This window comes from Gemmatimonadota bacterium (assembly GCA_016719105.1).
In the GTDB taxonomy this organism is placed as follows: domain Bacteria; phylum Gemmatimonadota; class Gemmatimonadetes; order Gemmatimonadales; family Gemmatimonadaceae; genus SCN-70-22.
The window spans coordinates 1-57,671 of record JADKAQ010000004.1 but is presented as its reverse complement, the minus strand read 5'-3'; the positions used below and the strand labels follow the sequence as shown (position 1 = coordinate 57,671).

Genomic DNA, 57,671 nt, shown 5'->3' with positions numbered 1-57,671 from the left:
GGTGGCGCTGGCGATCGACCGAGGAAACGGCGGGCAGCCGCAGCGGCGGGGTACGCTCACCATCAACGTCGCGACAGGCACGGAGGAGTCGTGGGCGCCGTTCGCGTCGCTCTCGGCGGGGAGACGCGCACGGTCGTTCCTGCGCTTCGCACACACCGGCGAGTACTTCGGCGTGCTGGGACAGACGATCGCCGGCCTCGCGACCCTGGCGACCGTCATCCTCGTCTGGACGGGAGTGGCGCTGGCGTGGCGCCGCATGCTCGGCGCACTGCGACGCCAGCGCCCACTCCCTGCGTCGAATCGCTAGGGCCCCGGCGAGCCCCCCGCTACGGGACCACCGAGGGCTTGGGCTCCAAACGCACGATCCAGAGCCCGCTGTTCATGTCGTTGATGAAGGCGAGGTTGTTCTTCACGACCACCCCCCACGTCATCGTGGCGTTGGGGATCTTGCCGCCAGGCGATTGCGGCTGGAAGTGCGTGATCTCGCGCCCCTGGTCCTGCAGGTTGCCGCGCAGTTCGCCCGAGACGTCGAAGGCGTGGAAGCCCGAGTTGTAGGCGCCCATGTACAGCGTGTCGCCGGCGACCCAGACGTTGTGCACCCCGCCGAACTCCGGTTCGTAGGAGGCGACGCTCTTCGGCTTGCTGATATCGGTGACGTCGATGACTTGCAACCGCCCGTACGCCCGCCCCACTCGGCCGCCTAACGCGGCCTGCACTTCCACCGGATCGAAGACCTCGTCGGCGATGAAGACGTAGTTCTTGTGGCGCCAGGCGGTGTGCGTCCCGCGGATGTAGCCCGCCCCCGCCTCGGTCTCCACGCGCGAGCGATAGATCGCGTCGAGGTCGTACTTGTACTGCGACACGAGCACGGGGTTCGATGGCGTGCCGCCGCGCATCCCGTTGCCGACGTCGAGGATGATGAGGCCGTCGTTCCACCAGCTCCCGTACAGCAAGCCGTCCTGCACATCGACGTCGTGCAGCGAACGCCCGGCGTCGGAGTTGCCGGGGCGCGGCGTCTTCCAGCTCGACACCTGACGCGGCTTGGTGGGGTCGTCGATGTTGATGACGTGTACGGCGCCGGTCGCATCGTTGGTGATGTAGGCGTGCCGCCCGTGCTTCGGATCGGTGTAGATGAAGGCCGAGTGTACGCCGGAGGTCACGCCGTCGGTGAAGTCGGCGACCTTCTTGGGGTGCAGCGGGTCCTCGAGCGTGGCCACGACGATCCCGTTCTTGCGGTTGTCGGCCCCCTCGCGAGTGAAGACCATGACCTCGCCCTTCTCGTCGGTCATGATGTCGTTGACGACGCGGAAGTTCTCCATCACCGAGTCGGCGATGACCGGCTTTGCCGGGTTGGAGATGTCGATCACGTAGAAGCGGTCGCCCCCGGCGTGCGTCCCCAGGTAGGCGACCTTTCCGTTAGGGTGTACCCACACCTCGGAGGTGACGAAGGCGGTGCGCAGCACCGACCCGACGACGGTGGCCTTGCGGCGCACGTTGCGTTCGGTGAGCGAGACCGAGGCGTCGCCCGAGACGCGCCCGAAGTTGGCGGAGACGAGGTACGTGCCAGGCTCGGAGCCGACGAAGGCGCCATCGGCCCCGATCTCGCCGCGCCCCGGCGCGAAGGTCCAGTTAGGAGTGAGCCCTTCGATGGTCTTGCCCGCGGCATCCTTCACCTGCACGGCGAAGCGCAGGACGTCGCCCTGGCGCGCGCTGGTCGACGACGGCGTGACGGTGACGCTGGCCCCCGCGCCGCTGATCACGGCGAGCTCCATCGCCCGCTCGGCGCTCCCCGCCGCGGCGGTCACGCGAGCCCGGCCGGCCGCGACGGCGGTGAGCAGCCCGCTCTCGCTCACGCGCACGACGCCCGGGGCCGACGACTTCCACGTCACGCGATCGGTCGCCGAGTCGCCGTCGGCCGACCGGGCGATCGCCGACAGCTGCAATCGCTGCCCGGCGAGCAGGCGCGTGGGCTGCGGCGTGACCACCACGCTGGCGGCCGGACCCGGGACCATCACGACGTCGACGCGCTTGGTGAGCGGCCGCGCTCCCGGCACGATGGCTGAGACGGTTACGGGGAAGGTCCCCACCGCGCCGGAGGTGACGAGCCCGGTGCTGTCGACGCGGGCCTCGAAGCTCCCGCCGGCGAAGAAGCGCACGCGGATGCCGGGGATCGGCTTGCCGTTTTCGTCCACCACGGACGCCGCCAGCCGCAACGTATCCTTGGCGACCATGCGAGGCGTGGCCGGTGTCACGACGAGCCTGGGGGCGCTCCCCTGGGCCGTGGCGGTTGCCGAGCTGGCGAGCGACGCGGCGAGCACACTGGCGAAGGCGGACGCAAGGAGGGAAGGGCGCATGCGAGCGGGACTTGTGGGAGGAGGGTGCGGCGTGGCGCCGGAGAAGATGGAGGGCGGGCCCGAACTTCGGCCACGGTTTGCGGAGCCCCGACCGCTCCGGTCTGGCGCACGCGCCTACAACGCCCCCCGCCGCTTGAGCAGGTTGTACTGCGCCACCACCGCCTCGGCGGCCCCCGCCGGGGGGACGTCGAGCACGAGCACCCCCCGCGAGCGCATGTCGGCCAGCGCGGCCTCACGCGACTGCAGCAGCTCCTCGGCTGCTGCCCGCTCGTAGGCGCCCTGCACCGTACCCGGGCGCGCCGTGGCCAGGGCGTCGAGCGCGGGGTCGCGCAGCGCCACGGCCAGCGGGACGTGCCGCGGCCTGAGCGACCCGACCTGCGCCACCAGTGCCTCGCTCGCGGTGCGGTCGATGACGTCGGTGAAGACGACGGTCAGCGCCCGCTTGCGGTTGCGCTGGGCCAGGAAGGCGAAGGCGGCCGGATAGTCCGGCTCGACCAGCGTCCCGCGCACCGTCGCCAGCGCGTCGAGGATCGCGCGCAGTGCCCGACGCCCGCGCGCCGGGGCGATGTACTGCTGCACGGTATCGGCAAAGACGAGCAGCCCCACGTTGTCGTCGTGGTCGACGGCGGCATGCGCCAGCTGCAACGCGGCTTCGATCACCGACTCGAGCCGAGCGCGCCCCTCGCTCTCGGCGGTCAGCATGCGCCCCGCGTCGATCGCGATGAGGACCTGCTGGCGGCGCTCGTCCTCGAACTGCCGCGCCATCGGCTTGCCGCGTCGCGCGGTCGCCTTCCAGTCGATGGTGCGGGTATCGTCGCCCGGGACCCACTCGCGCAACGACTCGAAGACGCGTCCCTCACCCAGTCGACGCACGTTGCGCAGCCCCGCCTCACGCCGGCGTTGCGACTGGGTCGGCAGCGCCCGCAGCGACGCACCGACCAACGTGGGAAAGACGGTGACCTGCCACGGGAGTGGCACGGTGAGCGCGCGCCAGGCCAGCCCCCACGGCGACAGCACGCGCAGGTGCAGCGTCCCGTCTCCCCCCTTGCCGCGCGCCAGCGGGCGCACGTCGTGGCGTTCGTACAGCGGCGCGTCAGGCGACAGCCGCAGCGCGCGCCGCCCACCTCCCGCGAACGAGAGGATCGGCGGGAGCTCCTCGACCACGAGCAGCTGCATCGGACGCGAGCGCCGGGATTGCCAGCGATACGACACGGGGAGCGAACGCCCCATCGAGAAGGCGGGCGGTGCGTCGCGCTGCACGGAGAAGTCGTCGGCGGTGACGCTCCAGGCGCGCCACGCATCGATGGCCAGCAACACGACCCAGGCGACGTCGAGGACGATGAGCAACGTCGCCGCACCGCTCCACAGCAGGGCGAGCGGGGCGACGAGCGCCAGGAGTGCGGCGCCGACGAACCAGCGGCGCGACGGGATGATCATGCCCGCGGCGCTTCGACCCGTTCGAAGAGCGACTCCACCGCGGCGTCGGGGGTGACCCCCTCCAGTTCGAGTTCGGGCGCCACCTGCACGCGGTGGCGCAGCACCGGCGGCGCGAGCGACTTCACGTCGTCGGGGACCACGTAGTCGCGCCCGTCCATGAGCGCCGAGGCCTGCGCCAGGAGGAGCAGCGCCACCGAGGCGCGCGGCGACGCGCCTAACGTCAGCGTCGGCGTCTCGCGCGTGGTGCGGACGAGGGCCGTGATGTAGGCGACGATCGACGGCTCCACCCGCACCTGCCGCACCGCCGCACGCAGCGCCTCGAGTCCGGCCGCATCCATCACTGGCTCGATCCCGAACGACGCGGGGGACGCCGCATCGAATCCGCCGAGCACGCGCCCAAGCATCCCCTGCTCCGCTTCGGACGACGGGTAGCGCAGCAGCACCTTCACGAGGAAGCGATCCAGCTCCGCCTCCGGGAGCGGATACGTCCCCTCGAACTCGATGGGGTTCTGCGTCGCGAAGACGGTGAAGCCGCTCGAAAGCAGTCGCGTGTCGCCATCCACCGTCACGGCGCGCTCCTGCATCGCCTCCAGCATGGCGGCCTGAGTCTTGGCCGGGGCGCGGTTGATCTCGTCGCCGAGAACCAGGTCGGCGAACAGCGGCCCGGGGCGGAACGCAAACTCCCCCTGTGCGCCGAGGAAGTTGACGCCGGTGATGTCCGACGGCATCAGGTCGGGGGTGAACTGGATGCGGCGGAACGACAGCCCTAACGATCGCGCCAGCGCGCGCACCAGGAGCGTCTTCGCCGTCCCCGGCGGCCCTTCGAGCAGGACGTGCCCGCGCGCCATCAGCGCCAGCATCGACTCGCGAATCGCATCGTGCTGCCCCAGCACGACGCGCTCGAGCTGCGCCAGGAGGCGTTGCGCCTCCTCGGCGTGGCGCTGCACTTCGGATGGCGTCAGGGGCGAAGGGATAGCCACAGGTCCTCCACGGCATTGGCGGCGTCGAGCACCGCAGTGTCTGGTTGCGAATCGTTGGCCAGCGCCACGAGACGCTCGGCGTTGGCACGTACCTTGGCGTTCGGTGCACGGGCGACGAGGGCGGTGAGCCACGCCCGCCAGTCGTCGCGCGCCGTGGCCCCTCCCGAGTGTGCAGCGAGACGGCGGTGCAGCCCACGCACCATCGCCCCCACCGCCTCCCGGTGCCCGCGCGCGGCACTCAGCGCGGTGGCGAGCGCCCGCACGTGCTCGAGCGGCGACCGTCGCTGGCGCACGATCGCGGCGCGGATGGGCCCGAATCGAATCCCACCCACCAGCAGCGCCAGGAGCCCCACGACGATCAGCTGCCAGGTCATCCACCCCAGCGGATGCCGCGCACTCCAATCGAGCGTCACGCGCATCATCGAACCGCCCGGGCCGAAGCCGTGGTGGTACTCGTCGAAGACCAGTCGGCCTCCGGCCCGCGGCAGCACCGCATCCAGCAGCAGCGGTGCAGTCGACGCCGAGCGGAGGGTGCGGTTGCGCAGGAGGGCGACGTCGGCGACGAGGGTGACCAGGTGGCGATGCGGGGCGACCGTCAGCTGCACAATCACGGGCGCCCCCCGGCGCGTGACGAGAAGCGTGTCGCTGGCGAGGATGGTAACGGCCGGGCACGGCTCACCATCGATCTCGTCCTCATCCTTCCCGGCGCTGTCTGGACGTGCAGAGAGCGAGGCATGGGTCCACGCCGCGCCGCTGTCGACGACCGCCCCAGGCGGCGCCACGCGCGACGAATCGAAGACGCTCGCCGTGATACCGACGCCGAAGCACTGCATCACGGACTCTGCCCCCTCGCCCGCGAGGATGAGGTCGGCCCCCGGGCGCTGCAGCGCCAAACGCACGACCTCCCCCCGTTCGGCGGCCGTGACGTCCTGCCCCGGGGACAACACCGCGAAGCGCAGCGGCCGCGCCGGTCGCGCCTTGCTGGTCCGCTCGGCGAAGCGCTGGGGACGTTCCCGCCAGCGTTCCACCGTCACCCCCAAACGTTCGGCAGCATCCGCGAGCGCGCGAACGCCCTGGCGTCCGGCCCCGAACGACGACGGCCGCATATCCGGATCGTCTCCCCCGCGCAGGCGGCTCCCGGTGGCGAAGGCGAGGACGATGAGGGCGGCCGCCGCGCCGAGCGCGATGACGACCTCAGTGCGCGCGCGCATATCGCTCGGCCACGGCGTCGGCGCGCCACCGGTCGTACGCGGCGCGGTCCAGCGGGACGCGGGCGAAGGCATGCGCGTACATCGCGCCCACCAGCGCTCGCAGCGCGAGCCGCCCCTCCTCGCTCAGCGTCGCGTCGCGCACATACTCGCTCGGCGTCCTGCTGGGGTGGAAACGCATCACCTGACGCGCATCCAGCTCGAGAACGAGGCGCAGGAAGTCCGCCTGCATGGCGGCCACGAAGTCGCCCGCCGCCGCCAGGCGCGCCGATTCCTGCGCGTACCAGGCGGCGTCGCGCGGGGCGCTCTGCGGACCCAGCACGTCGCGTTGCGCCCGACGGCTCCCCCCGCGCACCGTGCGCACCGCCACCCAGGCCGCGTGCGCGAGGATCACGACCAGCACCGCGACCAGCGCCCAGGTGAGCGCACGATACGCCTGCGGGTTGTCGCGTTGCAGCTGAGAGAGCCATTCGCCCACCGCCATCCAGAGGCGGCGCAGCGGGCCGAATGGATCCTCGCGCGTCTCCCATCGATACGCCGGAGCCGCGAAGACCGAATCGAGCGTGGCGCGCAGCGAGTCGGCGCGCGCGAGCGGTACTCCCTGGGCGAGCATCACCCCGGCGACTGCAGCGACGTCGCCAGCATCTCCAGGTCGAACCCTTCCTTCCGCACACGCAGGTCGTAGTACAGCACCGTCGTGAGGACGTAGAAGAACGGATACGCGAGGATCTGCAGCACCGACTGGATGATCATCGCGATCACCGACACCATGGTCGCGGTCATGTTCGCGTCGCTCGTCCCCACGGCGAGGGCGCCGAGGGCGATTCCCGGGATGATGATGAGCGTCACCGCGACCACCAGCGCCCCAAAGATCTTGAGCCGGAAGCCGCGGGTGAGCTCCCAGCTCCGCCCCATCGCCGCCGTCCCGCCGGGGATGTCCTCCAGCACCAACGCGGCGGGGGTGAGCAACAGGCCGCATGCGGCGATGATTCCGGGAATGATGAGGAAGACCATCCCGATCCCCATCAGCAGCGAGACGAGCAGCGACGTCCCGATCAAGCGCCCCATGTACGGCGTCGAGCGCAGGAACCCTTCGCTGGGTGAGAGCGTGCTCCCGAGGTAGGTCTCGGCCACCACGAAGGTCGACGCCGCGGTTCCCACCGCCCCGAGCACGAGGGCAAGGCCGAGCGAGAGCATCCAGAGCGACGGCTGCTGCACGAGCCCGCCAGCCGACTCCACGAAGACGCCGAGCGCGAGCGGGAGGGTCTGCGTGATGACGGAGATGAGGAGGAGCGGGGCGAACAGCTGTCGATAGATCCCGAACGAGGTATCGAGCACCTCGCCGAGCGACAGCGGACGCAGCACGGGGACTCGCACGACACTCCTCCTCTCAGCCACCTGGGTCAGCCCACACACCACGACATCCCGTCCTGCACAATTCTCACGTGCGCGCGCCGTCTTTGGAAGCGGCCCCCCTCGCCATAAGTTGCAGTCGACGATCCTGAGGGCGCCGTGGCGCCCGGCGACTCCCTTTCTCGCGCGCGAGCTGCTGACATGGCTGCCACCGCCGACTTTCGACAGCACCTCGAAGTCGAGACGCCGGAACACGTCGTCATCGACTACGAGATCGCGGGGCTGGGCAGCCGCGGGTTGGCGGCGATCATCGACACGCTGATCGTCTTCGCCCTCATGACGGCCAATCTCCTCGTCGCCATGAAGCTGTACTCGACCTTCAAGGTGGTCGTCGGAGCGTGGATCCCGCTGGCGCAGTTCGTCGTGGTCTGGGGCTACTTCACCCTGTTCGAGGGCTTTCGCGACGGGCAGACCCCGGGGAAGAAGTGGATGGGGCTCCGCGTCATTCGCGACACGGGTCACCCGATCACCGTGCGCGAAGCAGGGGCGCGCAACCTGCTCCGCATCGTCGACCTCCTCCCGCCGCCGTACCTGCTGGGGATTCTCTTCATCGCCTTCCATCCCAAGGGGAAGCGCATCGGGGACTTGGTCGCGGGGACGGTGGTGGTGCGCGACCGCCCCGCCGACGCGCCGGTGGCGCTGATCGAGGGCGAAGGTGACGCCGTCGCGACGGGGGCTCCGCAGCTCTCCGACGAGGACTTCCGCATCCTTCGCGAGTTTGTCGGACGCGCGCCGCAGCTCCCACCTGTCGTGCGCACCCGCCTGGCCACGCAGCTGGCGGCGCGTATCGCCGACCGGTACCCGACCCGCGACCCCGACCACGTGGCCTTCGTCACCGCCGCATGGCGCGACGAATCGGCTCGACGGCGCGGGCGCTTTGCCGCGCGTATTCCCCAACGTGCCACAGCAGGTGGCGAGGCGCCGCGCGGCGCTTCGGCGGTGATGGAGCGTGTGGTCGCCCGCAAGGGGGCCCGCTGGGATGCGTTCGGCGCGATGGCCAGCCGCGCGACGTCACAAGGCCTCGACACGCTGAGCGCCGACGAACTCCCCGATTTCGCCGCCCGCTATCGCGAAGTGGCGGCCGATCTGGCGCGTGCCCGCACGTACGGCGCCGACGCCCGCGTGCGCCTGCGCCTGGAGCGACTCGTGGCCGCCGGCCACAACCTGCTCTATCGCGATGACCGCAAGACATGGCATCGCATGTGGCGCTTCGTCGCCGTCGAGTGCCCGGCCGCGGTGGTCTCGGCGTGGCGCATCGTGCTCATCGCCTTCCTCGCCTTCACCCTCCCCGCCCTCGGCGGCTATGCGGCGCTGCGCGAACGCCCCGCACTGGCCGAGGAGGTCCTTCCCGCGGTGATGCTCGAGCGCGCCGAGGAGGGGAAGCGCGAGGTGGCGGCCGGTCGCGGCTACGCACAGGCACAGGCCGAGTCGCGCGCCGGGATCGCGTCGTACATCATGACCAACAACATGCGCGTTGCCTTTGCCTGCTTCGCCGGCGGCGTCGTGCTTGGCGTCGGCTCGCTGGTCTCGCTGGCCTTCAACGGGTTGCTGCTCGGCGCCATCTCGGCGCACTTCCAGAACGTGGGACTGCTCGCCTACCTGTGGACCTTCGTCGCCGGGCACGGTGTGCTGGAGCTGTTCGCCATCTGGTGCGCCGGTGCTGCGGGCTTTCTGCTGGGACTGGCGATCGTGCGGCCGGGCCCGTACTCGCGTCGCGATGCGCTGGTGCTCAACGCGCGCATCGCCATGCGCCTGGTGGGGACGTCGATCGTCCTCCTGCTCGTGGCGGGGACGATCGAGGGGTTTCTCTCCACGAGCGGGGCGGCGACGTGGATCAAGGTCACGGTCAGCGTGGCGAGCGCCGTACTCCTGACGCTCTACCTGGCCAACGGCGCGCGCTTTCGCGACGAAGTCGCGGCCATCGCGTAGCGCTGGCGCTATCCCCACCCTCCCGAGCCGTCGGGCTCGAGCACGCGCGTGGTGCCGATGGCGGCGATGAAGTCGTCGTCGTGCGAGATGACGACCAGCGCACCGTCGTAGGCGCGGAGCGCACGCTCCACCGCCTCCATTGAATCGAGGTCGAGGTGGTTGGTGGGCTCGTCGAGGAGCAGGAGCTGCGGCGCGTGTTCGGAGGAGAGCGCGCAGGCCAGGGCGGCGCGGATCGCCTCGCCCCCGCTCAAGACCGCCGCCGGGCGCAACGCCGCGTCGCCGCGAAACAGGAACGAGGCCAGGAGCTGCCGCGCCTGCGCCGGGTCGAGCGTCGCATTGGCCAGCAGAACGTTGTCGAGCAGCGAGCGATCCGGGGCGGGCCAGCGCACGTGCTGATCGAGTGTGGCCACCGCCCCCGCGTCGACGCCGAGTCGTCGTTCCCCGAGTTGCGGCGCCAGCGTCCCCGCCAGGAGGGCAAGCAGCGTCGTCTTGCCGCACCCGTTGGGGCCGCGAATGGCGATGCGCTCCGGCCCAACGATGGACAGCGAGAGCGCGCGGATGATGGGTGACGGTGTCCCGGCGTAGCCGTAGGAGACGTCATCGAGGTCGAGGACGCGGCGACGGGCGTGCAATCCCGACGGCGGGAGGGCGAAGGTGAGCATGGCGCGTTCTTCCACCCGTTCGCGGGCCGCGGCCAGGCGGGCGCGCCCTTCCTCGCGCACACGATCCTGCTGCGCCCCCACCCGCCCCGACGTGGCCTGGCTCGTCTCGCGCATGAGGTTGAGGAGCAGCTTGGACTGGTTGGCCGTCTCGCGATCGCGCTTTCCACGCGCCTCACGCCTGGCCTGACGCTCGCGCACCTCGCGCTCGTGCCGCTCCACCCGCTTGAGCTCGGCGCGCGCCGAGTCCAGCTCGCGCATCGCCGCCTCCTCCTCGGCGGCGCGCGCCTGTCGGTAGAAATCGTAGTTGCCACCGTAGTTCAGGGCACCACGAGGCGACAGTTCGACGATGCGATCGACGCGACGCAGGAGGGCCCGATCGTGCGACACCACCAGCACTCCACGTTCCCACGCGGCGATCACGTCGAGCAGTGCGTTGCGGCTGGCGACGTCGAGGTGGTTGGTGGGCTCGTCGAGGATGAGGTAGTCGGGGTCGCGCAGGAGGAGCCCGGCGAGCGCGAGGCGCGTGAACTCGCCGCCGCTCAACCCGGTGGTCCCTCGGTCGAGCGAGAGGTAGTCAAGCCCGACGCGCCCTAACGCGAGGGCGGCGCGTTCGCGCAGGTCCCAGCGGTCCGCCACGAGCTCGACGTCGTGCGGTGTCCCCGTCCCCGCCAGGAGCCGGTCGAGCGCGGCCAGCGGCTCGTCGATACCGAGCAGCGTCGCGACGCGCCCCTCGTCGTGCCGCGCGGCGGCCTGTGCGAGGTAGGCGACGCGTCCCTGCCTGACGATCGCACCGCTGGTGGGCTCCAACTCGCCCGCCAGAACGCGCGCGAGCGTGCTCTTCCCCGTCCCGTTGCGCCCGACGAGCGCGACGCGTTCCTCGCCGAATCCCAGCGTGAGGTCGGAGAACAACTCGCGCCCGGTCGGGAGCGTGTAGGTGAGCGCGTCGGTGGCGATGCGGAGCTGTGGCACGCGTTGAATATGCGGGCTTCTGTGTGCTGGTGCAGGAAGGTCAAAAGCATGACACGGGGGTTCACGGGGGGTTCACGGAGGGCACGGGGGAGTTCCCTCAAACGCAGTTACCTCCGTGTCCCCCGTGTAGCCTCCGTGAACCTCCGTGTCGAGCTTTTGTTGTTTTCGGTCGCCGTTGCTGCGATCAAGCCCAGGAATGACAAGCGGCGCCTCTCGGCGCCGCTTGCACTCCCTGCAACGTGTAACAGCTACGGCATGATCCCCGCCGCCGCCTTGGGCGTTGCGTACGCCCAGGGCTGCGCCGGCAGCTTGCGCTGACGCGGATAGACTTCATCCAGGTTGTTCGCGTCGTAGAGACGTCCGTTCATCATCACCATGCTGATGGTGTTGGAGTTCCGGATGTTCTGCAGCGGATCCTTGTCGAGCACGAGGAAGTCGGCCAGCTTGCCGGCTTCGAGCGAGCCGATGTCGTCGGCCAGGCCGATCGCCTCGGCACCGACGATCGTCGCCGAGCGCAGCGCGTCGTGCGTCGGCAGCCCGCCGCTCTGCAGGAGCCAGAGCTCCCAGTGCATCCCCAGCCCTTGCAGCTGGCCGTGCGACCCGACGCCGATGCGACCACCCGCCGCGACCGTCTTGGCGACGTCCTCGGCGTGCTGCCACATCGCGTACTCTTCCTTCACCGCGAAGCCGGCAGGGCCAGGGGCATTGCCCGCGCCACGACGGCGGATCTTGGTGTCGACGTCGACCGGATGCGTGAAGTAGCGGAGCTTCTTGTCGCCGAGCAGGTCCTCGCTCTGGTAGAACCACCCTTCGCCGAACGGACCGCCGTACTCCACGATCAGCGTCGGCGAGTTGGTCACCTGCGTCGCCTTGTACCACTCGAACACGTCGTTGTACTTCGGCGTGATCGGCAGCGTGTGCTCGATGCCGGGGTAGCCGTCGATCGCGTGCGTCATGTTCAGCTTCTGGTCCAACCCGCCCTCGGTCGTCGGCATGATGCCGAGTTCCTTCGCGGCCATGATGAGCCACTGCCGCTGCTGGCGGTTGCCGCTCATGTACATCTTGAGCGTCTTGGTGTCGTAGTACTTGGCGTAGCGCGACATGATCTGCTTGGCATGCTCGTAGTCGCGCACCGGCTCGCCGGCAAACACGCCAGGGCCGGTGGTGTAGATGCGGGGGCCGATCATCTCGCCCGTCGACACACGGTCTCCGTACGACATGAAGTCGGTCGTCGCCGTCTGCGGGTCGCGCGTCGTCGTCGTCCCGTAGGCCAGCGTCGCCAGGTACTGCCAGGTCTGCGTGTTGTGCACCTGCGGGGTGAGCCACTGCGGGTGATAGTGGGTGTCCACCATCCCCGGCATGATCACCTTCCCCGCTACATCGATCTCCTTCGTCCCGGCGGGGATCTGCACGCTGCCACGCGCGCCGATCGCCACGATGCGGTTGTCGCGCACGAGGATGTCGGCGTTCTCGATGATCTCCTTCCCCTTCATCGTGATCGCCTTGGCCCCGCGGAGGACGACGACGCCGCGCGGCGTGTCGCGCGTGGCACCGACCGCGATGCGGATCTCGTCAGGCTTGTAGCCCGGCTTGGGAGCGTTCTTCTTGGACGTATCGGCCTTGGCGATCGAATCGGCCCGGGCGATCGAGTCCTTCTTGGTGGTGTCGGCGCGCAGGCGCGCCTTGATCCGCGCATCGGCCTTGAGCGAATCCTCGACGACCTTGGCGCGGTCGAGGTCGTACGTCCACAGCGCGTTGCCTAACGCCCACATCACCTTGCGGCCGTCGGCGCTCCACGCCGGGAACTCACCACCGATCTCGTTGAGCTTCCTGACCGGAACCGACGCCATGGCCGGGGCCGCAACCGACACCGACGGCGCCGCGCTCCCGATCGTCGGGATCGTGACGACGTAGAAATCCATCCCCACCATCGCCAGCGCCTGGTCGCCCTTGGGGGCCATGATCACCAACCCGGCCGGGGGCGGGCCCGGAGGGGCCGGTTCGAGGTCGTGATCGTCGCCCCACACCGAGGCGCGAATCCCCGTCGTCGGGCGCGAGGCCCGGCCGCCGATCCACTGGCGCGACTCCTTCGCCTCCAGCCCCGCGTCGAGCGTTGCCGGAATCCCCATCGCCGGCGGCATCGGGCCGGTGACCTTGAGGTGCGACTTCATGTCAGTCCCGTCCCAGCGGAACGACACGAGTCCGTCACGTCCGCTGTAGGCAAAGATGCGGTCGGGGTTGCTCGTGAAGTGCGCGTTCCCCATCCCACCCGTCGGCATGATCGCCGTCGCGGCACCACCGGTGGACGGCACCCAGACGAACTCCGCCGCCGCCGGGCCAAAGAAGGCCGCACCGGCTTCCTGCATCTCGCGCTGCGCCGCACGCGTGGCGACGATGCGATCACCGTTAGGCGACCAGGACAGGTCGGCGTACAACGCGCCGTTCACCAGCGTCGTCGTCGTCCACCCCTTCTTGGGATCGTTGGTCGCGCGCACGATCGAGCCGCCCTGCGCGTCGTGCCAGGTGGCCCACGCCAGCGACTTGCCGTCGGGCGACCAGACCGGGCCGTACTCGCCCAGCTCCGACTTGCTCACGCGCTGCGGCGTTCCACTCGGCAGGTCGACCACGTAGACCTTGGCGAGTGCCGAGAAGGCGAGCTTCTTCCCGTCGGGCGAGGGGGAGATGTCGCGAATCTGCTTGGCCGTCATCGCCGCGGCAGTGTCGACGCGCCACTTGAAGGCGACTTCGGGGCCCATCTCGAGCTTGACCTCGGCCTCGAACGGGATCTTGGTCGGCGCCGTCTTGTCGACCGGGACGCGCCAGATCTCGCCGCCGTACGACACGACGATCGCCTTGGAGTCCGGGGTGAACGAGTAGCCCGGGTACGCATCCATCGGAGCACGCGACTCGGTCTCGTCGCGCTGCACCGGGAAGGCGAGCCAGTCTTCCTGCTGCGTCTCCAGGTTGCGGATGCGCAGCCCCGTCTTGGTCTCGAAGCGCGTGGCGTAGACCAGGTACTTCCCGTCGGGCGACAGCGCCGGCCGGAAGGCCGAGCCGAAACGCGTCGACATCTGCGAGGTGCGCCCGGTCTCCTTGTCCCAGGTGTACAGCTGGTACTGGGGGCCTAACGCGTTGTACTGCCAGTCGCCGGCGCGGACCGCGAACCACATGTAGCGCGGATCCTTGCCGAAGGCGGCGCCGAGCATCTTGAGCTGCGGCGGCGCGGCCGGCGTGGTGGTGAGCGCGAGCCCGCTCCCGCCGTCGACGTTGAACGTCCACAGCTTGGCCGTCCCGAAGAGCGACCCCGACTTGGACGCCACGATGTACTTGCCATCGGGGGCCCACTCAGGGGAGACGTACTGGGAGTTGTTCCCCTGCGTGAGCTGCGTCGTGTCCTTCCCGTCGAGCGAGACGATCCAGAGGTTCTCGCCACCGCTCTTGTCGGAGACGAAGACCACCTTCTTGCCGTCGGGGGAGTAACGCGGCTGCGCGTCGTAGGCCATCCCGCTCGTCAGGCGCGTGGCCTTGCCGCCGGCGATGGGGAGGGTGTACAGGTCGCCTAACAGGTCGAAGACGATCTGCTGCCCATCGGGGGAGACGTCGAGGGAGAGCCAGGTCCCCTTCGTCGTGGTGAAGGTGTGCGTGCGCGCCGTCTTGAGCGGCAGCGTCACCGCCGCCGCACCACCTGGTGCGCCACCGGGGGGACCACCCTGCGCGAGCAGGGCGGCGGAAGGAGCCGCCGCGGCGAGCGCGGCGAGGGACAGGACCATGCGTGGGTTCATCGAGCTCTCGCGGGTGGGCGTCGCGCCGGTCGCCGGGCTGAGCCAGGCGTGCAGAACACACAAGCATACGGGCCCGGAGGCCGATTGTGCCAGCGACCGCCGTCTCGTCGTCCGCCCCAGCCCCCTGCCGGTCCGGTATGGACTCCCCGTGGCGCCTCGCGCGAGACCGGGGCCTCCCCTCCCCCTCCCCCGCTCCCCGTTATCCCCGGGTCGGTGCCGGTAGACTCCCCGGCGCTTATTCCATAGAATGAGCCCCGACCCGTTCCCCCAAGGCGCGTTCGATGGCTCCAGGCAGAAATCGGCTCGTCCGCATCGTCGTCGTCCTCGTGGTGGTCGCCGTCCTGGCGCGCCGCAACCGGGGGAGCCGAGAGGCCGAGCGTGTGGATTCGGCGCTCCCGACCGACACCGCGCGCTATGCCGCGCAGGTCCAGGAGGGGCTCGGCGCCTCGGTCGCGATCCTGCTCGACCAGTCGGGCTCGATGGAGGACCCACCGGCCAGCGGGGGAAAGCGTCCGAAGTACCTGCTGGCGCGCGAGGCGCTGACCAAGGTGCTGGCGCAGACCGACTCGTTCGTGGCGCGGCAGCCGGGCTTCACGGTCAACGTGGGACTCTACACCTTTGATAGCGATGTGCTGACGGTCCTGCCCATCGCCCCGTACGATCGCGCGGGGCTCGAGCGCGCGCTGGCGCAGCTGCCGGTTCCCGATGGCAACACCGCGATCGGCCGGGCGATGGAGCGTGCGACGGCGGACCTGTACCGCGCTGGAACCATTCGGAAGTATCTCCTCGTAGTAACCGACGGCGAGAACACCGCGGGCCGCGACCCGGGCGAGGTGGCGCGCGAGATCGCGCGACGCAGCGAGGGCGCCGTTCGTCTCTTCCTGGTGGCCTTTGACGTGGATGCCGAGAAGTTCGCTTTCGTCCCGGCGGTGCGCGGGACGGTGATCGAGGCGCGCGACGCGGTAGCGTTGCGCGCCGGACTCGACACGCTCTACCGCGGCCGCATCCTCGCCGAGGCGGTCGACGCCGGCGAGACGCTCCCCGCGAGCAGCGCCGACAGCAGCACTCGCCCGGGGGCCGCCCCGACGACTTCCCCCAAACGGTAACGCCCCATGATCATCGGCAAGTTCTTCACCGCCATCGGTGCCTTCTTCAACAAGATCGCCAACGCCCTGTGGGAGGCGGATCCACACGCCATCTTGCAGCTGGAGGTGGACCGGGCGACGGAGCAGATCCAGGTGGCGCGGCAGGGGCTCGAGCGCTACCGCGGGCTGGTGGAGCGCGTGAGCATGCAGGTGGCCGCCGAGAAGCAGAACGTGCAGCGGCTCGAGGGGCAGATCCGCGCCCACCTGCAGGCGGGCAACCGCGAAATGGCCGGGCAGCTGGCGGTGCAGCTGCAGCAGGTCAAGAACGACTTGGCCAACAACGAGCAGCAGCTCGTGTTGCACACGGAGGCCTACAACAACAACCTCCTCAAGCTGCAGCAGGGGCAGAAGGACATCGTCGCGCTGCGCCAGAAGGCGCAGAAGCTCAAGGCCGAGCTGGAGATGGCCAAGGCCGAGGCGGAGATTGCCCGCGTCGCCGAGGCGGTGTCGGAGTCGGCGCTCCCCAACTTCAGCACCAAGGTGGGGCAGGCGACCGAGTTGATGCAGGAGCAGATCGCCAAGCACCGCGGCGAGGCGCGCGTGGCGGCCGACATGTCGTCGCGCGGCGTGGAGGAGATCAAGGCACAGCAGGCGGCCGAGGCGGCGATGGGCGAGAACCTGCTGCGGCAGTTCGAAGTGGAGATGGGGTTGGTGAACGCCGAGTCGGCGCCGCAAGCCGCGCCGCAGAAGACGCTGGGCCCCTCGCAGACACAGTAGATTGCAGCTGCCGCGTCGCGCCCCGGCCGTGGGATCGCCGGTGGCGCGCGCGAGTGGCGCACCGCATCCCCTCGATAGCACTCCGTCCGTTCAGAGGATTTCTCGATGACCAACAACAGTGGCGGCCCGAAGCCGGCGTTTTACCTCGTCATGTTCGCCCTCATCGCCGGCCTGATCGGCTATGGGGTGATGCGCTTCAAGGACAAGGCGGGACTCGGCGACCAGGTCACGATCAACCCGGGCGACCTGGGCAAGGGGGTCGAGGCGCCTGACGACGCGTCGCTCACGACGTACAAGGAATACGACAAGCTCAAGTTCCAGGAAGCCGGCCGGATGCCCGAGGTGAAGGGCGTCTCCAACTACGAGCCGCTGGTCGACAACACGATCGTCTTCTCGCTCAACGTGTGGGCCGGGTGGGCGCCGATCATCCTCGCCAACAACGGCTTCGAGCCGGGGAAGGTGTGGACGGGGCCGAACGGGAAGACGTTCAAGGTCAAGCTCACGCTCATCGACGACCCCGTCGCCATGCGTGACGCCTACGCCGCCGGCAAGGTGCACGTCGGCTGGGCCACGGTCGACATGCTCCCGCTCTTCCTCGAGCAGCTCAAGCGCGATTCGCGCACGATGCCGCGCGTGTACCAGCAGATCGACTACTCGTTCGGCGGTGACGGCATCGTCTGCCGCGAGGCGATCAAGACGGTGCGCGACATCAAGGGAAAGACGATCGTGCTCGCGCAGAACTCGCCGTCGCACTACTTCGCCCTCAACACGATCATCTCCGGCGGGCTGCAGCCGGGTGACGTGGAGTGGAAGTTCACCGCCGACGCCTTCCAGGCGGCCGCGGCCTTCAATGCCGACAAGCGCATCGCCTGCGCCGTGTCGTGGTCGCCCGACATCTACAACCTGGCCAAGGCGGCCGGCAACAAGATGCTGGTCAACACGCAGACGGCCAACAAGCTGATTGCCGACACCTGGTTCCTGCGCGCCGACGTCGCCAAGGATCACCCGTACGTGGCCGAAGGGCTGATGCGCGGGATCTTCGACGCGATGATCCAGCTGGGGACCGAGAGCGGGAAGGCCGAGGCGGCCAAGCTCATGGCCAAGGGCTACTCGCTCCCCGAGGCCGACGCGCTGGCGATGCTGGCCGACGCGCACAACACGAATGTTGCCGAAAACCGCGACTTCTTCCTCAACGCCAACAACCCGGCCAACTTCCAGCGCACCTTCGAGACGGCGTACTTCCTCTATCGCAAGGTAGGGGCGCTGTCGGGCGACGCGGTGGCGTGGGACGACCTCTTCGACGGCACCCCGCTGCTCAAGCTGGCGAAGGACCCCAAGTACGCCGGACAGAAGAACGAGTACGCCATCCAGTTTGTCCCGACGACGGCGATGTCGGTGCAGGCCGAGAGCGACGAGATCCTCACCAAGGCGGTGGTGATCCAGTTCTTCCCCAACTCCGACTCGCTGTTCAAGAAGGTGTCGAAGAGCGTGAACGGGAAGACGGCGGATGAGTTGTACGATCCCAACGTGAACAACGTCGTCGAGGAAGTGGGGCGCCTGGCCGGGCAGTATGGCGCGGCCCGCATCGTCATCGAGGGGCACACCGACGGCTCCATGCGTAGCTCGGGGGTGGTGACGGCCGCCGATGTGCAGGAGCTGTCGCTGCGCCGTGCCAACGCGGTGAAGGAGGCGATCGTGCGCAAGTTCAGCACGCTCGACCCCAACCAGTTTGCCACCGCCGGGATCGGGTGGGATCGACCCGCCGATGCCGCCGACCCCAACAACCACGCCCGCAACCGGCGCGTGGAGGTCAAGGTGTACCCGCTGGAGCAGAAGTAGGCGATGGGGCCTTCCCCGCTCTTCGCCCTTCGCGCGGTCCCCTCGCTGCCGGTACGTCAGGCGGCGGGGGGATTCGCGATCCTGATCGTCTTCTTCATCTGGTTCGTCCTCACCAGCGGCGCCACCCCCGAGGCGCGCGTCATCTCGCCCTCGGTCTTCCCCAGCCCGGGTGAGGTGCTGCGCGGCTTTCCCTCGTTGGTGAGCGAGCGCAACCTCATCGGCGGCATCGCCGCCTCGCTCAACCGCGTCTTCCTCGGCTTCGGCCTCGCCCTCCTGGTGGCCATCCCGCTGGGGATCCTGGCCGGCTCGTTCCGCATCTTCGGCGCCGCCGCGCAGCCCATCTCGCTCTTCGGGCGCACGATCCCGGTCGCCGCACTCCTCCCGCTGTCGCTCCAGATGTTCGGCATCGGCGAGCTGCAGAAGATCATGTTCATCTTCCTCGCCACGGCGCCGTTCGTCTTCCATGACACGGCGCGCGCCATCGCCAGCGTCGAGGACCGCTACGTCGACACCGCCCGCACGTTAGGCGCCACGTCGTCGCACGTGATGACCAAGGTGCTCATCGCCCTCGCCCTCCCCGACATCTATTCGATCATCCGGACGATGTTCGGCATCGCCTTCGGCTACATCATGCTGGCCGAGGTGGTCGACGCGCGGGCCGGGCTCGGCTACATCATGCTGCAGAGCCAGCGACGCGGGATGCCCGAGCACCTCGTGGGGACGCTCTTCGTGATCTCGGCGCTGGCCTTCGGCATCGACGCGCTCTTCAAGTTCTTCCAGCGCGGCTTCTTCCCGTACCGCCAGGGCCATGACTAGCAGCCCCGCGACGCCGCCAGCTGCACCCACGCCGACCGCGACCCCGCCGGTGGTCGAGTTCAAGCAGGTCACCAAGACCTACGACACCGGCCACACCGCCATCAAGGACGTCACCTTCCGCGTCGACGACGTCCCGGGGCACATGGAGATCGTCGGGATCCTCGGCCCCTCGGGGTGCGGCAAGTCGACCGTGCTGCGCCTCATCGCCGGACTTTCCCCCCAGCACCCCGCCACCAGCGGCACGGTGGAGGTCATGGGACGCGCCGTCTCCGAGCCGGGGGCCGACCGCGGCTTCGTCTTCCAGGACTACACGTCGTTCGACAACCGCACGGTCGAGGAGAACATCGCCTTCGGCCTCGAGTGCCGCGGCATGGGGAGCGCCGAGCGGCTCGACATGGCCCGCGGCTGGATCGAGAAGGTCGGGCTCGACGTCAAGCGCGACGCCACCAAGTATCCGCACGAACTCTCCGGCGGGATGCGGCAGCGCGTGGCCCTCGCGCGCACCCTCATCCTCAAGCCGCGCGTCATCCTGATGGACGAGCCGTTCGGCGCGCTCGACCCCAAGACGCGCTACGCCATGCAGGACCAGCTCGTCGCCCTCTCCCGCGAGGTGCAAGCGACGGTCTTCCTCGTGACGCACTCCATCGAGGAGGCCGTCTACGTCGGCGACCGGATCTTCATCTTCTCCAACGCCCCCGGCACGATCCTCAAGGAAATGCACGTTCCCGCCCCGGTGCGCCCCGCGCGCGTGATGCAGCGGGAGCCGGAGTTCCTCGACATCGTCTTCGAGGTGCGCGACATCGTCGAAGGACTCGAGATGTCCAATCGCGCCGGTACGTGACCACTCTCTCCCACCATGGCTGAACCCACGCGCGGCGGATTCCTCAAGTACGTGGCCCGCGCCTTCGGGCAGCGCTGGAACATCGGGCTGCTCGGCATCGCCGCGGCCTTCGCCGCGCTGTCGCCGTTCCCCGACGCGCTCCTCCCCATCGTCGTCGGGCTGGAAGGGGCGTACCTGCTCGGCATGGTGAGCCGCCCGCGCTTCCGCGACTACGTGGACGCGCAGGACGCCGCCGTCGCACGCGAGGCCAACGCCGAGACGGCGGTGGACCTCTTCACGCAGCTGCGCAATCGCCTGAGCCTCGGCGACCGGCAACGCTTCGAGAAGGTCGTCACCCGCTGCGAGGACATGCGCCGGCTCGCGCGCACGGTGCGCGCCGGGCGTCCGGCCGACGATAGCGCGCGCGAGGCGGCGCTCAACAAGCTCCTCTTCTTCTACCTGCGCCTGCTCGTCGCCCGCCGCTCGCTGGAGCAGTTCCTCTCGCACAGCAACAAGTACGAGCTGCAGCAGCAACGCGACGAGCTGGGGGCGCGCCTCGCCGAGGCCGAGAAGGCGGCGACGCAGCCCGGAGGCGACGCGCGCGTCGTCTCGTCGCTCCGCGACACCGTCCGCGACCTCGACACGCGCATCACGAACCTGGACAAGGGCGAGAAGGACGCCGAGTTCGTGGAGCTCGAGCTCACGCGCATCGAGGGCAAGGTGCACGCCCTGGCCGAGAGCGCGATCACCAGCCAGGACCCCGGCGACCTGAGCGCGCAAGTCACCGCCTTCACCGAGACGTTGCAGCTGTCGCAGGACGTGGCCTCGCAGATGATCTCCCTCGAGGACCTCGAACTCGCCTCCGCCGAGGCGCCCCCCATCCTGGGGAGCGCGCGCGTCGCCACCGAGCGCCAGCGCTGACCACGCGATGACCCAACCAGCCGATACGACCGCCAGCACCAGCGGCGCCACCCCGGGCGACGCGAGCCGCACCGCCGCCGTCACCCCTGCCATCCCCGAGTGGTACCCGGGCTGGGCCAGGCAGCTGGCGGGGGCCTACTTCGCCGGGAGCGCCTCGGTCTTCGTGCTGCACGGCAACACGTTCGACGACGTGCGGCTCGACGGCGGCGACGCTCCCGCCTACGGCCCCGCGGCGACCTTCCTCGCCGAGCAGCTGTTCGGGAGCTGGGACATCGTCCTGCACTACGACGTCGGTCGCGGCATTCGCCCGTTTGCCGGTCGCGACCCGCAGCGGCTGCGCGAGATGTCGCCGCGCACCGCCGAAATCTTCGGGACCAACCTCGACAAGTCGCGCGTGGTGGAGCCGCAGGCCGTCTTTGCGGCGCTCGATCGTTTCCTCATCCAGCAGCTGCACTCCCCAGCCGACGCTCGGCGCAAGGTCGCCCTCGTCATCGACCACGCCTCGTTTGCCTTCCCCTCGGCCGAACCCGGCTCGCTCTCGCTCAGCGCCTCGTCGGCGGCGGTGACAGCGCTCAACTGGGCGGCGGCGGCCAGCGTGCGGCGCATCGACTTCGCCTGCGTCCTCATCGAGGAGCGGCGCGCCAACCTGCAGGGGCGCATCTCGCAGAACCCGCACGTCGTCACCCTCGACGTCCCGCTCCCCTCGCTCGACGATCGCACGCGCTACATCTCGGCGCTCGTCGGCGATCGCACCCGGGTCTTCGAGGATGGACTGAGCGCCGCTGACTACGCACGGGAAACCGCGGGGCTCGCGCTCAACGACCTGGCGCCGCCGCTGCGTGCCGCGCTCGATGGCCAGGCGCGGCTCGACCAGGCCGCCTTCAAGAAGCTCAAGAAGACGCTGATCGAACGGCAGTGCCACGGGTTGCTGGAGTTCGTGGAGCCCAAGTTCACCCTGGATGACGTGGTGGGGCTCGACGCCGCCAAGCGCACGCTGCGCGAGGACGCCAAGCTGCTGCGTGCTGGTCGCCGCGCACTCGCCCCGATGGGCTACCTCATCTGCGGACCGGTGGGAACGGGGAAGACCTTCCTCGTGATGGCCGCCGCCGGCGAGATGGGGATGCCGTGCGTGACGCTCAAGAACTTCCGCTCCAAGTACGTGGGCGAGACCGAGGCCAACCTCGAGCACGTGTTGTCGGTGCTGCGCGCCATGGGGCCGGTGATGGTCATCATCGACGAGGCCGACGCGATGCTCGGCGATCGCGAGTCGGAGGGGGACGGCGGCGTCTCGAGCCGCGTCTTCGGGATGATCGCGCACCAGATGGGGAACACCGCCTATCGCGGGCAGATCGTCTGGGTCCTCATGACCGCGCGCCCCGACCTGCTCCCGATCGACCTCAAGCGCCAGGGGCGCGCCGAGGTGCACATCCCGCTCTTCTATCCCGACAGCGCCGACGAGTTGCGGCTGATGCTCAAGGTGATGGCGAAGAAGATCGGCGTGCCGCTGGAGGACGATGCGACGTCGGCGGAGCTGGCGATTCCGCATGTTGGGCAGCTCTCGGGTGCCGACATCGAGGGGGTCATCACGCGCGCCGCTCGTCAGGCGGGGATCGCTGGCGACACGGCGATCTCGCGGCAGCGGCTGGAGGCGGCGCTCGCCGACTTCATCCCGTCGGCGCAGTCGCTGGAGAAGCGGTTGCAGGTGGCGGCGGCGATTTTGGAGTGCACCGACACCGCCTTCCTCCCCGCGGCGTTGCGCGGCGCCGACCGGGCCGCGCTGCAGTCGGAGATGGCGAGCATCAAGGCGAGCCTGCGCTTCTCGTAGCCGGGGCGCGCGGCGCACACGCGCGAGGATCCGCGCGCCACGGGAGTGGCGCGTGCCGGGCCCGGACTAGAACCGGTAGGTCAGCGCTAACATCGTCTGCATGTTGCGCTGGAAGCCGCCGGTCTCGCGGTAGGTCGACGCCATGAGGTAGAGGGAGCGTCCGATGCCGACGTCGGCGTCGGCCCCCCACCAGGTCGTGCTGCTGTTGGAGAGTTCGGTGTTGGCGCGCGTGTCGGTGCGCCGCCCGCCGTTCACCTCGACGCGCAGCGATCCGATGGGGCGCATCTCGATCGACGCCGCGCTCAGGTCGCCCGAGGAGAAGACGCCGGTGTAGCGCGTGGTGCGGAGCTGCGCCCCCAGCTGCAACGGCGAGATGCGCGTGACGTGCACCGATCCCGTGTACGAGTCGGCGGTCCCCGCCGTCCCCCCGCGGCTCGTGCGCATGTCGGCATTGAGGCGCAGGTGGCCCAGCACGTAGAGCGAGGCGCCTCCCCACGTCCCCTGCCGGAACGTATCGTCGAAGGCGATCTCGGGGTTCAGGAAGTCGCGATACAGGCGCACCGAGCGCCGGTTGTCGTAGCCACCGAACAGCGTGAAGGCGTCGTTGGGGGAGATGCGCACCATGGCGAAGGTCGACGTCGGCGTTGCCCCTGCCGACTCGACGTCCGACTTCCACCCGCGGTTGACGTCGATCTCCTGCGCGGTGTACAGCGAGAAGTAGCGGTTGTTGAACGTCCCCTGCAGGTAGCCGAACTCGCGGTCGATCTTCCCGCCGGAGTACGAGCCGATCCCGCCTGCGGTCATCGCCCACGTCCCGGTCGCTGCCGTCGCGTTGGAGACGTTGGGGGCGTTGTGCCATTGCACGTAGGCCCCGTGCTCGCGCACGTCGCCGGAATAGCCGAACGAGCGCGGGTCGGGCTGGCTCCCCGAGAATCCCCCAACGCTGAAATGCCGGCGATCGTGGTCGATCGAGAGGCCATCGAAGAGCCCGACCGGCGAGAGGGCGCCCGAGAACTGCCGCCCGAGCGCCATGCGCGTCCCGGAATTCACCGGGTTCCACAGGAGCGCCGTCTGGTAGGCGCGCGTGGAGTTGCTCAGCGACGTCCCTGAGGTACGGGAGTAGTTCTGCCGATACGCGCGCACGTCGACCATGAGGCCGAAGGGCGTGCCGTTGATGTGATGGCCGTCCAGCCGGATGTCGAACGCCGGCTGCGTGAGCGTGGAAGAGACCCCGCCTCCATCCTGCTGCATCACGAGGTAGCGCACGCCGAAGCGACCACGGATGGGGCGTGAGGCGGGGCGTGACGCCGTGCGGGCGCGGGCGCTGTCGGTCGTGGGCATCGCCCGCTCGACCTGGGCCATCACGGCGCGCACGGGGGTGAAGCGCGCCGAGTCGCCCACCTCGATCGGGAGCGTCGACGTCGTCACCGAACACGACGACCGCGTCGACGACACGTAGGCCACCAGCAGTTCGGCGATGACCCGGTTGCCGCGGAAGACCTCGAGGCGGCTCCCTTCCTTGAGCCCGGCGCGCGTGCCGGCGTCGAGGTAGACCGAGGGGCCGCTGATGTATGTGACGTTGGCCCACCCGGCGCGCTCCTGCGCGGCGGAGGGATTCGGCGTGCTCGCGGCGACGGTGCGCGGCGGAGCGCTGGCGGTGGCGCGCGGCACTGCGCTGGCGGCGGGGCGCGCGGGCGCACTCGTGTTCGTGCTGCTGGCGGTCGCGGGCGCGGCGCGTGGCGGCGTCACTGCAGCCGTCGAAGCCTTCGGCGCCGCGGTCGGCGGCGTAGTCGGCGCAGCGTTAGGCGCCGCGGCCGGCGGCGTTGTCGGCGCCGCGACCGGTGCCGCGGCCAGCGCAGCGTTAGGCGTCGACGATGCCGAGCGAGCCGGCACGGCCACGGGGGCCGCACCCTGGTCGACCTTGGCGGCCGTGACAGGCGCTGCCGCCAATGCCGGCGGCGATGTCGGCCTGGCCGGGCGCGCCGATCCCTTGAGGTTCACCGCGGCCAGGCGCCGAGCGGGCGCCACCGAGCGCGCCATGGGTCGCACCGCGAGCCTTCGCACCACCGGCGCGATCCACTCGGCGCGCGACGACAGCGCCAGCGCGCGCCGCGGCTCCGGCTTGCGCGCGAACACCGTGGGTGCGGGAGGGGGCGGTGGCGCCTTGCTCCCCGCCTGCGCGAGGGCAGGCACCGGCGCGAGCGCGACGCCGAGCGCCAGCACCCCGCCGCGCCATCCACGTCCGCAGGCGCGCCAGCGCTCAAGCATCAATTCCCCCGCGGGTGGCAGGAGTAGCACTTCGCACTGTTGTACTGGTAGCCGTTCTCGCCCCTGTGGTCGGCGTCGACCTTGGTCTTGTTGCTGTGTTCGTGGCACAGGATGCACTCGAACTGCTTGTAGTTCGACGGCTGCTGGTGGCAATCAGCGCAGGTGTTCCATTCACCGCGGTGATTCCCGCTGTAGATCGGGAAGTACGGCCCGTCGTGGTTGAACGTCGCCCCCAGCCACGTGTTGTAGCCGGTGTGGCACGTCTGGCAGGTGGTGGGGAAGCCCGCGGTGGAGTGCTTGGGGTTGGTGGTGTTGTTGTAGTCAGTCTGGTGACACGACACGCAGGTCGTGGGCTTGTTGTTGTAGACCCGGTCCGCGTGGCAGTCGATGCAGCGCGCCGTGAGGTGCTTGCCGCTCAGCGGGAACGACGTCTGCGTGGTGTGATTGTACGGCGCGCCAGGCCACTGCGTGGTGGTGTGGCAGGTGGCGCACAGGGTGGTGAAGCCCGCCGCCGCGTGATGCGGGTTCGTGCTGTTGTTGTACACCGCCTGGTGGCACGACGCACACGCCGTCGGCTTCCCCTTGTACACGCCGTCGGAGTGGCAGTCGAGGCAGGTCGCCGTCAGGTGCGCGCCGGTGAGCGGGAAGAGCGTGTTGTTATGGTTGAAGACCGCGCCCAGCCAGCTGTTGGCGTTGGTGTGACACGTCTGACAGGTCGTCCCGAACCCTGAGGTCGAGTGCTTCGGGTTGGTCGTGTTGTTGTAGTCGGTCTGGTGACACGACACGCACGTCGTCGGCTTGTTGTTGTAGACCTTGTCGCTGTGGCAGTCGATGCACTTGGCCGCCAGGTGCTTGCCGGCCAGCGGGAACGACGTCGCGCTGTGGTTGTACGGCGCGCCAGGCCACTGCGTGGTGGTGTGGCACGACGCGCACAGCGTGTTGAAGCCGGCGGCCGCGTGGTGCGGGTTGGTCGCGGTGTTGTACTCCGACTGGTGACACGAGGCGCACGCCGTCGGCTTCCCCTTGTACACGCCGTCGGAGTGGCAATCGAGACAGGTGGCCGTCAGGTGCGACCCGGTGAGCGGGAAGAGCGTGTTGTTGTGGTTGAAGACGGCGCCCAGCCAGCTGTTGGCGTTGGTGTGGCACGTCTGACACGTCGTCCCGAACCCTGAGGTCGAGTGCTTCGGGTTGGTCGTGTTGTTGTAGTCCGTCTGGTGGCACGACACGCACGTCGTTGGCTTGTTGTTGTAGACCTTGTCCGCGTGGCAGTCGATGCACTTGGCCGCCAGGTGCTTGCCCGCCAGCGGGAACGACGTCGCGCTGTGATTGTACGGCGCCCCGGGCCACTGCGTCGTGGTATGGCACGAGGCGCACAGCGTGTTGAAGCCGGCGGCCGCGTGGTGCGGGTTGGTCGCGGTGTTGTACTCCGACTGGTGACACGAGGCGCACGCCGTCGGCTTCCCCTTGTACACGCCATCGGAGTGGCAGTCGAGACAGGTGGCCGTCAGGTGCGACCCGGTGAGCGGGAAGAGGGTGTTGTTATGGTTGAAGACCGCGCCCAGCCAGGTGTTGGCGTTGGTGTGACACGTCTGGCACGTCGTCCCGAACCCTGAGGTCGAGTGCTTCGGGTTGGTCGTGTTGTTGTAGTCGGTCTGGTGGCACGAGACGCAGGTCGTGGGCTTGTTGTTGTAGACCTTGTCCGCGTGGCAGTCGATGCACTTGGCCGCCAGGTGCTTGCCGGCCAGCGGGAACGACGTCTGCGTGTTGTGATTGTACGGCGCGCCGGGCCACTGCACCGTGGTATGGCACGACGCGCACAGCGTGGTGAAGCCGGCGGCGGCGTGGTGCGGGTTGGTCGCCGCGTTGAAGTCCGTCTGGTGACACGACGCGCACGCGGTCGGCTTCCCCTTGAAGACGTTGTCGGCGTGACAGCCTGCGCACGTGGTGGCCAGGTGCGCCCCCGTGAGCGGGAAGAGCGTCTTGCTGTGATCGAAGGCGCCCCCCTTCCACGACACGTTGTTGTGACACGTCTGGCACGTCGTCGGGAGCCCCGCGCTCTTGTGCGGCGGGGTCAGGGCGCCGTTGTAGTCGGCCAGGTGGCACGAGACGCACGTGGTCGGCTTCCCGTTGTAGACCCCGTCGGCGTGGCAATCATTGCAGCTGGCCGTCAGGTGGCCGCCGTTGATCGGGAAGCTGGTGGTGTTGTGGTCGAACTTGCCGCCGGTCCAGGTGGCCGTTGTGTGACAGCTCGCGCAGACGGTGGTGAAACCGGACGCCGCATGCGGCGGGTTCTTCGAGCCGCCGTAGTCGGGCTGGTGGCACCCGACGCAGGTGGTCGGCGTCCCCTTGAAGACGCCATTGCGATGGCAATCGGCGCAGATCGCGGTCTTGTGCGCCCCGGTCAGGGCAAACGCGGTCGCATTGTGGTCGAACGCCGCACCGAGCCACGTCGACGTCGTGTGGCACGTCTCGCACGTTCCGGGAAAGCCCGACGACGCGTGCGGCGGATTCTTCGACTGCGTGAAGTCCGACTGGTGGCACGACAGGCACGTCGTCGGCTTCCCCTTGTACACGCCGTCCGAGTGGCAGTTGTTGCAGGTGGCGACGATATGCTTGCCCGTGAGCGGGAAGCGCGTGGTGCTGTGGTTGAACACGCCGCCGGTCCACTTGATGGTCGAGTGGCACGTCTCGCAGGTGCTCGGGAAGCCCGAGGCGGCATGCGGCGGCGTCGTCGTTGCGCTGAAGTCGGTCTGGTGGCACGACACGCACTGCTTCGAGCGACCCTTGAAAACGCCATCCGAGTGGCAATCACTGCACACGCGGTTGGAATGCCCGTTGGTCAGCTGGAAGCCGGTCGTCGTGTGGTCGAAGGCCGCCCCCGCCCACTGCTGCGTCCCGTGGCAGTTGGAGCACGTCTTCGAGAAGCCGGTCTTGAGGTGCGGCGGGTTGGTCGTCGCGTCGTACTTCGCCTGGTGACACGAAGCGCAGGCCATCGACTTGCCGACGTAGACCTTGTCGTTGTGGCAATCGAGGCAGGTGGCCGCCTTGTGTCCCCCGGTGAGGGCGAAGCGCGTCTTGTTGTGGTCGAACGGCGCCCCCAGCCACGCCACCGCGTTCTTGTGGCACGACTCGCAGAGCGTGGTGAAGCCGGCCGCCGCGTGCGGCGGGGCACTCGTGGCGTCGTAGGCCGGACGATGGCACGACACGCACGCCTGCGACTTCCCCTTGTAGACAAAGTCGGCGTGGCACGACTGGCACACGGCCGTCGCGTGCTTCCCCGCCAGCGCGAAGCGCGTGGTGTTGTGGTCGAACTTCGCCCCCTTCCAGCCCGCCATCGTATGGCACGTCAGGCAGGACTCACTGAAGCCTGCGGCCGGATGCTTGGGGGTCGTCGTCTCCTGGAAGTCGGACTGGTGGCAGCTGATGCAGCTGGTCGGCTTCCCCTTGAACACCTTGTCGGCGTGGCACTCGGCGCACGTGGTCGCCTTGTGCGCCCCCAGCAGCGGGAACTGTGTCAGGTCGTGATCGAACTTGGCCCCCTTCCACTCGGCCGTCGTGTGGCAGTCGGCGCAGAGCGTGGGGAAGCCACTGGAGTGCGGCGGGTTGAGCGCGCGCTGATAGTCCTTCGTGTGGCACGACACGCACGCCATCGGCTTGTCGTGGTACACCTTGTCGGCGTGACACGAGGCGCAAGTGCGCCCCGCATGCCCGAGCGTCAGCGGGAAGCGCGTCTTGGAGTGGTCGAAGGTCGCGTTGTCCCACGAGATGAGCGTGTGGCAGGACGAGCAGTTCTGGGAGAACGCCGCCGCCTGGTGGTCGGGCGACTTGACGGCCCGCATCGTGGCGGCATGGCATCCGATGCACGTCGCCGGACGATTGACGAATTGCAGCTGCCCGTTCCGGGCCGGCGTGTGGCAGGACTCGCACGACACGGTCGCGTGCCCCCCGCGCAGCGGGAAGCGCCCCGTCTGGTGCACCTGCGCCATCTGCGCGCGGTCGTTGAACGTCCGCGCGGTGTGGCACCGCGCGCATTGTGTCCCGAACTCGCCCTTGTGCACGTCCTGGTGGCACGAGGCGCACGTGGCCGGGGCCTCCGAGAAGTCGAGCGACACGTGGCACGACTTGCAGGTCGCCTTGGTGTGTGCCCCTTCGAGCGGGAACGTCTTGGGCGCGTGTTCGAAGCCCGGCGCGATCACCGCGGGCTTCCACCCCTCGGCCTTGTGGCAGGCACTGCACGTCCCCTGCACCGAGAGTCCATGCGGGTTGTCCGTGCGCTGTGCGTGCAGCGCCACCGGCAAGAGCCCCAGGACCAGGCCGAGGAGGAAGGTCAGTCGGCGCATCAGCGGTTCCGTGCCTGTCGTTCACGTGGACGCGTGGTGTGACAGCTCTCGCACGCCGATGACAGCGGGCGATAGGTCACGCGCGTTGTTCCTGCCGGGGCGCCGACGACCGGCTCCCGCTTGTGGCACCCTTCGCACGCCACCGTCGCGTGCGCCCCCTTGAGCGAGAACGCCGACTTCTCGTGGTCGAACCGCGGGGCCGGGACGAATCCCTCCACGCCGTGGCACGAGGCACAGTCGTCGCCCCCCTTGCGGCTGGCGAACTGCGTCCCGTGCGGTGTCTCGTGACAGGTGGCGCAGACGCGGTTCGTCGTGGTGAACGGGAGCGACGCCCCGGCGGCGCGCATCGCCGCAGAGTTGGCCGCGGCGACCAGCGTCGACGTCGCCCCCTTGCCCGGCTTCGGCGTCATCTCGGCGTGGCAGGCCAGGCAGGGGACGGCGCGGTGCGCCCCCTCGAGCGCGAGCGCGTACGTCGCATGCGTCGACACGTCCACGCGCGACGGCCGGAAGCTGTCGGCGCCATGGCAGCTGCGGCACGTGCCGTCGCCGGCGGCGCCCCCCGCCTTGCTGTATCGCCCGCCGTGCGGATCCACGTGGCACGAGACGCACGACGGATCGACACCGGCCAGCTTGACCTTCCCCTTCCCTAACGAGGCCAGCGTCGCCGCGGGCCATGCCGGGAGCCCCGGGCGCGTCGCCCCATGGCACGCCGCACAGGTGATGGTGGCGTGCTTTCCCTCCAGCGCCAGGCGCAGCGTGGCGTGCGCCTCGCGGCTGTAGGTACTCGGCGCAAAGCCGGCCACCGCGTGGCACGTCTCGCAGGTGGAGGACGGGACACTCGCGACGTTGGCCACGCCGTGCACGTCCTCGTGACAGTCCGCGCACTTGGCCGACGCCATGCGCAGGCGCACGACCTTGGGGCTGCGCGCCAGCGAGGTGGTCGCCGCGGCGGGGGCCGAAGCCGTTGTCGGTGACACCGTGCGCGCCGTGTGGCAGGCGGCGCACTTCACGACTTGGTGCTTCCCCTCGAGCGCGTACGACGTCTGGCGATGCTGCGCCACCGTGTAGGTCGCCGGTGCAAAGCCCTCGACCTTGTGGCAGGAGGCGCAGTCCGTCGCCTTGCCGCCTAACGTCCCCTCGCCGTTGTGCGAGTCGGCGTGACAGGAGGCGCAGGTGGCGTAGGGGACGTTCTTCCGCGACATGTCCTTGCCGTGGCAATCGGCGCACGGGACGGCCGCGTGGTCGCCCTTGAGCGGGTAGCGCGTGAGCGCGTGGTTGAACTCGCGCTTGTCGATGACGTCGAACCCCTTGGTGGAGTGACACTCGCTGCACTTGGTCGAGAGGCGCCCCTTGTGCGGGTCCTCATGGCAGCTCGAGCACTCCTTGTACGGCACCGGCTTGAAGAGCGGGATGCGCTCCCCCTTCTCGTTCGCCTTCGTCTTGAGGCGCGGCGTCAGGTGGCACTTGTTGCACGCCACGTCGACGTGCTCACCGTCGAGCTGGTAGTCGGCCTTGTCGTGGTCGAACTTGGGCGCCTTGTCCCACGCCTTGGTGTCGTGGCACGACTCGCATGTGGCAGCCAGTTCACCGTCGTGCACGTCGTCGGTCTTATGGCAGGAGATGCAGTTCTGCTCCAGCCCCACCCACCCCGCGTTCGACTTGCGCGTCGAGAGCGTCGCCGCCTGCCCCACGCGGTACTTGGTGGCGTGGCACGTCTCGCACTTGGTCTCCAGGTGCGCGCCATCGAGCGCCCACCCCGCCTTGCGGTGGTCGAACTTGTTCGGCGCCCCTTCGACCCACTCCACCATCTTGAAGTCGGCGCCCGCGTGGTCGGGGTGGCACGACGCGCATTCCTTCTTCCCCACGCGCGCCTCGCGCGCGTGAAGCCCGCGCTTCTGCTGCACGAGCCACCCGATCTCCTTGTGGCACTGCAGGCAGAGCTGCGTCATCGGCGAGTTGGAGCCCTTGAGCCCATGGCACTTGGCGCAGTTGGCTGCCCCCTCGAGCGTGGCGTGCGGCTTGGCCAGCGCCCCCGGGGAGATCTGCGCCGCCAGCCTCGACGGGAACACGGCAAGAATGCTCACGGTCATTGTGCAGACCGTGAGCAGTGCGCCGTACCGAAGGCGTCGTGCGAGGGGCGAGCCATCCGGCATCCGCTCGGGCTCAGTAGAACCAGGTCGCGCCGACCGCCACGACGACCACGACGTGAACGACCACCGCCACCAGCGCCGTGAGCGCAAACGGCTTGTGCGCGATGTGCCAGTACCGGAAGACGCGATGCGTGGCGTCCAGCATGCGCAGCTGCTGGGAGAGCGCGATCTCGCGATCGGCCAGCGTGAGCGATCGCTTCAGCGCCGCCGCCGGGATGAAGCGCCCGCCGTCCAGCTGCTGGAAGCGGCGCTTCAGCTCGCGCATGCGGCGCCAGCGATTCAGGTCGTTCGTCATCAGGTCGCGCAGCACCTGCCACACGCCGGCCTTCTCGTTGGTGGGCGACGACACGTCCAGCGTCTCCTCCACCTTGCGGGGGTCGATCCCCGTCATGTCGGCGATCTCGTCGACCAGGCGATTGCGCTCGGCCACCGCGTCGTCGCGCGAGAGTTCGGCCCCCGACCTGGCGCGCGGGATCCGGGTGTAGAGGTAGCGTCCCACCACCCCGGAAGCGCAGACGATCAGCATCGCGCCGAAGCCGATCCCGATCACCCCGTCCGAGCGCCAGGCGGCATGAATCGTCAGCAGCAACGGCAACCCCAGCGCCGTGGTGACGTGCACGTCGAGCCACTTGCCGATCGTCCCCGTGAACGCGAGCGACCGGTACTTCTTGCGAAACGGATACAGCCAGAGAAAGGCGAAGATCAGGAACGCGACGATCCCCGCCGTCTGCCCCACCGTCCCCGACGGGCGCAGGAGCTTGTGCAGCGGGTCACGAACGCGCGCGGCCTGTGAACTGAAGTAGTAGGGAGCACCGACCAGGTTGATCGCCAGCAATGTGACGACGATCACCATCGTGGCGATGTTCGACCCCGCCTTGGTCTTGGTGGCCGGTGCGGCCGGCGCGGGGGGCGCCTTTCGCGGCCCCGCAGGGAGCTCGCGGAGCGGGTGCGGTGTCGGGTGACTCGGCGCGGGGAGGGGAACAACGCGCGCCAGGTTGTCCTGGTTCATTCGCAAACGGGCGGAGGGCACGGACTCCAGATGACGGTCGGCGTTCGATGGGTGACCGATCCACGGAGGGCCAATCGATCAATCACAGGCTACGGGCCAGTGTCGCCAGAATCGGCAGCTTTCTCTGTGCGCTGCGTCGCAAAACGTGTTGCATCTGGCGGTTTGTGAATGGGTTACGCAGGAGAATGACGGACATGCCTGACGAGTCGTCACGCCCTTTCATCTGGGGTTCACGCGAGGTTCATGAACGACGCCAAAGTGCGACGCACCACACAAACAAAGCGCGCCGCCCATCGCGTGGCGGCGCGCCTCTTCGTCTGCTCGTCCCCAGTGCTCGTCCCCCTCGCTCGAGAGGGTCGGCTTCCCCTCCTCCGCCCTATGGCACCACCGCCGGCCTCGGCTCGATGCGCACCACCCAGAGCCCGTTGAAGAAGTCGTTCACGTAGGCCAGCCCGTCCTTCGGGTTCACGACCACTCCCCACGTCTGCGCCTTGTTCTTCGTGTTCCCCTGCATGTCCCCCGTGTACAGGCTCGTGATCTCGCGCCCCTGCGCGCGCAGGTCGCCGCGCAGTTCGCCCGAGATGTCGAAGGCGCGGAAGCCGGCGTCGTACGCCCCCATGTACAGCGTGTCGCCGGCCACCCAGACGTTGTGCACGCCGCCGTACTCCGGCGTGTAGTAGGCCACCGACTTCGGGTGCTCGATGTCGCTCACGTCGATCACCTGCATCGTCCCGTACATGCGGTCGGCCGACGCGTCCTTGGCCCCCTTCACCGGGTTGGCGCGATAGACCTCGTCGGCGATGAAGACGTAGTTCTTGTGACGCCACGCGGTGTGCGTCCCGCGCCCGTGCCCTGCCCCGCTCTCGATCTCCACATCCTTGTACAGCGCGTTGAGGTCGTACTTGTAGTGCGAGACAAACTGCGGACTGCTCGGGCTCCCCCCCTTGATCCCGTTGCCGACGTCGAGGATCACCAGCCCGTCGTTCCACCAGCTGCCGTACAACAACCCGTCGCGCACCTCGAGGTCGTGGATGTAGCGCCCGTTGTCGGCGCGCGGCGTCTTCCACTGGGCCACTTCCTTCGGCTTGGCCGGATCGTTGATGTCGATCACGTGCATCGCCCCGGTCCCGTCGTTCGTGAGGTACACGAAGGTCCCGTACTTCGGCTGCGTGTTCACGTAGGCCGAGTGCACCCCCGCCGTGACCCCCTGCGTGAATTCGCCGACGACCTTGGGATGCAGCGGATCGTCCAGCGTGCAGATGACGATCCCGTTCTTGCGATCCGCCGCCCCTTCGCGCGTGGCCACGAGGACCTTCCCGTCCTCGCTCGTCATGATGTCGTTGACCAGGCGCGTGTTCATCACCACCGAGTCGACGATCGTCGGCTTTGCCGGGTTGGAGATGTCGATGGTCCAGAAGCGGTCGCCGCCGCCGTGCGCCCCGAGGTACGCGACCTTGCCGTTCGGGTGCAGCCAGACCTCGGCCGTCGAGAACTCGGTGCGCGGCAGTCGCCCCACCACGCTCACCGGACGTCGCACGTTGCGGTCCTCGACCGTGATCACCGATTCCGCCGTGCGCCCGGCGACGTTCGCCATCACCACGAATCGCCCCGGCTTGTAGGCCACGAAGCCGCCGTCCTGCTCGACCACCCCCTCGCCGCCGGCCACGCTCCACACCGGCGACAGCCCGGCGATCGCCCGACCGCTCGCCGTCCGGGCCGTCGCCGAGAGGCGCACCACGTCGCCCGTGCGCACCTGTGTCCGCGCCGGCGACACGTCGAGCGTCGCGATCGTATTCGGGACCACGGTGACCGCCTGGGTACTCGTCGCCCCCCCCGCCGTCACGGTGATCGTCGCCCGCCCAGCCGCCACGGCGCTGAGCACCCCGTCGGCGCTCACCCGCGCGACGGCGGGGGTGGAGCTCTTCCAGGTGAAGTTGTCGCGCTTGGTCCGTTCGTCGCCCGCCCTCGAGTACGACTGCGCGCTGAGCAGGACCCGCTGCCCCACCACCAGCGTCGCGACAGCCGGGGCCGTGGTCACCTTCGCCGCCGGCCCGGGGACAAGACGCACCTCGAAGCGCTCGATGAACGGGCGGTCGCCGGCCACGAGCGCGACCACGCTCACCGGCTGCACCCCCGTCGTGGCGGCGATCAGGACCCCCGCCGAGTCGATCTCCCCCCCTTCGCCCCCGACGCCGTTGAAGCGGATGCGCACCCCCGCCACCGGATTCCCGCTCGCATCCACCGCCTGCGCCGAGAAGCGCACGGTATCGCCGGCGGCGACTTCGCGGATATTGGGGGTGATCAACAGTCTGGCCACCTTTCCCTGCCCCTCGGCGCGTGCCGGGAGGAGGAGCGCGGCGAGCCCCGCGATCGCGAGCGTCACCGCGCGCAGCGTCTGCTTCATGAGGATCCTGGTTGGGGAGAAGGCGATGTCGCCCCCAACTTCACCTGCGATGGATGCAGGGGTCAATCGTCACCCTGTATTCGCCCGAACACCGCGCCCACGCGACCATGTCCCTCCCCCTCATTCGCTCGCTCTTCGCGCACATGGCCTGGGCCGACGCCCAGCTCCTCCAGGCGCTGCGCGCCGCGCCGGGCGACGACCCGCTGTCGATCGAACGCTACGCCCACGTGCTGGCGGCCGAGCACATCTGGATCACGCGAATCGAGGGGCGCGACCCCCGCGTCGGCGTGTGGCCCGAGCTCTCGCTGGAGGAGTGCGCCGTCCTCTCGGACGAAAACGCGCGCGACTACCAGCGCTTCATCGACCTTGAGACCGACGCGACGCTGCAGCGCGCCGTGACCTACACCAACAGCTCCGGGGCGACCTTCACCGGGCGCGTGCTCGACATCCTCCTGCACGTGGCCATGCATGGCGCCTATCATCGCGGCCAGGTGGCGTTGACCATGCGTCGCAGCGGCGGAGCCCCCGTCAGCACCGACTACATCCTCTGGTCCCGAGGGCGCCCGGCCTGACCTTTCGCCCTCCCTCACGAGCGATTCATCTTTGCCGCGCTAGCTTGGTAGAGAACTCGTGACCGGAGTGTTGCTTGGCGAGTACCGTATCACCTGCCCTCCCCTTTGCCGATGCGACGGCGGGCCTTCGCACGCGCCTGGGGCGCTTCGCCCTCGCCGCGATGCTCGTCGTCGTGCTGATGGTCGTGGCAGTCGTCACGCGCCTGGCGCTGCTGGCGTATGCGTGGCGCGAGCTTGACGCCTCGCTGTACGAGGTGCTCAAGGCGCTGCTCGTGGGTGAGGTCTTCGACGTGCTCGCCTCGCTCTGGGTCGTCGCCCCGCTCGTGGTGGTCCTCGCGCTCCTCCCCGACCGCTGGTTCTCCTCGCGCGTCGTGCGCGGGTGGATGCGAGGGTGGCTCTTCTTTCTCTTCGCGCTCTCGGCCTTCGTGATCGCCGCCGAGGTGATCTTCTTCGACGAGTTCAACGGCCGCTTCAACTTCGTCGCCGTCGACTACCTGATCTTTCCCACGGAGGTCGTCACCAACCTGTGGGAGAGCTATCCGCTCCCCGCCATCCTGCTCGGCGTCGCCGCGGTGGGGGCGCTGGGGGTCTGGCTCACGCGCCGTCGCATCGCCCGCGCGCTCGAGGCGGCGACCCCGGCCCGCTCGCGCCTCGCCGTGGTCGGCGCCCACGCCGCCACGTTAGGCGCCCTGACCTTCGGTGTCGCGCCGGAGATGGGGAAGGTCAGCGACGATCGTGCGCTCAACGAGATCGCCCTGAACGGCTACTACACGTTCTGGATGGCCTTCATGGGGCAGGACGCGCCGTACGAGGGGTTGTATGCCACGCGCCCGGTGGCCGAGGAATCGGCCCGCATCCGGTCGTTGGTGGTGGGCGACTCGGTGGCGCTGGGGGGCGCCGCGTGGAGCCCCGATCGCCCGACCGAGCGTCGCGTCGTCTCGGCGGTCCCCGAGTCGCGCCGCAACGTCGTCGTCGTCCTCGAGGAGAGCCTGGGGTCGATCTTCCTGGCGTCGTTGCACCCGCGCGGCGACACCGTGCTCACCCCGCGCTTCGACTCGCTGATCGCCGAAGGCACCGTGCTGGCCAACGCGTATTCCACCGGCAACCGCACCATCCGCGCGCTCGAGGCGACCACATCGTCGCTCCCGCCCCTCCCCGGCATCTCCATCGTCAGGCGCCCGGCGTCGCAGGGGCTGTTCACGCTGCCGTCGGTGCTCAAGGAGCGGGGCTACAACACGTCCTTCATCTATGGCGGGCGGGCGATGTTCGACGGCATGGGCTCGTACATGCGGAACAACGGCATGGAGCTCATCGTGGAGCAGAAGGACTATCCCAAGGATGCGTTCACGAATGCGTGGGGGGCCGCCGACGAGTACATCTTCGACAAGGCCCTGGCCGTGTACGACTCGCTCCACGCCGCCCAGCGACCCTTCTACTCGTTGGTGCTGTCGGTCTCCAACCACAAGCCGTACTCGTTTCCCGCTGGGCGCATCGCCGCCGACCCCAACGCTCGCAAGCGCACCAACGCCGTCATGTACGCCGACTGGGCGCTCGGGCGCTTCATGCGCATGGCCGCGACGCACCCGTGGTTCGACAGCACCCTTTTCGTGCTGATGGGCGACCACGGCGCGCGCGTGTACGGCGCCTCGGAGATCCCGCTCCCCAGCTACGAGGTCCCCATCCTGTTCTACGCGCCGCGCTTCATCCCCGCCGGACAGCGCATCAATACGTTGGCCTCGACCATGGACCTCCCGGCGACCATCATGGCGCGCCTGGGGATGACGTACGAGAGCAAGTGGTTCGGCCAGGACGTGTTCAGTGTGCCGCCGGAGCGCGGGCGTGCGCTCATGACGCACAACTCCAACATCGCCCTCATGCAGGGAGACCGCATCGCGGTGCTCGGGCTCAAGGGGGCCACGGAGCTGTACGAGTACGACCGGCCGGCCAAGCGGTTGCGTCGCGTGGCATCGCCCGACTCGGCGGGGCGCGAGTTGGTGGAGGATGCGATCGCCTACTTTCACACCGCCGATCGACTGTACCGGAGCGGGGCGTACGGGACGTACGGGGCGGCGGCGAAGCGGTAGTCGAGCGGCGGTGCGGAGCGTGACGTAGCGCAACGCGCGCGCGTCGGAAGGGCACTATCTGGTGTGGTCGAGTTTGCCGCACCGTGCGTGGGACCGTTTCATCGTGGGTTCACACGTACGTCACAATCTGCCCGTCGTCATGACCACGCTCATCTTCGTCGCCCTCGCCCTCATCACGGTCGTGGCGATTGCCAGACAGTTGAAGTCGCGACAAGCGCACGAGCGTGAGTCGGCGCAGGTGCTCGAGGAGAACACCCGGGCCGGGGTGAACGAGCCCCCGACGCTGCACCCGGTGATCGACGAGCACCTGTGCATCGGGTGCGGGGCCTGCGTGGAGGCGTGTCCCGAGCAGCCGCTGCACTCGCCGCTTGGGCTGGTGAACGGGAAGGCGGTGCTGGTCGATGCCGCCAGCTGCATCGGCCATGGGGCATGCAAGGCGGCCTGTCCCATGGACGCGATCGACCTCGTCTTCGGGACCGAGAAGCGAGGCGTGGACATTCCGCACGTGAGCCCGAGCTTCGAGACCAATGTCCCGGGGATGTTCATCGCCGGCGAGTTGGGGGGGATGGGGCTCGTCGCCAACGCGATCGACCAGGGGAAGGCGGCGATCGGCTCGATCCGCAAGCTGTCCGGGATTGGGAGCGGCGACCGTCTCGACGTGGTGATCGTCGGTGCCGGCCCGTCGGGGTTTGCCGCGTCACTGGCATCGATGGAAGCCAAGCTGCGCTTTCGCACCATCGAGCAAGGGACGTTAGGCGGGACCGTCTTCCAGTTTCCCCGCGGCAAGATCGTGATGACGCGCCCCGTCGAGCTCCCACTGGTGGGCAAGGTGCGCATCGCCGAGACCAGCAAGGAAAAGCTGCTGGAGTTCTGGCAGCAGGTGGAGCGTGACACCAAGGTGCCGATCCAGTACCACGAGCGGCTGGAGATGGTGACCCCGGACGGGGACGGCTTCGTGGTGAAGACCAGCGTCGGGGAGTATCGGACGCGCGCCGTGCTGCTGTGCCTGGGGCGCACGGGGACACCGCGCAAGCTGGGGGTGAAGGGGGAGGACCATCCCAAGGTCGTGTATCGGTTGATCGATCCCGAGGAGTACGCGGGAAAGCACGTGCTCGTGGTGGGGGGTGGCGACAGCGCGCTCGAGGCGGCGCATTCCATTGCCGAGGTGCCGGGGACGCGTGTGACGCTGTCGTATCGCGACAAGGCGTTCACGCGGGCCAAGGAGAAGAACCGGCGCAAGGTCGAGGAGTTGCAGGGGGCGGGGCGGCTCCACGTGATGTACGGCTCGAAGGTGAAGGCGGTGTACGCGCCGCACGTCGAGCTCGAGTACGAGGGGGAGGTGGTGAGCTTGCCTAACCAGGCGGTAATCGTGTGTGCTGGGGGGATCTTGCCGACGCCGTTCCTGAAGGAACTCGGGATCGCGGTGGAGACGAAGTACGGGACGCGTTGAGGGATCGACTGCAGGCAAATCAGGAGACGCGTTCGATCGGCAGGGGGACGTTGTCGTGTGGCGAGCGGACTCGTTCGGCCGGCAAGGGGACGTTGTCGCATGGCGAGCGGACTCGTTCGACCGACAAGGGGACGCTGTCGAGTGGCGAGCGGACTCGTTCGGCCGGCAAGGGGACGTTGTCGAGTGGCGAGAGGCCCCGTTCGACCGACAAGGGGACGCCGTGAAGTGGCGAGCAGACGCGTTCATCCGGCAAGGGGACGTTGTCGAGTGGCGAGCGGACTCGGTCATCCGGCAAGGGGACGTGGTCGAGTGGCGAGAGGACTCGTTCGGCCGGCAAGGGGACGTGGTCGAGTGGCGAGAGGACACGTTCCGCCGCCAAGGAGACAATGTCAGGTGGCGAGTGGACTCGTTCGTCCGGCAAGCGGACGTTGTGGAGTGGCGAGCGGACTCGTTCATCGGGCAAGGGGACGTCGTCGAGTGGCGAGATCACTCGTTCATTCGACCAGGACGCTGTGCGCGTTGGCGAGGGCGCACGTTCAGTTGGCGAGCAGGCTGTGCGGAGTTGCGAGCTGACAGGTTTGATCGGCGAGCGGACGTGCTCAGCCGGCGAGGACGCTGCGCGAGATGGCGAGGGGACTGTGCCGCGCTGACAGGTGACTCGTTCGTGCCGCAAGGCGATTCGTTCGACTGGCAAGATGACGCGTTCGATCGACGAGATGCCTGCGCGAAGTGGCGAGCGCGCTGTGCCGAGTGGCGAGGCGACGATGTCCCGCACGGCGCTCGAAATGCACGATCGGCAATCGAATGATGCGGTAGTGACGCACGCAGTGCGCTGGATTGAGGGGACGACTTCGTTCCGCCTTCAGCCATCGCACTCATGTCACGACTTCTCGACGACCTGTGCGCCGCCGTGCGCGTCCGCAACTATAGCAATCGCACCCGGAAGGCCTACGTCGGCTGGGTGAAACGGTTCGTGCGCTTTAGCGGCCTCCGTCACCCGCGGGAACTCGGGAAGGGTGACATCGAGCGCTTCATTGGGTACCTCGCGACCGAGCGCGACGTCGCCGCATCAACCCAGAACCAGGCACTCTCCGCGATCCTCTTCCTGTACCGACACGTGTTGGGGATCGAAATCGAGTCCGACGTTGCCGTGGTGCGGGCCAAGCGTGGCAAGCGCATCCCTACCGTTCTCGCCCCCAACGAGGTCACGGAAATCCTCCGGCAATTGGATGGCGATCTGCGACTCATCGTAATGCTGCTGTATGGAAGCGGACTTCGACTCAACGAGGCGCTGACGCTCCGCATCAAGGACGTCGACGTGCAGCGCCGCATTCTGACGCTTCGCGACGCCAAGGGGGGGAAAGACCGCCGTACCGTCCTGCCTGAGCAAACGATCGCCCCAATGTCCGACCGACTGATGCGAGCACGCCAACTGCACCTCACCGACGTGTCGCGAGGCGGTGGCTACAATGCGCTCCCCCATGCCTTTGGCCTGAAAGTGCCGAGCGCGCGGCGCGACTGGCGATGGGCGTGGGTCTTTCCCGCCACGCGGCAGTACCGCGACGGCGACACGGGCGAGCTGATGCGCTATCACCTGTACGAAACGACCGTCTCGCGCGCCATCACTCAAGCCGCCAGCCTCGCCGGCATCAACAAGCGAGTGACGGCACACACCTTCCGTCACTCCTTTGCTACGCAACTCCTGCGCGCCGGATACGACATCCGCACCGTGCAATCGCTGCTGGGACATCGTGACGTATCCACCACCATGCTCTATCTGCACGTGTTGGAGAGCGGTACCGGGGTGCGAAGCCCGCTCGATAGTCTCGACACTACGCCGCCTGCGGTTCCTTTGACAACGGTCGACGTCGTCCAGCCGCCGCGGGCGCCATCCTCCGCCGCTGGCGACCCCGCCTCCGACTCTCCCACTCCCTTTGTGAGGCCATCGATCCCCTCCCGCCTCCGACGCCAGTGACGCTCTCGTGCCGAGTCGGGTTATCCCCTGCTCTACGCACGGATAACGCGATATCCCCGCTACGACGAGCGCAGGGTAAGACCTGACGTGTTGCGGACTTGCAGCATTCTGGCCGGACCGGGAGTCCGGCGTTATCCTGCAATAGGTCGCCGATCATGCCCGTGGTGAGTACGAGGTGCGGGACATCGGTAGACTGATCAATGCACGTTACCCCGCGGGGCCCGCCCGCCGGGGACGGGCCCGGTCCGCGCGCCGGCCGCACGGGCCCCGCCGGCGGGGCGGAGCCCCGCGGCGGCGAGGGGGCGGGCCGCCGCCCGCGCGGGGGGGCGGGGCGGGGCCGGTTCGCGTGGCCCCGGCGGTCGGCCCGGGGGGGCCCGGGGCGGCCGGGGGGCCCCGGCGGGCGGCCCCGGCGAGCCCGTGTGGCGCTGCCGCCCCCCGCCGCTGCCGCCGGGCGTGGCGCGCCGCCCGTCGCGCCCTTCTCGAACTCACCGGTTGGGCCTCGCACGCTTGGCCCGTCGCGGCCGTCGGCCCACACGGGGCTCTCCGGATGTCCGTGTCGGAACCCGCGTGCCTCGCCAAGCGCTGTGCGCAGGCCCGCGCGCCAGGACCCGTGCGCAGGCGCTGGCACGATGCAACCGCACCCACCGGTCCGGCCCCGCGCTGTAACGACAGTTGCAGCGACGGGCGAGCTGTGAGGCTCCCTGCGCTCGCTCGGTTGCCTTCGCGCGCAGCTGAACCACACGTTATACGGCAGATCCGACCTAGGGACTCTTGTGCGTGCGCACCATTCATCGGCAGCCGACCGATTCCTTCGGTTCGCGTACCGATTCGGCCGTCGGAGAGAAGTGAGCGGATTTGATGTCCGCGCCCTGCTCCCCTTCGCCGCGAGCGCACGGTCATCTTCGAGAAGGTCGCCGCGGCGGTGGCACTTCTCGCAGAGCATGACGAGCGCCGCCTCGGTACCTGCGCCGCGACTTGCCTCGCGTGTGGGTGTTCGGGCACCAGCCGCGATTGCGCAGTGCCGCTACGAGCTTCGCATGTGCGTACTCGACTTCGACTACGTCACCTCGGACGCCACAACGCCTGCTCACTTGGCGCTTACGCTAGTGCACGAGGGCGCGCACGCGCGCCTCGCGCGCGCCGGCTTTCGATACCATGAGGCGGCACGCGGCCGAATCGAACGCGTCTGCGTACGCCAGGAGGCGGCGTTCGCGCGTCGCATACCCGGTGCGGATCGGCTGGTTGATGAGGCCGAAGAGCGCTTGGAGAATCCCGATGAGCTGTTCTCGAATCGTGCCCGCCGCGAGCGCGAGCTGGCGGCGTTGCATGAGCTGGGCCATCTTGGTCGTCTGGGCTATCGATTGGCCGCCTTGTTTCGGCGCCGTGCCGTATAACACTCGGTTGCACCAGACAGCCGAGCAGATGTATGCTCGCTGCGCTCGCACGATCGAATTCGGCTGCAGGTGAACCAAACGTTATGCGAACCGACTGACGCCATTTGACATGCGTCACGTGATGCGTTACACTTGACGCGTGATCAAGTCGTTCGCCGACAAACGCACGCAGGACCTGTTTGCCACGGGCGCGGCCAAGCGCTTTCCGCCCGACGTGGCGCGGCGCGCAAGCTGGAGCATGTGACCTGGCGACGTCCTCGACGACCTGAAAGTGCCCCCCGGCAATCGCCTGCATGCGCTGCGCGGCGATCGGCAGGGCCAGCATGCGATTGCCGTGAACGATCAGTGGCGCATTTGTTTCCGCTTTGTCGACGGCGATGCCTACGACGTCGAAGTGTGCGACTATCACTAGGCTGGAGTGCTTCGCATGAGTATCCCGCATCCCCGTACCATGAAGCGGCGGCCCACCCACCCCGGGGAGATGCTCCGCGAGGACTTCATGCCCGACTACGCGCTCACCGTCGCCGGGCTGGCGGAGGCGTTGGGCGTGTCCTGGCAGTCCGTCAACGAACTGCTCCGCGAGCGGCGCGCCCTCCGTCCTGAGATGGCGCTCCGGCTCTCCCCCGGCTCTTCGGCAACAGCGCAGAGTTCTGGCTCAACGCCCAGCGCAATGTCGATCTCTGGGAGGCCGGACAAGCGGATCAAGGACGACGTCGCCCGCATCAAGCCCCTGCGCGTCGCATAACAGAGGGTTGCACCAGTCAGCCGAGTTATGGTACGCTCGCTCCGCTCGCGCGATAGCCTTCGGCTGCAGGTGAACCCAAACGTTATACCGCCAAAGTTAGGAGACATTGAGGGTGCCGACCTCCGCCGCCGCATTCCTAGTCGTAGTTCTGGCCATCGTGCCAGGCGCGTGCGGCGTCTACGCGTTTACCCAAACGGTTTCCTCCGACTGGCGGCAGAAGGAGTGGCAAGCCGCCGTGCAGCATGTCGCCTTCTCCGCGCTTGGCCTTCTCCTCTACGCAGTCGTCGCGGCATGGCTCGACTTCCTCCCGGCGGCCCATGTCATTCCTAGCACCTACCTCTCACTCAAGGCATCACAGCTTCTCTTGGTGCTGATTCCGTTTGCGGGGCATCTCATGGGCTCCGCGCTCATTGGCTTCTCTGCCGCGAAGGTTCATGCCCTCGTGTCGCAGGCCGCCGGTGCGAGCAAGCACCCGTCCGCCTGGTCCGAGTTCGTTTCCTCATGCGTGCGAGAGCGATGGATCGTGGTGACGCTTACTACCGGCGATGTCTGGGCCGGCATCCTCGCATTTGCGGACACTGGCGTCCAGGACTCCGAGCGCGACCTCATTCTACGCGAGCCTGCGCTGCGCGACGGCGCGACCGGGGAATACGTCGCGAGCAACTACTCCGCTATGCACATTCCGGCGCGACTGGTGCAAAGTGTGGGAGCAGTGGCCAGCGTAGGTGATGAGAGGGTTGGTCCAGCAGTCGGTCATCCACTCTTTGCGAGGGAGGCTCCGAATGTCGAAGGAGGGCTTTAGAATTCAGACAACGCCGCCCGCGGATCATCCCGGCCGCATCGACGAGGGCGCTCGCACGACAGTAACGCCACCGGCGCCAAAGACGGCCCCGCAGGGCCCGCCACCACCGCCGCCGAGCAATCCAGCTCCTAAGAAATAGCGCGCGGTACAACTATCGTTGCAGCAGACGAGGGCGTTGATGATACGTGCGGCCTCCGGCCGCACTTTGTATGCTGCCCTCGCTGCTGAACTGGACGTTATGCCGCCGAACAATCACGCGATGTGACCCGTGCGACGAAGAAGGGCGCCGAGCTAGCGCTTCTGACGCGCTTCCGCGATGTGTGCACCCGTTTTCCTGACGGCGATGTTGAGCCCTCGGAGGCGCCTGACTTCATCGTGCGCGGCAAAGAACGCAGGGTCGGCATCGAGGTGACGGAGCTGTTCGTCGCATCCGGCGCGTCCACCTCGCCGCCACAAGCGCTTGAGTCGGCGCGTGCCAGCGTGCTCGCGAACGCGCAGGATCTCATGCTCCAGGGCGGCGATCCACCGCTCGCGGTGTCCGTTCACTTCAGCCAGCATTGGCAACCAAGCGGCCGCGATCTCGCTTCGCTTGCTCAGCGACTAGTCAGTATTGTCCGCCACGAGTCGCCCATCGCGCCAGGCACTTCGGTGACGCTTGGTGACGGAGATGAACGACTCGCCGACGTATGGGACGCCGTAGTGGCCATGACGGTACATTACCCCGAACGCGCCGCACAACACTTCTGGATGGCGCCGGGGTTTGCGTGGATTGCACCAATTGAGCGAGCCAAGTTGGCCGAGGTGGTCGCGACCAAGGAGCGCCTGCTCCCCCGCTATCTCACGAGGGTGGATCGCGCCTGGTTGTTGATCGCCTTTCGTTCTTCTCGGCTTTCGTCCGCAATGTCCTTCGATCCGTCTGTGCTTCAGCCGCCCTTCGCGAGCGCATTTGACAGGATCTACCTGTACGACGACTTCCGTCGTGACTCATGGCTGCTGTCGCCACCTCAATCCGACGCGGCATAACACACGCTGCAGCAGTCGGCCGAACGATTGTACGCGCGCGGCGCGCGCTCTATGTCCTTCGGCCGCAGCTGAGCTACGACGCCGATTGGCGCCGGAGCGGATGTCGCCAGCTGCAATCACGTCGGCGACGTTCGTTTCGAACATGTAGCGGGCGCGCGCCAGCGGCCAACCGCGCGGACGACCATGCTCGACCGGGATGTCGGCGCCCGCGAGGATGAAGCCCGACGCGTCGCACGCCAGCAGGTCGATGAACGGCTTGGTATGCGGCTGCACCCCGATGAAGATGAACAGCGCCGACGCCGCAATCGTGATTCGCTCCTCGGTCTTGACCGACTTCAACTCGACCGTGCGCACTTCAGTGTCGCCCTGCACGCACTCGATTTCGCCGTTGCCAACCACTTCGATATTCGGCGTGGAGTGGATGCGATCGACGAGGTACTGTGACATGGCGCGCTCCGAGGCCATCGGCGCGTGGTGAGTTCGGTGCCGTCAGAGAGGATCACGACGCGGTACGAGTCCTCGCGACGCAACCCCACCACCTCCTGGCCCGTGAGGATCTCGGCGCCGAATCGCCTGGCCTGGGTGGTGGCGCGATGCGCCAGATCGGCACCGGACACGCCCGCCGGAAAGCCGAGATAGTTCTCGATCATCGAACTCGTCCCCGCCTGTCCGCCCGCGGCCTCTCCTCCCACGATCACGGTGCGTAGTCCCTCGGACGCCGCGTAGACCGCGTTGGCGAGCCCCGCCGGCCCACCGCCGACGATCACCACATCGTAGAACGGGCGACTCGCCTGCGTCTGCATTCCTGACTTGGTGGCGAGTGCCATCTGCGTCGGTGCGACGAGATGCGTGCCGTCCGGGAAGAGCACCACCGGCAGCCGCGTGAGGTCGCCGGCGACGGACTCGGCCAGGGCGCGAGCCGTCGCGTCGGCGTCGAGGTCGACCCACTCGTACGGGACGCGGTTGCGCGAGAGAAACTCACGGACGAGGAACGACGGGGGCGACCACTGCGAGCCGAGGACGCGGATCCCCTCGAACGAGGGAATGACGCGGGCGCGCCATTCGGCCAGCAGATCGTCCAGCACCGGATAGAGCCGCTGCTCCGGCGGATCCCACGGCTTCACGAGATAGTAATCGAGCCCGACGTCGTTGATCCCCGAGATCGCGACATCGGTGTCGGCGTAGGCGGTCAGGAGGACGCGCCTGGCGTTCGGGTGCAGCGCTTTCACCTCGCGCAGCAGTTCGGTCCCCGATATCCCCGGCATTCGCTGATCGACGAGGAAGAGCGCGATCAGCGTGTTGCGCGCGGCCAGTTCGCGGGCGGCCTCCAGCGCTGCGCCCCCCGACGCGGCCTTCATCACCCGATAGTCATCGCGATACCGGCGCCGCAGGTCGCGCTCGATGGCGGCGAGGACGGATGGATCGTCGTCGACCGTAAGGATCACAGGCTTTGACACGAATTGCTCCGCGGCTCGAGGGGGAAGTCGGGCGCGGCGAGTATAGGTGGGAGCCGATGATCGTGCGAATGGTCGAGCTACTGCTGCGCCTCTTCGTACGTGCCGAGGTACCCGAGAATGGCGCGACGCAGCTCGTCCATGTATCGCGGGCGCTCGGTCGAAGCGGCGCGCCCAAGCTGCGAGACGATCCCGTCGCCGATCACCATCAGTACCTCGACGCGCCTCGAGCAGTCGGCGCGCGAGGCGGAAGGGTCACGCGCGGAGAGGAGGGCCATGAGCGCTTCTCCAACCGCGACATGCGCCGCCGCGTCCTTGATGGCGGGCCCTGACTCCATGCTGTTGAGCACGAAGTAGGCAGGGGTGCGCGCCATGAAGTCGGTCATCAGGGCGAGCATTCGATCGACGAACTCCGAAAACGGAAGGCGCGCCCACTCGGCGGCCTGCGCGTGGATCTCGGCCGCCATGGCGTGCCCCTCGGCGGCGTAGCGGACACGCAGGGCGTCGAAGATGGCGTCCTTGGTCGGGAAGAAGTGGTACATCGACCCGACCGACGATCCGGCGCGTCGCGCCAACTCCTGGACCGAGCAGGCGGTGGCGCCCACCTCGACGATCAGCGACTCGGCGGCGTCGAGGATCTCATCGACGCGGCGCCGGCCACGCTCCTGACGCGGGCGTCGCTGCGCGGCGCTCTCGCCCGTGTCTCGCGTTTCGTCGTTCATCGCCACCTCCGACCATGATGAGGGACCGCGCATTGGCTCGTTCCCTTCCGACTCCCCAGCACGCGCGCCCGTGCTTTCGACATGTGACGACTTCAAAACAGAACCGTCATTCTAGGATTGACATTTTAGAAAGCGCCCCTCTACGTTGCAAGTAGAAATTGTGTTCTACTTTCAGTTCACCAGACGCGTGTCAGCAAGTGCGCACTTACAATCGAAATCCCCGGGTGGCTCGGGCATCGGCCGAACCGCACCGGTTTGACGCTCTGAGAAGGCGAGATGAGCTCTCGGCCACGGCGTTACTCGCGCTGCTCGCCCTGCTCGCTCTAGGTCCGGTGGCGGTGAAGGCGCAGTCCAGTCCGCGTGTGGGCGTCGCGTTGAGTACCGACGGCACTCGTCAGGCAGTCGCAGCAGATGACAGCGTGGCGCTCACGCTCGAGCAAGCGCTTGCACGCGCACTTGGCGAGAGCCAGGAGGTCCGACTGGCGCGGGCGCAGGTCTCGCTCGCCGGCGCACAGGTGACGGCGGTGCGGGCGCAGGCGCTCCCGCAGGTTGATGCGTCGCTCTCCTACACCCGGACGTATCGCTCGCCGTTCAACACGGGGGCGGTGACGCTCCCCGACTCGATGCGATTCGAACCTGATTCGACCGGGAGCGTGAACGAGCGGCTCAAGTATCTGGAGGACAACGCCGCCAAGGCGGGGTTGGGCGGAATCGCCTCGCTCTTCAGCAGTCTCCCGTTCGGGCGTCCCAACACCTACGTGGGGAGCATCAAGGGGACGCAGGTGCTGTATTCCGGCGGACGCGTGGGCTCGGCGCTCAAGATCGCGTCGGCCTATCGCGACATGGCGAGCCTGGACTTCCGCGAGCAGGTGTCGGAAGTCGCGCTCCAGGTACGGCGCGCCTATGTGCGCGCAGCACTCTCCCAGCAGTTGGAGCAGATCGCGCAGGCCGCGCTCGATCAGGCGGAGCGCTTCCTGGCGCAGGAGCGATTGAGGCTCAAGGCAGGAAGCGCCTCCGAGCTGGAAGTGCTGCGAGCCGACGTGGCGACTGAGAACCTGCGCCCGCAACTGGTCGAGGCGCGCAACGCGGCCGAGGTGTCGCTGCTCGACCTCAAGCGGCTCGTCGACCTGCCGCTGACGCAGCCCATTCGTCTCACGACGGCGCTGGTGGCGCCGACGTTCGTCGATACCACCGCCGACCCCGATCCCACGCGGATGGCCGACGATCGCCCGCTGGTCACCGCCGCCGACCGACAGGTCTCGATCCGCGAACGGCAGGTGACGATCGCGCGCGGGAACTTCCTCCCGTCGGTCGCGCTCCAGATGAACTACGGGGGGCAGCTCTTTCCCGACCGTGTATTCGGCCTGTCGGGGACGCCGCTCCGGCGCGACGTCTCGGCGTCGGTCGCCGTGCAGCTGCCGCTCTTCACCGGCTTCCGGCGCATGGCGGAGCTGCATGAGGCGCAGATCGAGCTGGACAAATCGCGGCTGCAGCTCGGGCAGCTACGCGAAGGGGTGCAGGTGGAATACCAACGCGCACGCGGCGAGCGCGCCCGCGCACTCTCGAGCATTGCCGCGAGGACGCGCAACGTCGAGCAGGCACAGCGCGTCCACGACCTCACGGTGCTCCGCTACGAGCAGGGATTGGCGACGCAGCTCGAGGTGTCGGATGGGCGGCTCGCCCTCCTGCAGGCGCGCACCAACCTGGCCCAGGCGACGGCCGATTTCCTCCTCGCAGATGCGGGTGTCGACCGTGCCCTCGGGCGCGTTCCCGTGTCGGCCAGTTCCCGCGCGAGGTGACCGCGATGCCCATCCCCGAAGGCTCGTTGCACCTGACCGAACCCGCTGGCGCCTCGCACACCGCGCCGAGCTCTCTTTCTTCAGCCCTTCCTGACCAACGCCCGATGTCACGCCGCATGCACCGTTCGCCATCGCCGCCACCCGTCGGTCGCCTGCGCGCCTCCGCCGCCGGAATGACGCGGCGCCTCGCGCTTACCGGAACCCTCGTTGCACTGGCGGCCTGCGGCGGCGCGAATGCGAAGGACGCCGCCACGACCACCGCCAACGGCGGCACAGCAACTGGCGCCAACGCCAGGGGCAAGGCGCCGATCGTGTTGACGTCGCAGGACCTGATCGCCGCGACCCAGGCGGAGATCGGCGATGCCATCGTCCTCAGCGGTCCGTTGCAGCCGAAGGAGGTCGTGGCGCTGCGCGCCCGTGTCGGTGGAACGATCGCCGGGCTGAGCGTGGACCGCGGCTCGACAGTGCGACGCGGCCAGCGCCTGGCGACGATTCGCGCCGCCGGGATCGTGAGCCAGGCCGCCGGAGCGAGGGCGAACGTCGCCGCCGCCGAGGCCAATCACGCGCTGGCGCGGCAACGACTGGAGGCGGCGCGCACACTGTTCACGGCGGGCGCGATGTCGGCCATCGAGCGCCAGAGTGCGGAGGCGGGATACGAATCGGCGCTGGCGCAGGTGGCGGCGGCGAAGGCGCAGGAGACGAGCGCCGCCGAAGCGGCCGACTACACGAGCGTGGTATCACCGATCGATGGCGTGGTGAGCGCGCGCACGCGACGCGACGGCGAGAGCGTCGCACCTAACGACGAGATCCTCGTGGTGGTCAACGGGCGCACGCTCGACCTGGCGGGGCAGATCGGCGTGGACGACGCGGCGCGGGTCAAGGTGGGGCAGTCGGTGACCTTCAGTCTCGACGCCTTCCCCGGCGAGGACTTCCGTGGTCACGTGGCGCGCGTCGACCCGGTGGCCGATCCCGGCACTCGACAGGTGGGGGTGCACGTGGAGCTGGCCAACGCCAAGGGGCGCATCGTGGGCGGGCAGTACGCACGGGGGCGCATCGCACTCGGAAGCGTGACGGCGATCGTGGTGCCGATGACAGCCGTGCAAGGGGCGGCTCCCGATGGGAAAGGGGGGCATGTCTTCGTCGTGACCAATGGGCGCGTCACGCAACGCGCGGTCACGCTCGGCGCCCACGATGAAGCGACCGGCACCGTGGCGGTGACCACCGGACTGGCGACCGGTGACCAGGTGATCGTCACGCCTACGACCGACGTGGCCGATGGCATCGTGGTCAGCGTCGTCTCGGGCAAGGAATAGTGGTGATGTCCAACGAGCCGAAGCAGTCACAGGAGCCGAACGAGTCGCTCGACGCCGGCGCGTCCGACGCGACAAGCGCGTCGCACGCTACCCGCGGGTCGCACGGTGAGTCCGGCGGCGGGAGCGGGCTGAGCGCGCTCGCCATCCGGCGACCGGTCTTCACGACGATGATGATGCTGGCCCTCGTGGTGCTGGGGATCTTCAGCTATCGCGGATTGGCGATCGACCAGTTCCCCAACGTCGACCTCCCGATGGTGACGGTGCAGACCGTGTACCCGGGGGCGAGCGCCGAGACGGTCGAGCGTGAGGTGACGCGGCGCATGGAGGAGGCCTTCAATCCCGTGCAGGGGGTGAAGAGCCTCGTCTCGGTGTCGCTGGAAGGGATCTCGCAGGTCATCGTGGAGTTCGACCTCAATCGCAACGGCGACGTTGCGGCGCAGGACATCCGGACCAAGATCGAGACGATCAAGCGCGACCTGCCCGACGACATCGAGTCGCCGCTCGTGCAGAAGCTCGACCCGAATGCCCAGCCGATTCTCTCGCTGGCAATCGCCAGCAAGACGACGCCGCTGGTGGCGCTGACCACCCTGGCCGACGAGGACTTGCGGCGCAAGCTGGAGTCGGTGTCGGGGGTGGGTGAGGTGCGCATCTCGGGTGGGCTCAAGCGCGAGATCCGCGTCAACCTGTTGCCGGGCAAGCTGCAGGCGTTAGGCGTGACGGTCCCCGAGGTCATGGGGGCGCTGCAGCGGCAGAACCTGGAGATCCCCGCCGGGCGCGTGGATCAGGGACCCAACGAGCGCATCGTCCGGGTCACGGGACGCATCACCGACCCGGCGCAGTTCGACGAGGTGATCGTCGCCACGCGCGGCGGGAGTCCGGTGCGCCTCAAGGAGATCGCGCGGGTCGAGGTCGGGAACGAGGAGGAGCGATCGCTCGCCTTGTTAGGCGTGGAGCGCGCGGTGGCGCTCGATGTCATCAAGGTGTCGGGGGCGAACACGGTCGCAGTGGCCGACGGAGTGCAGCAGGCGCTGGCCGAACTGCGCGCCACGCTCCCCAAGGGAATCGAGCTGTCGGTGATCCGCGACAACTCGGTGCAGATCCGCAACTCGGTGTCGGACGTCATCCACGAGCTGCTCCTGGGCGCGGTGCTGACGATCATCATCGTGATGCTCTTCCTCAACGACTGGAAGGCGACGGCGATCACCTCGCTGGCGCTCCCGGTCTCGGTCATCTCCTCCTTCATCCTCATGAGCGCGCTCGGCTTCACGCTGAACATGCTCACCCTCATGGCGCTGTCGCTCTCCATCGGCATCCTGATCGACGACGCGATCGTCGTCGTGGAGAACATCGTGCGCCATCGCGAGATGGGGCGCGATCACTTCACGGCAGCGCGGACGGCGACCAAGGAGATCGCGCTGGCCGTGATGGCGACCACGCTCTCGATCGTGGCCGTCTTCGCCCCGGTCGCCTTCATGAAGGGGATCATCGGGCGCTTCTTCTACCAGTTCGGGCTCACGGTCTCGTGGGCGGTGCTGGTCTCGCTCTTCGTGTCGTTCACGCTCACGCCGATGTTGAGCGCCTGGTGGGGGGTCAATCCGCACCGTGGCGAAGGGGGGAACGTCGTCACGCGCGTGATCGGGTCGTTCAATGCCTGGTTCGACCGGCAGGCGGAGCGCTATCGCGGCGTGATCACCTGGGCGCTGCGCCACCGGAAGTCGACGCTGGCCATCGCGGCCGCGAGTCTCGTGGGTGCAATGGCGCTCGTCCCCTTCATCGGCGGCGGCTTCATGCCCGACACCGACAAGGGAGAATTCGTCGTGCAGGTCGAGGCGCCGGCCGGGCAGAGCCTTGCGTATACGCGTGGCAAGGTGGAGCAGGCGGTGGCGACGCTCAGGAGGCTCCCCGAAGTCGACTACATCTACACGACGGTCGGCGCGGGAGCGACGGGGACGGTGACCAGCGGCGAGATGTACGTGAAGTTGCACGCGGCGGCGAAGCGCAGCCGCTCGCAGCAGGAGGTGATGGTCGCCGCACGCGCCGCGCTCGCCCCGATCTATGGCATGCGCACCGGCGTGTACATCGCCAGCGACATCGGCGGGATCCGTCCGCCGATCGCCATCGAGATCCGCGGCCCCGAGACGACGGAGCTGGCGCGCATTGCAGGGCAGGTGATGACGGCGGTGAAGGAGGTTCCGGGAGTCGTCGACCTCAAATCCTCGTTAGGCGACCCGAAGCCCGAGTACCGCATTTCGCTCGACCGCGACGTCGCGAACCGGATCGGGATCGACGTTGGCCAGGCAGCAGCGACGATTCGCCCGCTGATGGCCGGCGAGACGGCGACGCGGTGGGAGGATCCCACGGGCGAGGAGCGCGACGTGGTCGTGCAGCTCGCCCCCGAGTTCCGCCGATCGCTCGAAGACGTGGGGCAGATCCCCGTTCCCACGGCGGCACGCGGAGCGACCGGGGTGTCGACCATCCCGCTGCGCGACGTGGCCACGATCACCCAGGGGACGGCGCCAGCGCAGATCGACCGCAAGGCACTCTCGCGCATCGTCACCATCTCGGGGAACCTCACGCTGGAGACGTCCGTTTCCGAGGCATCGACGGCGATCAACACGCGCGTGGCCGCGCTCAACCTCCCCGCGGGCTACTCGATCTCGCTCGGCGGCGACACCGAACAGCTGGCGGAGACGGGGGGCTACGTGCTCGACACGCTGGCGCTCGCGGTCATCCTGATCTTCCTCATCCTGGCGTCGCAGTTCGAGTCGTTCACGCAGCCGGTGGCGATCATGCTCTCGCTTCCGCTGTCGCTGGTTGGTGTCCTGCTGGCGCTCAAGCTCACCGGGACGACGCTGAACATGATGTCGATGATCGGCGTGATCATGCTGATGGGGCTCGTGGTCAAGAACGCAATCCTCCTGGTCGACAACGCCAACGAGCGGCGTGCGCTGGGGTCCAATCGTTTCGTGGCGTTGGTCGATGCCGGGGTGGTGCGATTGCGCCCGATCATGATGACCACGCTGGCGATGGTGGCGGGGATGATCCCCGTGGCGCTGGGGATGGGCGAGGGGGGCGGCTTCCGCTCGCCGATGGCGCGGGCGGTCATCGGCGGCCTCCTCACGTCGACGATGCTGACACTGATCGTCGTCCCGGTGGCCTATACGTACTTCGACGATCTCGGATCGTGGTTCAAGGGGAAGGTCGTCTCGCCCGATCGCGAACAGGAGATCACCGAGGAACAGCAGGCAGCGGGGCTTGCTCCGCAGCCGATCTGGGGAGACTGAGCGATGGCGAGCCATGAGATGACGGACGCGACGATGCTCGAGACACCCAAGCCCGAAGCGCGCGAGCGACTGCTGGCGGCTGCGGCCAGTGTCTTCGCCGCGTACGGGCCGGCCGGAGCGACGAGCCGGCGCATCGCCGAGGCAGCATCGGTGAACGAGGTCACGCTCTTCCGGCTGTTTGGAACGAAGGACGAGTTGATCGACGAAGCGGTGCACGCGTGCTCGATGCAAGAGCGCCCGGCCTCGCTCCCGCAGTTTCCCCTCGATCCGCCCAGCGAGCTGGCGGCCTGGTACGCGGCCGAGTGGCAGCGGTTGCGCCATCTGGCCGCGTTGCTGCGCCAGTGCTTTGCCGTGCAGCGCGCGCACGAGCAGATCCGCCGCGAGGCGACGGAGGTCGTTAGCCACAGTATCACGGTGCTCGACGCCTATGTGACGCGACTCGGCTACGAGGATCCGGCGCTCCCGCGCGACCGCGAGGCCGCGGTGCGCATGTTCGTGGGAGCGCTGCTGGCGAACACCGTGGCGGTCGAGGGTGACGAGACACCAGGGCATGACGCATCCGAACTCGCCGTCACCGCGCAGCGCTACGCGCGCACGTTCCTGCGCGCGTTAGGCTGGCTGGCGAGCGACACGCCACGCGGCATCGGGTGGGAATGGTCGCCGCCGCCAGACGAGGCGCTCGACTCGTAGCGCTCGGCGCGGTGGACATCGGAAGGGCGAGGTTGCACCATCGCCGACGCTGAGTCGTGGGACGACGCGGCGCTACTGCCCCGTCCCCCGCGCTGCTTCGCTCCCGTCCATCCACCACGGCCTGGGCCGCTCCCGCTTGCGCGGCCAGCGTTCGTCGAGCGTGTCCCCATCAGAAAGCCGCCCGTCCTTCATGACGTAGCGAATGGTGTTGGTATTGCGGATGTCGTCGAGTGGATTCGCGTCGAGCACCTGCAGGTCGGCCAGCTTGCACGGTTCGAGCGACCCCAGATCTCCCGCAACGCCGATGGCATCGGCACCGGTGAGCGAGCCGATCCGGATCACGTCGATCGGGGCGATTCCGCCCGACGCGAGCGACCACAACTCCCACTGGACGCCCAGCCATTGCAGCTGGCCGTGCCCGCCCAGTCCGACCTTTCCACCGGCGTCGATGATCTTCTTCGCCTGCTCGGCGAGGCGGGGATGGATGTACTGGTCGTCGCGAAACCATTGCGGGCGCCGCATCGACCGCTGGTCGATCTCCGAAGGCGGCATGAAGCGCCGCAGCTTGGCGTCAGCGTGAATGTCGGAGTGTTCGTACCAGTAGTTCTCCGTCCACGGCCCGCCATAGGCGACCAGCAGCGTAGGCGTGTAGGTGATCCCGCTCTGCGCCACCAGCTCGACCACATCCTTGAACAGCGGATACACCGGATAGTTGTGCTCGTGGCCGGGATAGCCGTCGAGGAGCTCGGTGATGTTCATTCAGCCCATCGCTCCCGAGCCAGGGGCCTGTGCTCACTGCTATGGTCGCTCTCGGTCCCAGCGGCCCCGCCACTGGCGCCACGGGGCGGGCGTCCATGGACCCCGTCGAGCACGCCCGGCGGCAAACGATGCTCGAGGCCGACGATTCCGCCGCGGTGCGCGCGGCCGTCCAGAGCGACTTCACGCCACTCTCGGCGTCGCAGGCGGACCCCGTGCCGCTGCTTGTCACTTGGATGCGCCGACACTGCCGTGCCACTTCCCGCCCCGCGTGATGCCTAACTAACGCTGGAGCAGACGCGGGCGCTATTGATTCGTGCGCCCTTCGGACGCACTCTATCTGATGCCCGCGCAGCTCAGCTGGACGTTAGGTGGTCAAGGAGAGGAGGTACTATGTTGACGTTGGTTCGCTTCAGCAGACCGGCACGATCCCTGTTTGTGCTTGGACACGCCGCTATTGCGCTGGCGTGCGCAGACAACACTGCGCCCATTAACGCAGTGGATGAGATCGCATTTGTTAGCTGGCGCGAAGGAGCCGCGATGCTCTATACGGCGCGCCTCGATGGCACGAGCCGCAGCGAGTGCTCACGCCGCCATTATCGGGGTCACTCGCTGACTACCAACTCTCAGCGGTGCGGTGGTCGCCCGACGGGACTCGCGTCGTAGTGAATCGCTCGCTGCGGCGTGATGCTGCCTACCCCAGCACTGACCTCGTCTTGGTCTCGCTGCCCGACGGACGCGAGACGGTCATCGTTGGCCCGAACGAGTCGACCGGATCCCCGAACGAGTTCACCGGCTCCGCGGCGTGGTCTCCTGACGGCGCTCATCTTGCCTTCTTCACGGGAGGCTTTTTCAATGTGGGCTACCTTCTCTTCGTGGGAGGGCCCGCCGGGGCGGGCGCCGTACCGCTTGGCACTCAGCGCTTCTATGCCGAGACTCCGACGTGGTCGCCAGATGGTCGGGAAATCGCCGGCGTTCGCTATCCAGATCGACGCCTCATTGTGATCGATGCAGCCACGGGTGCGCTTCGCCGGGTTGTCTCGACGGTGGAAGCCAGTGGCCCTGACTGGTCACCGGACGGAAGGCGGCTCGTCTTTGCCGGGCACTACCAAGTGAGCAGTGCGATCTTCGTGGTCAATCGCGATGGAACATCGGAGACCCGCATCACCACTCCTGACGCGGCCGTTCTGTTGGGAGCAGGCGATAATCTTCCGCGTTGGTCTCCGGACGGTCGGTCCATTCTCTTTCAGCAGAATCGGGGTGGGCTGCCGTCCGTGTCGTACCCTCGGGCGACGCTACGCACAGTGCGGCCGGACGGATCAGAGGGCCCGGACGTGCTTGGAGGCGATGCCACTGACGCAGCCTGGCGCCCGCGTCGCTAGCGCGCGAGGCCACCTAACACTGCATTGGAGCAGACGAGGGCGCTATTGATTCGTGCGGCCTGCGGCCGCACTCTAAGCTGGCCCTCGCAGCTCAACGCTAACGTTAGGCGCACCGACTGATGGCATCCGATAACTCCAAGTGGCTTCAGCATGCTCTCGCCGGCGCTCAAGGCAGCGGGATTCGGGAAGGCAGGAGCAACATGGCGGAGGACCAACGCGCCAGCGGTGGGCGTCTTCAATCTCAGGGGGTCCCAATGGGGGCCGTCGTTCGTCAATCTTGGCGTCTACCGCGCGCTGGTGACCGCGAGCGGCCGAGCGGAGCCTCCTGCCCATCCGCATCCGCCTCCGGCAGTGACTCATGGCCGAACCGGGAGCGCTAAGCTCCTGCTCGACTTCGAAACCGATGCAGCAGAATGTCGGGGCGCGGGAGCTGGAGACTCTTGTGATTGAGCACGCAGTGCCGTGGCTGGACATTGTCGACCATCTCCGGGCGCGCGTCAGTACTTCAGCGTCAGCGCCCAGCCGCAACTGGGTCACGAAGGAGGCCACAGCCCTGTTGGCTTCGTCAGGGGCGCCTAACATGCGGTTGGAGCTGACAACTGGCAGGATGTGCGGAAGGCGGCTACGCCGCCTCTGTTATACGCCAGTTGCAGCTCGACCCAGACGTTAGGCGTCCTCTCCTGCGCGCCAAGTACACTCGTGAAGTGCGCCTCCTCCTCATTTCTCACTTCCGCTTGCGGCCTGGGGCCAGGAGACGCCGACACCGCGCCGGCTCGGCCTCGATTCGCTTCACTTGGTGCGTCTCATCGCCACGCTGCCGCAAATGCGGGACACGCTCGCGGATCCCCCACTCGGGAGGGCCGTGGAAGCGTCTGCACGCGAGCTCCGCGTGCACCTCGCCCCACTCCACGCCACACGCGGTGTTTCCTTCATTCTCCGCCGACGCGCGAACGGCGGCTGGACGGCCACGCGCCTCCGCGTGGCCACCGATGCGTCCATCGCACGCAGTGTCCGCGCGGACTCCGCCGCCCTCGCCACCTTCTGGCGCGAGGAGGTCGCGCCCGTCCTTGCGGCGCTCCCCAGAGCCGCCTACGACGCATGGGCGGCTCGCTCGCCCCAGGACGATGATGTGCGCGCGCTGGTGCTGATCGAGGTCGTGGATGGCGGCGCCTACGCGCCGTGGAGCTTCCCTTCGCCCTCGCCTGCGACCGCGTGGCCACAGCCCATCGGCCGCCTCT

The 57,671-nt window shown here is 68.4% G+C and carries 37 protein-coding genes and 3 pseudogenes (1 of these 40 running past the window's edge); 23 read left to right on the top strand and 17 right to left on the bottom strand.

Annotated elements, in window-relative coordinates; all coding sequences use genetic code 11:
• Positions 1 to 307 carry the final stretch of a PepSY domain-containing protein gene (locus IPN47_08375; protein MBK9408048.1) on the top strand. 941 nt of this gene lie to the left of the window's left edge, so 307 of the gene's 1,248 nt are visible here — the last part of the coding sequence; its start codon lies beyond the left edge, outside the window; it ends in the stop codon at positions 305 to 307.
• Between the two features lie 19 nt (positions 308 to 326).
• On the opposite strand, the gene IPN47_08370 is transcribed toward IPN47_08375, so the two are convergent.
• From IPN47_08370 to IPN47_08345, 6 genes are all read right to left on the bottom strand, one after another.
• Entirely contained in the window at positions 327 to 2,354 is a 2,028-nt protein-coding gene (locus IPN47_08370; GenBank protein MBK9408047.1) for an Ig-like domain-containing protein, read from the bottom strand.
• A gap of 114 nt (positions 2,355 to 2,468) precedes the next feature.
• Complete coding sequence (locus IPN47_08365; GenBank protein MBK9408046.1) at positions 2,469 to 3,791, bottom strand: DUF58 domain-containing protein; 1,323 nt, start codon at positions 3,789 to 3,791, stop codon at positions 2,469 to 2,471.
• Positions 3,788 to 4,651, bottom strand: coding sequence for a MoxR family ATPase (locus IPN47_08360; GenBank protein ID MBK9408045.1), 864 nt, complete (start codon positions 4,649 to 4,651; stop codon positions 3,788 to 3,790). Before IPN47_08360 ends, IPN47_08365 begins: the two co-directional genes overlap by 4 nt.
• A 98-nt stretch (positions 4,652 to 4,749) precedes the next feature.
• Complete coding sequence (locus tag IPN47_08355) at positions 4,750 to 5,982, bottom strand: hypothetical protein (protein ID MBK9408044.1); 1,233 nt, start codon at positions 5,980 to 5,982, stop codon at positions 4,750 to 4,752.
• Positions 5,966 to 6,595, bottom strand: a complete 630-nt coding sequence (locus IPN47_08350) for a DUF4129 domain-containing protein (GenBank protein MBK9408043.1) — start codon at positions 6,593 to 6,595, stop codon at positions 5,966 to 5,968. The genes IPN47_08355 and IPN47_08350 overlap by 17 nt, the downstream gene beginning before the upstream one ends.
• A complete protein-coding gene (locus IPN47_08345) occupies positions 6,592 to 7,356 on the bottom strand; it encodes a hypothetical protein (GenBank protein ID MBK9408042.1) in 765 nt (254 codons plus the stop codon). Before IPN47_08345 ends, IPN47_08350 begins: the two co-directional genes overlap by 4 nt.
• Before the next feature lie 177 nt (positions 7,357 to 7,533).
• Between IPN47_08345 and IPN47_08340 the strand changes: the two genes are divergently transcribed.
• A complete protein-coding gene (locus IPN47_08340) occupies positions 7,534 to 9,321 on the top strand; it encodes a stage II sporulation protein M (GenBank protein ID MBK9408041.1) in 1,788 nt (595 codons plus the stop codon).
• 8 nt (positions 9,322 to 9,329) lie between these two features.
• Here the strand turns inward: IPN47_08340 and IPN47_08335 are convergent, their stop codons facing one another.
• Positions 9,330 to 10,952 carry an ABC-F family ATP-binding cassette domain-containing protein gene (locus IPN47_08335; GenBank protein MBK9408040.1) on the bottom strand — a complete coding sequence of 541 codons (1,623 nt, stop codon included), beginning with the start codon at positions 10,950 to 10,952 and terminating at the stop codon, positions 9,330 to 9,332.
• A gap of 248 nt (positions 10,953 to 11,200) precedes the next feature.
• The gene (locus tag IPN47_08330; protein ID MBK9408039.1) at positions 11,201 to 14,722 is read right to left on the bottom strand and encodes a PD40 domain-containing protein; all 3,522 of its coding nucleotides are present in this window, start codon (positions 14,720 to 14,722) and stop codon (positions 11,201 to 11,203) included.
• A 293-nt stretch (positions 14,723 to 15,015) separates the two neighbouring features.
• On the opposite strand from IPN47_08330, the gene IPN47_08325 reads away from it, so the two are divergent.
• From IPN47_08325 to IPN47_08295, 7 genes are all read left to right on the top strand, one after another.
• Complete coding sequence (locus tag IPN47_08325; GenBank protein ID MBK9408038.1) at positions 15,016 to 15,840, top strand: VWA domain-containing protein; 825 nt, start codon at positions 15,016 to 15,018, stop codon at positions 15,838 to 15,840.
• 6 nt (positions 15,841 to 15,846) lie between these two features.
• Positions 15,847 to 16,596, top strand: a complete 750-nt coding sequence (locus IPN47_08320) for a PspA/IM30 family protein (GenBank protein ID MBK9408037.1) — start codon at positions 15,847 to 15,849, stop codon at positions 16,594 to 16,596.
• Between the two features lie 105 nt (positions 16,597 to 16,701).
• Positions 16,702 to 18,435: an OmpA family protein gene (locus IPN47_08315; protein MBK9408036.1), complete on the top strand. Its 1,734-nt coding sequence runs from the start codon at positions 16,702 to 16,704 to the stop codon at positions 18,433 to 18,435.
• A 3-nt stretch (positions 18,436 to 18,438) separates the two neighbouring features.
• On the top strand, positions 18,439 to 19,251 hold the full coding sequence (locus tag IPN47_08310; GenBank protein MBK9408035.1) for an ABC transporter permease subunit: 813 nt from the start codon (positions 18,439 to 18,441) through the stop codon (positions 19,249 to 19,251).
• On the top strand, positions 19,244 to 20,092 hold the full coding sequence (locus IPN47_08305) for an ABC transporter ATP-binding protein (protein ID MBK9408034.1): 849 nt from the start codon (positions 19,244 to 19,246) through the stop codon (positions 20,090 to 20,092). Before IPN47_08310 ends, IPN47_08305 begins: the two co-directional genes overlap by 8 nt.
• Before the next feature lie 15 nt (positions 20,093 to 20,107).
• Positions 20,108 to 20,992, top strand: coding sequence for a hypothetical protein (locus IPN47_08300; protein ID MBK9408033.1), 885 nt, complete (start codon positions 20,108 to 20,110; stop codon positions 20,990 to 20,992).
• A 7-nt stretch (positions 20,993 to 20,999) separates the two neighbouring features.
• Complete coding sequence (locus IPN47_08295; GenBank protein ID MBK9408032.1) at positions 21,000 to 22,817, top strand: ATP-binding protein; 1,818 nt, start codon at positions 21,000 to 21,002, stop codon at positions 22,815 to 22,817.
• A 66-nt stretch (positions 22,818 to 22,883) separates the two neighbouring features.
• Here the strand turns inward: IPN47_08295 and IPN47_08290 are convergent, their stop codons facing one another.
• The 5 genes from IPN47_08290 to IPN47_08270 form a co-directional block, all read right to left on the bottom strand.
• On the bottom strand, positions 22,884 to 25,085 hold the full coding sequence (locus IPN47_08290; GenBank protein ID MBK9408031.1) for a hypothetical protein: 2,202 nt from the start codon (positions 25,083 to 25,085) through the stop codon (positions 22,884 to 22,886).
• Positions 25,085 to 29,425, bottom strand: a complete 4,341-nt coding sequence (locus tag IPN47_08285; GenBank protein MBK9408030.1) for a hypothetical protein — start codon at positions 29,423 to 29,425, stop codon at positions 25,085 to 25,087. Before IPN47_08285 ends, IPN47_08290 begins: the two co-directional genes overlap by 1 nt.
• Positions 29,425 to 31,509: a hypothetical protein gene (locus tag IPN47_08280; GenBank protein ID MBK9408029.1), complete on the bottom strand. Its 2,085-nt coding sequence runs from the start codon at positions 31,507 to 31,509 to the stop codon at positions 29,425 to 29,427. The genes IPN47_08285 and IPN47_08280 overlap by 1 nt, the downstream gene beginning before the upstream one ends.
• 79 nt (positions 31,510 to 31,588) lie before the next feature.
• The gene (locus tag IPN47_08275) at positions 31,589 to 32,584 is read right to left on the bottom strand and encodes a hypothetical protein (GenBank protein ID MBK9408028.1); all 996 of its coding nucleotides are present in this window, start codon (positions 32,582 to 32,584) and stop codon (positions 31,589 to 31,591) included.
• Between the two features lie 376 nt (positions 32,585 to 32,960).
• The gene (locus IPN47_08270) at positions 32,961 to 34,988 is read right to left on the bottom strand and encodes an Ig-like domain-containing protein (GenBank protein ID MBK9408027.1); all 2,028 of its coding nucleotides are present in this window, start codon (positions 34,986 to 34,988) and stop codon (positions 32,961 to 32,963) included.
• A gap of 107 nt (positions 34,989 to 35,095) precedes the next feature.
• Between IPN47_08270 and IPN47_08265 the strand changes: the two genes are divergently transcribed.
• The 4 genes from IPN47_08265 (at position 35,096) to IPN47_08250 (ending at position 41,069) form a co-directional block, all read left to right on the top strand.
• The gene (locus IPN47_08265; GenBank protein MBK9408026.1) at positions 35,096 to 35,560 is read left to right on the top strand and encodes a DinB family protein; all 465 of its coding nucleotides are present in this window, start codon (positions 35,096 to 35,098) and stop codon (positions 35,558 to 35,560) included.
• A gap of 74 nt (positions 35,561 to 35,634) precedes the next feature.
• Positions 35,635 to 37,644 carry a sulfatase-like hydrolase/transferase gene (locus IPN47_08260; protein MBK9408025.1) on the top strand — a complete coding sequence of 670 codons (2,010 nt, stop codon included), beginning with the start codon at positions 35,635 to 35,637 and terminating at the stop codon, positions 37,642 to 37,644.
• A 139-nt stretch (positions 37,645 to 37,783) separates the two neighbouring features.
• Positions 37,784 to 39,094, top strand: a complete 1,311-nt coding sequence (locus tag IPN47_08255; protein MBK9408024.1) for an NAD(P)-binding domain-containing protein — start codon at positions 37,784 to 37,786, stop codon at positions 39,092 to 39,094.
• A gap of 877 nt (positions 39,095 to 39,971) precedes the next feature.
• Positions 39,972 to 41,069, top strand: coding sequence for an integron integrase (locus IPN47_08250; GenBank protein MBK9408023.1), 1,098 nt, complete (start codon positions 39,972 to 39,974; stop codon positions 41,067 to 41,069).
• A gap of 1,103 nt (positions 41,070 to 42,172) precedes the next feature.
• Here the strand turns inward: IPN47_08250 and IPN47_08245 are convergent.
• The gene (locus IPN47_08245; protein MBK9408022.1) at positions 42,173 to 42,409 is read right to left on the bottom strand and encodes a hypothetical protein; all 237 of its coding nucleotides are present in this window, start codon (positions 42,407 to 42,409) and stop codon (positions 42,173 to 42,175) included.
• Between the two features lie 193 nt (positions 42,410 to 42,602).
• Between IPN47_08245 and IPN47_08240 the strand changes: the two are divergent.
• The 4 genes and pseudogenes from IPN47_08240 to IPN47_08225 all read left to right on the top strand — a co-directional run bounded on the left by IPN47_08240 (position 42,603) and on the right by IPN47_08225 (position 45,033).
• Positions 42,603 to 42,875 (top strand): annotated as a pseudogene (locus tag IPN47_08240) (type II toxin-antitoxin system RelE/ParE family toxin).
• 15 nt (positions 42,876 to 42,890) lie between these two features.
• Positions 42,891 to 43,208, top strand: a pseudogene (locus IPN47_08235) (HigA family addiction module antidote protein).
• A gap of 112 nt (positions 43,209 to 43,320) precedes the next feature.
• Positions 43,321 to 44,010: a hypothetical protein gene (locus IPN47_08230; GenBank protein ID MBK9408021.1), complete on the top strand. Its 690-nt coding sequence runs from the start codon at positions 43,321 to 43,323 to the stop codon at positions 44,008 to 44,010.
• Positions 44,011 to 44,271: 261 nt separating this feature from the next.
• The gene (locus tag IPN47_08225) at positions 44,272 to 45,033 is read left to right on the top strand and encodes a hypothetical protein (protein ID MBK9408020.1); all 762 of its coding nucleotides are present in this window, start codon (positions 44,272 to 44,274) and stop codon (positions 45,031 to 45,033) included.
• Here IPN47_08225 and IPN47_08220 read toward each other — a convergent pair.
• Both IPN47_08220 and IPN47_08215 read right to left on the bottom strand, forming a co-directional pair.
• Positions 44,995 to 46,490, bottom strand: a pseudogene (locus IPN47_08220) (response regulator). The gene IPN47_08225 and the pseudogene IPN47_08220 overlap by 39 nt on opposite strands.
• 77 nt (positions 46,491 to 46,567) lie before the next feature.
• Positions 46,568 to 47,209, bottom strand: a complete 642-nt coding sequence (locus IPN47_08215; GenBank protein MBK9408019.1) for a TetR/AcrR family transcriptional regulator — start codon at positions 47,207 to 47,209, stop codon at positions 46,568 to 46,570.
• A 419-nt stretch (positions 47,210 to 47,628) separates the two neighbouring features.
• Between IPN47_08215 and IPN47_08210 the strand changes: the two genes are divergently transcribed.
• The 4 genes from IPN47_08210 (at position 47,629) to IPN47_08195 (ending at position 54,295) form a co-directional block, all read left to right on the top strand.
• Positions 47,629 to 49,008 (top strand): TolC family protein, encoded by a 1,380-nt coding sequence (locus tag IPN47_08210; GenBank protein MBK9408018.1) that lies wholly within the window; start codon positions 47,629 to 47,631, stop codon positions 49,006 to 49,008.
• 116 nt (positions 49,009 to 49,124) lie between these two features.
• Positions 49,125 to 50,321 (top strand): efflux RND transporter periplasmic adaptor subunit, encoded by a 1,197-nt coding sequence (locus tag IPN47_08205; protein ID MBK9408017.1) that lies wholly within the window; start codon positions 49,125 to 49,127, stop codon positions 50,319 to 50,321.
• Between the two features lie 5 nt (positions 50,322 to 50,326).
• Positions 50,327 to 53,605, top strand: coding sequence for an efflux RND transporter permease subunit (locus tag IPN47_08200; protein MBK9408016.1), 3,279 nt, complete (start codon positions 50,327 to 50,329; stop codon positions 53,603 to 53,605).
• 33 nt (positions 53,606 to 53,638) lie between these two features.
• On the top strand, positions 53,639 to 54,295 hold the full coding sequence (locus IPN47_08195) for a TetR/AcrR family transcriptional regulator (GenBank protein MBK9408015.1): 657 nt from the start codon (positions 53,639 to 53,641) through the stop codon (positions 54,293 to 54,295).
• Positions 54,296 to 54,367: 72 nt separating this feature from the next.
• Here the strand turns inward: IPN47_08195 and IPN47_08190 are convergent, their stop codons facing one another.
• The gene (locus tag IPN47_08190) at positions 54,368 to 55,054 is read right to left on the bottom strand and encodes an amidohydrolase family protein (protein MBK9408014.1); all 687 of its coding nucleotides are present in this window, start codon (positions 55,052 to 55,054) and stop codon (positions 54,368 to 54,370) included.
• Positions 55,055 to 55,716: 662 nt separating this feature from the next.
• On the opposite strand from IPN47_08190, the gene IPN47_08185 reads away from it, so the two are divergent.
• The gene (locus IPN47_08185) at positions 55,717 to 56,433 is read left to right on the top strand and encodes a PD40 domain-containing protein (GenBank protein ID MBK9408013.1); all 717 of its coding nucleotides are present in this window, start codon (positions 55,717 to 55,719) and stop codon (positions 56,431 to 56,433) included.
• Positions 56,434 to 56,583: 150 nt separating this feature from the next.
• Entirely contained in the window at positions 56,584 to 56,883 is a 300-nt protein-coding gene (locus IPN47_08180) for a DUF4304 domain-containing protein (protein MBK9408012.1), read from the top strand.
• Positions 56,884 to 57,671: the final 788 nt, after the last annotated feature.

Coding starts and splice junctions, on each gene's coding strand:
- IPN47_08370 (MBK9408047.1), bottom strand. CDS start 2,354: ATGCGCCCTTCCCTCCTTGCGTCCGCCTTCGCCAGTGTGCTCGCCGCG.
- IPN47_08365 (MBK9408046.1), bottom strand. CDS start 3,791: ATGATCATCCCGTCGCGCCGCTGGTTCGTCGGCGCCGCACTCCTGGCG.
- IPN47_08360 (MBK9408045.1), bottom strand. CDS start 4,651: ATGCTGGCGCTGATGGCGCGCGGGCACGTCCTGCTCGAAGGGCCGCCG.
- IPN47_08355 (MBK9408044.1), bottom strand. CDS start 5,982: ATGCGCGCGCGCACTGAGGTCGTCATCGCGCTCGGCGCGGCGGCCGCC.
- IPN47_08340 (MBK9408041.1), top strand. CDS start 7,534: ATGGCTGCCACCGCCGACTTTCGACAGCACCTCGAAGTCGAGACGCCG.
- IPN47_08330 (MBK9408039.1), bottom strand. CDS start 14,722: ATGGTCCTGTCCCTCGCCGCGCTCGCCGCGGCGGCTCCTTCCGCCGCC.
- IPN47_08325 (MBK9408038.1), top strand. CDS start 15,016: ATGGCTCCAGGCAGAAATCGGCTCGTCCGCATCGTCGTCGTCCTCGTG.
- IPN47_08320 (MBK9408037.1), top strand. CDS start 15,847: ATGATCATCGGCAAGTTCTTCACCGCCATCGGTGCCTTCTTCAACAAG.
- IPN47_08315 (MBK9408036.1), top strand. CDS start 16,702: ATGACCAACAACAGTGGCGGCCCGAAGCCGGCGTTTTACCTCGTCATG.
- IPN47_08310 (MBK9408035.1), top strand. CDS start 18,439: ATGGGGCCTTCCCCGCTCTTCGCCCTTCGCGCGGTCCCCTCGCTGCCG.
- IPN47_08305 (MBK9408034.1), top strand. CDS start 19,244: ATGACTAGCAGCCCCGCGACGCCGCCAGCTGCACCCACGCCGACCGCG.
- IPN47_08300 (MBK9408033.1), top strand. CDS start 20,108: ATGGCTGAACCCACGCGCGGCGGATTCCTCAAGTACGTGGCCCGCGCC.
- IPN47_08295 (MBK9408032.1), top strand. CDS start 21,000: ATGACCCAACCAGCCGATACGACCGCCAGCACCAGCGGCGCCACCCCG.
- IPN47_08290 (MBK9408031.1), bottom strand. CDS start 25,085: ATGCTTGAGCGCTGGCGCGCCTGCGGACGTGGATGGCGCGGCGGGGTG.
- IPN47_08285 (MBK9408030.1), bottom strand. CDS start 29,425: ATGCGCCGACTGACCTTCCTCCTCGGCCTGGTCCTGGGGCTCTTGCCG.
- IPN47_08275 (MBK9408028.1), bottom strand. CDS start 32,584: ATGAACCAGGACAACCTGGCGCGCGTTGTTCCCCTCCCCGCGCCGAGT.
- IPN47_08270 (MBK9408027.1), bottom strand. CDS start 34,988: ATGAAGCAGACGCTGCGCGCGGTGACGCTCGCGATCGCGGGGCTCGCC.
- IPN47_08265 (MBK9408026.1), top strand. CDS start 35,096: ATGTCCCTCCCCCTCATTCGCTCGCTCTTCGCGCACATGGCCTGGGCC.
- IPN47_08255 (MBK9408024.1), top strand. CDS start 37,784: ATGACCACGCTCATCTTCGTCGCCCTCGCCCTCATCACGGTCGTGGCG.
- IPN47_08250 (MBK9408023.1), top strand. CDS start 39,972: ATGTCACGACTTCTCGACGACCTGTGCGCCGCCGTGCGCGTCCGCAAC.
- IPN47_08245 (MBK9408022.1), bottom strand. CDS start 42,409: ATGGCCCAGCTCATGCAACGCCGCCAGCTCGCGCTCGCGGCGGGCACG.
- IPN47_08215 (MBK9408019.1), bottom strand. CDS start 47,209: ATGAACGACGAAACGCGAGACACGGGCGAGAGCGCCGCGCAGCGACGC.
- IPN47_08205 (MBK9408017.1), top strand. CDS start 49,125: ATGCACCGTTCGCCATCGCCGCCACCCGTCGGTCGCCTGCGCGCCTCC.
- IPN47_08200 (MBK9408016.1), top strand. CDS start 50,327: ATGTCCAACGAGCCGAAGCAGTCACAGGAGCCGAACGAGTCGCTCGAC.
- IPN47_08195 (MBK9408015.1), top strand. CDS start 53,639: ATGCTCGAGACACCCAAGCCCGAAGCGCGCGAGCGACTGCTGGCGGCT.
- IPN47_08190 (MBK9408014.1), bottom strand. CDS start 55,054: ATGAACATCACCGAGCTCCTCGACGGCTATCCCGGCCACGAGCACAAC.
- IPN47_08180 (MBK9408012.1), top strand. CDS start 56,584: ATGCTCTCGCCGGCGCTCAAGGCAGCGGGATTCGGGAAGGCAGGAGCA.